This is a genomic window from Nocardia transvalensis NBRC 15921 (genome assembly GCF_000308875.1).
GTDB lineage: Bacteria > Actinomycetota > Actinomycetes > Mycobacteriales > Mycobacteriaceae > Nocardia > Nocardia transvalensis.
This window is the reverse complement of the sequence record NZ_BAGL01000078.1, coordinates 1-57,671: the sequence shown is the minus strand read 5'-3', so window position 1 is coordinate 57,671 and position 57,671 is coordinate 1. Positions and strand designations below refer to the sequence as shown.

Sequence of the window (57,671 nt, the reverse complement as noted above, 5' to 3'; positions counted from 1 at the left end):
CGCTTGTCGATATCGAGTTCGAGCCAGGCGCCGCGGCTGGGGATGATGCGGGCGCTGTGCAGTAGTTTCTCGGTGGTCTTGTCGATCGACTCGTCGAAGTACACACCCGGCGAGCGCACCAGCTGCGACACCACCACACGCTCGGTGCCGTTGATGATGAACGTGCCCTTGTCGGTCATCATCGGGAAATCACCCATGAAAACCGTCTGTGACTTGATCTCACCGGTGTTGTTGTTGATGAACTCCGCGGTCACGAACAACGGCGCCGCGTAGGTCATATCCTTGTCCTTGCACTCCTCGATGGAGGCCTTGACCTCTTCGAAGCGTGGTTCGGAGAGCGTCAGCGACATCGTCGCGGCGAAGTCCTCGATCGGGCTGACCTCCGCCAGCGCCTCCGCCAATCCGCCCGTGCGCGCCGTACCGTTCCCATTTCGGGCGGGCGCGCCGATCAGCCAGTCGAAGGAATCGGTCTGAACCTCGAGCAGCCCCGGGATTTCCAGGGGCTCACGGAGTGTGGCGAAGGAGACCCTGGCGGGCGCCCCCGGGATGGTGGGTGATCCGGCATTGGTCGTGGTCTGACTCGAGACTGCCAAGATGCGTCCTTCCAGCACCTCGCGCCGCCCACGCATACGCGCGGTCGTCACGGTATCTGCTTGTCCTGTGGGCCGTGGTGAACAGTGCGCAGCGCGGCGGTCGCCCTCCGGACATGACTCGACAGCGACGGGTGGAAGGCAGCAGGCAGACAGCGCCGCTTTCCACGGTCATTTCGTATTTCGAGAGTCGGACAGCGCGCGCCCCGGCGCGAAGTCTCAAAGTACACCCGGAATGGGTAGAAGTCTAGAGGAATGACAAAATAAGCACCTGAATCTCGGTGCCTTCCCCCTTTAATAATGGCATCTCGATCCACTGTTCGTCAAGGCGATCGAAACCGGCAGGTCAGGGCACGTTAGGGCGGTATCGCGACGTTCGTGGCAAATGCCCCGAACCTCCCTGTGGCGCGTCGTCGAGCGGAGCCGTTTTCATTTTCGCCGAAGCGCCGTGCCGAGTCCCGTTCGTTGTGAACTCGGGCACAGGTCGCGCGGCGGTTATCGGCGGTGATCAGCGCAAAGGCCGAACGCGCGAATCGAGCCGACTGGACGGTCTGTAATGCTGGCGTTACGGCGGCCGATCAGAGGGAAGTCGGCGCGGTGGACGGGTCGGGTGACGGGGTGTGTGCCGACGGAGACCGTCACCGGAAAGGATCGAATCTGATGAGTGGAACCCTGGTTGATGTGCCGAGCGGCGAGCTGCGATTCGCCCGGCCGGAACCGGGTGCGGGGGAGCGTCCTGCGTGGGGTGGTCCCGGGCATCCGGCCGCGGCGTCGATCTGGCAGGACGCGAAAACGGTTCTGGTGACCCGTGTTACGGGTCCGCAGCAGTTGGTGACGGTGCCGCGGCTGGTGATTCCGATCGGGCACAATCAGCTCGCGTTTCGAGTCTCGTCGCATTCGTCGGAGCCGGATCAGCTGGTGGCGGACGGCCGCGTGCTCGTGCAGCCGGGCGATTGGCGCGGCAGCCCGACCCTCGGATCCCAGCAGCGGCAGGGGCGGGCGCAGGTGGTGACCGGCGGCACGCTGCTGCCGTTCGTCCAGTCGGAGATCGACGCCAAGTACAAGTGGCGAATGCCCTTGGCGCGCTTCGCCCATCGCGTGGCCCGCGGCGCGGCTCCCTACGGCGATGTGGTCGTGCTCGTCACCGTCTACGAGCCGGTCCCGATGCTCCTCCCACCCCGCTGAGTGCGGCGAGGGAAACATCGGGGTGATCGCCGGCGCGGGAAAGTGACCACGGCGCGGCGGAGATGTCAGGCGGTCGTCCGCAGACCATGAATCCGTGACGTCGTCGCCCCCAATACGGCGGCGACGACGCAGGCGGCCGCGCCGGCGATCCACACCGGCGTGTAGGAACCGTCGACGTCGCGGATGAAACCGCCGATCAGGCCCATCGATCCGGCCCCGATCTGGTGGAAGACGTTGATCCAGCCAAAGGCCAGGGCGGCGTTGTCGCCGAAGTAGTGGCGGCACAGCGCGAGCGTCGGCGGCACGGTCGCGACGTCGAGGATTCCGAAGGCGACCGCGAACGCCACCAGGCTGGGGCTGATCCCGGCCGTGAAGAGCATGGGCAGCGCGGCCAGCGAGAGGCCGCGGCCCAGGAAGAACAGCGCGAGCAGGATCCGCGGCTCGATCCGGTCGCCGAGCCAGCCCGCGCCGACGGTGCCGGCGATATTGGTGAGCCCGACGATGGCGAGCAGCCCGGACGCCGAGGTCGCGGCCATGCCGTGATCGTGCGCCGCCGGGGTGAAGTGACTCCACATCAGCCCGTTCGTCGTCGCGCCGCACAGCGCGAACATGAACGCCAGCACCCAGAATCGAGTGTCCCGCAGGCAGGCGGCGAGGGCCGCCACGGTGCGGCGGAACGGGTTGACGGTCCGGTTGCCCGCGGGCACCGTGCCGTCGTCGCCCGTATCGCCGGCGCCGTAACGCAGCGCCCCGACCACGCGCGGAGTGTCAGCCAGCAGTGCCAGCACGCCGATCAGGGCCACCACCGCGAGCCCGCCGCACACCAGCACCGGGCCCCGCCATCCGTTGTGCGACAACACCACCGACAGCAGCGGCAGCATCGCGAACTGGCCGACGACGCTCGCGGCCGTCAGCAGGCCCGTGGCCAGACCGATCTTCTCGTGGAACCACCGGTTCGCCACCGTCGCCCCGAAGACCATCGTCACGGCGCCGGTGCCGACCCCGACCAGCAGTCCCCACCACAGGACGAACCAGAGGACCGAGGGAACCAGCGTCGTGAGCAATACGGAGCTGACGACGAGCAGCGCCAGCGCGAGCGCGGTGACCCGGCGCAGCCCGTAGCGGTCCATGGCCGCCGCCGCGAAGGGCGCGACGGCTCCGTACAGCACCATGTTGATCCCGACGCCCACGCCGATTCCGGTCCGGCTCCAGCCCTGCGAATCCACGAGCGGTCCGGTGACGAGTCCGGCGATGGTGGTGAACGAACCCGCCGCGACCAGGGCGAGGGCGGCGACGGCCACCATCGTCCAGGCGGGATGCCACCGGGTCCGGGAAGTATCGATCAGGTCGGTGCGTCGGTCGTGGATTGTCACAGGGTGCTCCTCGATGCCGTTCGTATCGCCGGGGCGACGTCACGTCGTATCCTGTTTAGCAACCAATGCGCGAGATCGTGAGTATGCACAATTTCGTCCATATGGACGGTGGGGATACCGATGCAGCAAGACGGGAGGAGTCGCGATGATCACCGAGGCGACGGAGGTCCGGGTTCCGGTCCGGCGGGCGATGGAGGTGTGCCCCGTGGAGGTCGCGGTCGCGGTGCTCGGCGGCGCCTGGAAGATGACGGTCGTCAAGAACCTCCTCGACGGCCCGCTGCGCTACGGCGAACTTCGCCGCCGGGTCGGTGATGTCACCCCGCGTGTACTCACCCGGCAACTCCGCGAACTCGAGCAGGACGGCATCGTCACTCGGCACGCGTACGCCGAGGTGCCGCCTCGGGTCGAATACTCGCTGACCTCGACCGGAGCGGGCTTGCGAGACTTCGTCGCCGAACTGAATCGGTGGGGCGACGAGTACGCTCGCCGATTCGGATAATTCGCACCGGATTCGCTCACCCTGGTTATCGTCACCGTGACGAATACAATCATGATCATGGGCAATGCTTTTCGCCTGAATGCCGCGGTGTCGGTGGAGTTGGTTGTGCTCACCCTGGGTGCGCGGAGGACGACCAACGACACGCTGTGTGCGCTGCTGGTGCAACGGTTGTTCGCGCCGTATCGCGGACGGTGGGCACTGCCCGGCGGATTCGTGCAGCAGGACGAGAGTTTATCGGCGGCGGCCGTGCGAGTACTGCGGGAGGAGACCGGTATTCGCGCCGACCGTCTGCATCTCGAACAATTGGCGACCTACGGCGAACCGGGACGTGATCCGCGCGGGCGGGTGATCAGCACGGCCTATCTCGCGCTGGTGCCGAATTTGCCCGCGCCGCAGGCGGGACCGGACGCCTCCGCGGCCGCGCTGTGGTCGGTGCAGCAGCTGACGATCGATCGGGGCCGCGTCGCCTTCGACCATCGGCGGATCCTCAGCGACGGGGTGGAGCGCGCGCGGGCCGAGATCGAGAACACCCCGCTGGCAACGGCCTTCTGCGCGGCCGAGTTCACCGTGGCCGAGCTACGCAGGGTGTACGAGGTGGTGTGGGGCACCACCATCGATCCGCGCAATTTTCATCGAAAGGTCACCAGCACACCGGGTTTCGTGGAGCCGACCGGGCGCACCACCGTCGGCGGCGGCCGTCCCGCCCAACTGTTCCGCGCCGGACCGGCCCGCATGCTGCACCCGCCGATGTTGCGGCCCGCCTGACCGCCTATCGCGGCCGCGGCGCACCGAAGAGTATGACCTCCATCAACTGCATGACCCGGTCCTGCGGGCAGATCCGGCCGTTGTCGTCGAAGGCCCGGCCCAGGTCGACGACCAGGCCGAAGGCGGCCTGCACCAGGATGCGGGCCTGCCCCTCGGTCAGTTCGGGCCGCACGGCGATCAGCAGCTTGCCCCATTCGGCCACGATCAGCCGCTGGATATTGCGCAGGACGGTGCGCTCCTCGGCCGGGACGTGGCTGAACTCCGCGTAGTAGACGAAGGTCAGCTCGCGCTCGGCGAACGAGCCCGCGACGTAGAGTTCGATCAGCGTGGACAGCGCCTCGGCGGGATCGGCCGACGCCGTGGCCGGGCCGATCGCCCCCGAGACCCGGTCGGCCGCGCGCCGGAAGGCGGCCGCCAGCAGATCGCTCTTGCTGCGGTAGTAGCGGTAGACCGCCGAGGCCGCGGACAGTTCCGCCGCCGTCGCGATGTCCTCCACGCTGACGTTCGGATACCCGCGCTCGTGGAACAGCTCCACCGCCTTCTTCAGCAGCAGTTCGTGCTTGAACGACTGCGGGATCTCCACCGCGCGCGGCCGGTGCGCGGTGGCCTCGGCGGCGGGAAGTTCGGCGTCGATCAGCGACCAGGCGACCGAGTTGAGCACGGCCGCAAGAGATTTGGCGGGCAGCGCGGCGTGGTGGTCGCCGATGCTGCTGATCACGCTGAACAGCGCGACCGACCGGACGGCGCGATCGCGGCGGGACAGGTCAGGCCGTACCTCGCCGATGAGGTCGCGCACGACGGCCACGGCATCGGTGAACTGGTCGTCGAGCGTCTTGCGGTCGGTCTCGTCGAGGTAGCGGCGCTCCCAGCGGACCAGCGTCACCGTCGGGCGGTTGGCGATGGTATCGGCGATCACCGCGTCGACGACGTGGCCCAGGCGTCGCCGCGGGGCCCAGTCCCCGGCGTCCTCGGGCAGGGTGACCGCGGCGACGGTGGCCGCGCTCAGGCGCAGTAGTTCCTCGCGGAACAGCGCGTACTTGCTGGGATAGTGCCGGTACAGGGCGGCCGAGCTGATGCCGAGGCGGGAGGCGATGTCCTCCATGCTCACCCCGTGGTATCCGAGCGCGCCGAAGGCGGCCGCCGAGGTCGCGGCGATCTGCGCTCGCCGGTTCTTCGGGCGGCGGCGGATCACGCGCTGCGGCGTGTCCGGCCCCGGGGCGGCGGTGTTCGTCATCGGCTCCTCTGTTCGCTGCGCTGCGCGGTGCCCCGCCGGATTCGGCGTGATACTCATCCCCGCCATGGTAGCGACCAGGCGATTTGCCGTTGATCCATGTTACCGGTGGTGGTGGGCCGTGGCAGCGTCGGTGCTGCCGGTCGCGCGGATGATTTTCGTATCAGGCTCGGCCACAGTATCTTTCGAATCCGGGGGAGGAACGCATCGCCCGGCGGCTCGGCTCCGGCGCCGAAGGCTGAGGCGGCGTATCGAAATCGCATCGGTTCGATACGTTGTCCTCGCTCGGTGTAGGACTCGGACCGTAGGCTGCGCTGCGAACCGCACAACCCTGATGCCGAACGGAGTACCGATGCGCACGGTGGACCTGGAACGCACCATCCAGGCGCCTGTAGGCGATGTGTTCGACTGGGTCACCGATGCGACGAACTTACAGCGCGCCCCGTTCGTGCGGCGGGTCACGCTGGTCCGCCCCGGGAACGTCGCCGAGCACGGCGTCGGCGCCGTACGCCTCGTGGTGACGCCGATGCTGCGAATGACGGAGGAGATCGTCGAATACGATCCCCCGCGCTTCCTGCGGTATCGGAGCCTGAATTCGTTTCCGCCCTTGCGATCCCAGGACGGGTCGCTGTGGTTCGACGAGGTCGAGGACGGCACCCGGGTGCGATGGCACGCCCAATTCGAGGTGGCGGCACCGCTTTTCGCCGATATGTACACCGCCGCGCTGGCGCCGATGGTGGCCATCGGCATCCATTCGGTACTCGCCACGGCCGAGCGCGAGTTGCGCCGCTAGCGCGGGCTACATCAGCTTGCGCATGAAATAGGTGTAGCGCAGTGCCGTGATCGTCGCCTGGTCGTCGATGTTCGTACTGCCGCGGTGGCCGCCGGTGGACGGTTCGTAGAACAGGTACGGAGCGCCGAACGACGCCAGCTTCGCCGCGAACTTCCGGGCGTGCTGCGGTCCGACGCGGTCGTCCTTGGTGGTCGTCCAGACGAACGGTTCCGGATACGCCGTACCCTGTTTCAGCTGCTCGTACGGGGAGATGGACGCCAGGAAGTCGCGCTGCTCGGGCACGTCCACGCTGCCGTACTCGCCGACCCAGGACGCGCCCGCGGCGATCTGCTCGTAGCGCAGCATGTCCAGCAGCGGGACGCCGATGTCGACGGCGTTCCACAGCTCCGGGTGCTGCGTGAACTCGACGCCCATGAGCAGTCCGCCGTTCGACCGCCCCGTGATGCCCAGCCGCTGTGGCGAAGTGATCTTACGGGCGACGAGATCCTTTCCCACGGCGGCGAAATCGTCGTAGGCGCGCTGGCGGTGGGTGGTCAGCGCGGCCTCGTGCCAGGCCGGGCCGAATTCGCCGCCGCCGCGAATATTCGCGAGCACGAGCGCGCCGCCGTGTCGGAGCCACAGCATGCCGAGGGTGGGCTCGTAATGCGGCGTCTGCGCGATCCCGAAGCCGCCGTAGGCGGTCAGGATCGTGGGAGTCGTGCCGTCGAGCGCCGTACCGGCCCGGTGCACGACGAAATACGGTACGACGGTGCCGTCCGGCGACGTCGCGTGCTGTTGTTCGACCACGTAGGGCGACGGATCGAATTGCGGTGGCGTGCTTTTCGCGACCTCGGCCCGAGCGGTGGTGGTGTCCAGCCGCCAGAGCGCGGGCGGCGTGAGGAACGAGTCGACCGTCAGATAGGCGAGGGCGCCGTGCGCATCGGTGGCCCCGGCGGTGACGGACGCGTTGTCCGGCAGGGCGACCGGCGCGGCCGCCCAGGTCCCGTCCGGCCGCGGGTGGTAGACGGTGACCTGGGCGCGCACATCGTGCAGGGCGGTCACGACGACGCCGTCGCGCGTGGCGGACACGTCCTGCAGGCTGTCCTGCGGGCCCGGCGTGTAGACCGCCGTGGCGCGGGGCTGGTCGCTGCCGAGATCGCCGGCGTCGAGCGAAACCAGCGATCCGGCGGGGAATTCCGTGCCCGCGGTGCTCCACTGCTGGTCGAGCTGGACGAGCAGGCGATTGCCCACCAGTCCGATCGGTGCGGACTTCGGCGGCAGTGCGATCCGCCGGAGACCCGTCGCGGTGATCAGGCTGTACTCGTGCTCGAAGAACGACGGCGAGCGCGCGACCAGCGATACGCGATGACCGTCGCCGTCCGCCGCGACCAGGGGCTCCGACCGCATGTCCGTCTTCTCGCCCCGGCTGACCTCGATGGCCGCCTCGAGCGGCTGCCCGCGCTGCCACGTCTTCACGACGTACGGATATCCGGAGGTGGTCAGCTCGCCCGGCTGCCATTCCCGCGAGACCAGGACGGTGTCGTCGTCGGACCAGCTGGTGAGCTGTTTGCCGCGGGGCAGGACGAAGCCGTCCGCCACGAAACGCCGCGTGTGGGTGTCGAATTCGCGGATCGTCGCGGCGTCCTCGCCGCCCTCGGAGAGCGAGATCAGGCAGTGCGATTCCGTGACGGGTGAACAGTCGGCGCCCTGCCAGACCCAGTTCTTCCCCTCGTCGCGGGCCAGCGCGTCGATGTCCAGCACGGTCACCCAATTCGGCTGGGCCGCTTCGTAGTCCGCGACGGACGTCTTGCGCCAGATGCCGCGGCCGTGGTCGGGATCCTGCCAGAAGTTGTAGACCTCGCCGTCGATGATCTTGGGCGTCGGCAGCCGGTCCGGGGATCGTCCCGCCTGCTGCGCGTCGTTCAGATTGGCCGCGAATCGCGGATCCTGTTGCAGGACTCCGAGAGTCTTGGTGTTCTCGCCCTCCACCCACGACGTGACGCGCGGGTTGCCCGACTCCTCCAGCCACCGGAAGGGATCATCGGGGGCCGAGGCGCCCCCGCAGGCGGTGAGCAGGATCGCCACCGATATCGGTGCGGCCCAGCGCGTCAGCTTCGTACCCGGACCAACCATAGTCCCCTCCCCGAGATCGGCTGTTCGGTCGAGTAAACCACGTCCGGGTGACAGCGCGCGGAAAAGAGCCGGGGCCGGGGAGGCGGTGCGCCTTCCCCGGCCCCGGCGATCCGACCCCTCGGGTCAGGGCAGCACCTGCGGAACCACGTCCGGGTTGGTGGCGCCGACCAGGGCGCCGATGAGGCCGCCGAGGATGGGGCCGCCCGATCCGGTCCAGAACCCCACGGCGGAACCGATCGCGGCGCCCGCGGCCGCGCCGTTCAGCACCGGGTCGGGGTACTGCGAATTCGGGTTGGTGGCGATGTCGTCGCTCTGCAGCGGAATGCCCGCCACCGGCGCGGCGGCCTGGCTGCCGGCCTCGGCGGAGGCGCCGCCGGCGAATACGACCGCCGCGGCCAGCGGAACGGCGGCGACCGCCACCACGCGAGTCGTCTTGACCAGAAGATTTCGAACCATGCTCATCCCTTGTCTGTCCACACCCGGCAAAGCACCGGGCGCCCAACATATGCGGTGCGACCGTATCGCCGCCGCCGAAGCGGCAATGACGAATGCATTTCCCGTCGACGGGAAGCGATTACTCGAGGGCGGTGAGGGCCATCCGGCGCAGAATCGGGCGGGCCCGGGTGGCCAGGGCGGCCGAGGCGCTGTGCGGGGTCGAGTTGATCAGGCCGAAGATGGCGTGGGCCTGAACGCGGGCGGTGGCCTCGGGCAGGCCCGGATGGATGCGGCACAGGACCGAGACCCAGATCTCCACGTACTGGCGCTGGGTCCGGCGCACCTGGCGGCGGGCCGACTCGGGGAGATTCTCCAGGTCGCGGTCCTGGATGCGGATGAGTTCCGGCTCGCCGAGGGCGAAGTCGAGATGGAAGTCGACGAGCCCGGACAGCGCATCCTGCGGCGAACCCGCTTGCGCGACAACCGCTTTGCCGCCCTCGAGCAGGCGCTGGCTGACCCCGACCAGCAACTCGACCAGCAGCGCCTCCTTGTTGGAGAAGTGGCGATACACCGCCGGGCCGCTGATACCGGCCGCCGCGCCCAGGTCGTCCAGCCGGACGCCCGGGAACCCGCGGTCGGCGATCAGGCGCGCTCCAGCCTCCAGCAGCTGTTGTCGGCGCTGTGCCTTCAGCTGTTCGCGGCGGGTGGGCGCGACCGCGTCACTGCTGGTCATCGCGCCTCCAGTGGTCGGGTATGGACATCTCAGTTAATGAAGGTTATCTTAAATTCCAGTTATTGGCGACTAACCGATCGGGCAGGACGGCGGTATGACGGTGACGCGGGACATGAGCGAAGCGCGCCCGGCCGAGGCCGGTCATCGCGCCGGCCATCTGGCGCTGGTGGAGGATCTGCGCGCGCGGCTGGCGGCGAATGCGCTCGGCGGCCCGGCCAAGGCGCGCGACCGGCACATCGCCCGGGGCAAACTGCTCCCGCGCGAGCGGGTCGACCGCCTGCTCGACCACGGCAGCCCGTTCCTGGAGCTGTCCGCGCTGGCCGCCACCGGCATGTACGGCGACGAGTGCCCGGGCGCGGGCATCATCAGCGGTATCGGGCGGGTGTCGGGGCGCGAGTGCGTGATCGTCGCCAACGACGCCACCGTCAAGGGCGGCACCTACTATCCGGTGTCGGTCAAGAAGCACCTGCGGGCGCAGGAGATCGCGCTCCAGAATCGCCTGCCCTGTATCTATCTCGTCGATTCCGGTGGCGCGCACCTGCCGCATCAGGACGACGTCTTCCCGGACCGCGAGCATTTCGGGCGCATCTTCTATAACCAGGCGACCATGAGTGCCCAGGGCATTGCGCAGATCGCCGCGGTCATGGGGTCGTGCACCGCGGGCGGCGCGTACGTGCCGGCGATGAGCGACGAGGCGGTCATCGTGCGCAACCAGGGCACCATCTTCCTGGGCGGCCCGCCGCTGGTGAAGGCCGCGACGGGCGAGGTGGTCACGGCCGAGGAACTCGGCGGCGGCGAACTGCACTCGCGGATCTCGGGCGTCACCGACCATCTGGCCGACAACGATCTCGACGCGCTGCGGATCGTGCGCGACATCGTGCGCACCCTGGGCCCGAAGGAGCCCACCCCGTGGCAGGTGTCGCCGCCGGTGGAACCCGTTGCGCCGCAGACGGATCTCTACGATGTCGTCCCGGTCGACCTGCGCACTCCCTACGACGTGCGCGAGGTGATCACCCGGATCGTCGACGGCGGCGACTTCTCGGAGTTCAAGGCCGAATACGGGCGCACCCTGGTCACCGGCTTCGCGCACATCCACGGCCATCCGGTCGGCATCGTCGCCAACAACGGCGTGCTGTTCGGCGAATCCGCGGTCAAGGGAGCGCATTTCATCGAGCTGTGCGACAAGCGCTCGATCCCGCTGGTCTTCCTGCAGAACATCACCGGCTTCATGGTCGGCCGCGACTACGAGGCGGGCGGTATCGCCAAGCACGGCGCGAAGATGGTCACCGCGGTCGCGTGCGCGCGGGTGCCGAAGCTGACGGTGGTGATCGGCGGCTCCTACGGCGCCGGCAACTACTCGATGTGCGGGCGGGCGTACTCCCCGCGCTTCCTGTGGATGTGGCCGAACGCCCGGATCTCGGTGATGGGTGGCGAACAGGCCGCGTCGGTGCTGGCCACCGTCCGGGGCGATCAGCTGGGCGAGGAGTGGGGCCCCGAGGAACAGGAGGCGTTCAAGGCGCCGATCCGCGAGCAGTACGAGCGGCAGGGCAACCCGTACTACTCCACGGCCCGGCTGTGGGACGACGGCGTGATCGATCCCGCCGACACCAGAACGGTGCTGGGACTTGCCCTTTCGGTCTGCGCGCAGGCGCCGCTCGAACCCGTTTCCTACGGCGTATTCCGGATGTGATGACGATGCTGCAGAATTCGCCCGTTCCGTTCGATACCGTCCTGGTCGCCAATCGCGGTGAGATCGCGGTCCGCGTCATGAAGACCTTGCGCGCCATGGGCATCCGGTCGGTCGCGGTGTACAGCGACGCGGATGCCGATGCCCGTCACGTGCGCGAGGCGGATGTCGCGGTGCGGCTGGGCCCCGCGCCCGCCCGCGAGAGCTATCTGAACATCGACCGCGTGGTCGACGCCGCGGTCCGCACCGGGGCACAGGCCGTGCACCCCGGATACGGCTTCCTGTCGGAGAATGCCGCGTTCGCCGCCGCGCTGGCCGAGGCGGGCGTCGTCTTCCTCGGCCCGCCCGCCCGCGCGATCGAGGTCATGGGCGACAAGATCGCCGCCAAGAACGCGGTCGCCGACTTCGGGGTCCCGGTCGTGCCCGGGATCGCCCGCCCGGAGCTGAGCGACGCCGAATTGATCGAGGCCGCAACGGATATCGGGTACCCCGTCCTGGTGAAGCCGTCCGCCGGCGGCGGCGGCAAGGGAATGCGCCTGGTCGAGGAGCCGGGGCAACTGGCCGACGCGCTGACGAGCGCCCGGCGCGAGGCGGCCTCCGCCTTCGGCGACGACACCCTGTTCCTGGAACGCTTCGTCACCCGGCCCCGGCACATCGAGGTGCAGATCCTCGCCGACCGCTACGGCCAGGTGCTGCATCTGGGCGAGCGCGAATGCAGCCTGCAGCGCCGCCACCAGAAGGTGATCGAGGAGGCGCCGTCGCCGCTGCTGGATGCCGCCACCCGGGCCCGGATCGGCACGGCCGCCTGCAATACCGCGCGCAGCGTCGACTACGTGGGCGCGGGGACGGTGGAGTTCATCGTGTCGGCCGACCGGCCGGACGAATTCTTCTTCATGGAGATGAACACCCGTCTCCAGGTGGAACATCCGGTCACGGAGATGATCACCGGCGTCGACCTGGTGGAGTGCCAGGTGCGCGTGGCCGCCGGTCAGAAGCTGGCCGTCGCGCAGGAGGACATCCGGCTGACCGGCCATGCCGTCGAGGCCCGCGTCTACGCCGAGGATCCGAGCCGCGACTTCCTGCCCACCGGCGGCACCGTGCTCGCGCTGTCCGAGCCGACCGGCGCGGGGGTGCGGGTGGATTCGGGCCTGCGGGCCGGTGCGGCGGTGGGCAGCGACTACGACCCGATGCTCTCGAAGGTCATCGCCTACGCGCCCGCGCGGGCCGAGGCCATCGCGAAACTCGATCGGGCACTGGCCGATACGCTCGTGCTGGGTGTGCGCACGAATACCGACTTCCTACGGTTCCTCCTGGCCGATGCCGACGTGATCGCGGGCCGTCTGGACACCGGGTTGCTGGATCGGCGGGCCGTGGACTTCCGCGCGGCCGAGGTTTCCGACGAGCAGTTCGTCGCCGCCGCCGTCCTGCGATGGCTGCGCGACTGGCCCGTCGGCGCGGCGGATCCGTGGGCGGTGCCGAACGGCTGGCGCCTGGGCGCGCACGCGCCCACCGCCATCCGGCTGACCAGCGGCGATCGCACCGCGCACGTATTCCTCACCGGCACACCGGCCGCCGCCGAGGTGCGGCTGGAGGACGGCGAATCGCGGTCCCTGGCAGCCGAACTCGACGGCGACACGCTGACACTCGCCCTGGACGGCGTGCGCGGGCGCTATCGCGTGGCCGAACACGACGGGCAGCTGTGGGTGGCCGACTCCGGCGGGGTCGCGGCGCTGCGCGAGGTGGCCGAGGCCGATCCCCGGGCCGATACGGCGGAGGCCGGTGACGCCGAGATCCGCAGCCCCATGCCGGGATCCGTGATCGCGCTGTCCGCCGACGCGGGGTCGGTGGTGGCGGCCGGTGATCCGGTCGTGGTCGTCGAGGCCATGAAGATGGAGCACACGCTGCGCGCTCCGATCGCGGGAACCGTCGAACTGCTGGTCGGCTCGGGCGCGCAGGTGCGCGTGGACGAGGTGCTCGCCCGCATCGTCCCGAACGAGCCGCCGGGCGGCGGGGAAACAGGAGCGGCGGAACAGCAATCCTCGAACACCGAACCGAAGGACGATCGCGCATGACCGACTTCCTCTCCACCGGCACCCTGCCCGCCGAATACCGGGACCTCGCGCTCACGGTGCGGGACTTCGCGCGGCAGGTGGTGGCGCCGGTCGCCGCGAAACACGATGCGGAACACAGCTTCCCGTACGAGGTCGTCGCCGGGATGGCCGATATGGGCCTGTTCGGGCTGCCGTTCCCGGAGGAGTACGGCGGCATGGGCGGCGACTACTTCGCCCTGTGCCTGGCGCTCGAGGAACTCGGCAAGATCGACCAGAGCGTGGCGATCACCCTGGAGGCGGGCGTCTCGCTGGGCGCCATGCCGGTCTACCGCTTCGGTAACGACAAGCAGAAGCAGGAATGGCTGCCGCAGTTGACCTCCGGGCGCGCGCTCGCCGCCTTCGGCCTCACCGAACCGGGCGCGGGCAGCGACGCCGGCGGCACCCGCACCACGGCCGTCCTGGACGGCGGCGACTGGATCATCAACGGCAGCAAGCAGTTCATCACCAACTCCGGCACCGATATCACGCGGCTGGTGACGGTGACCGCGGTGACCGGGCAGAACGACGGCAAGAAGGAGATCTCGACGATCCTCGTGCCGGCCGACACCCCGGGCTTCGTCGCCGAACCCGCCTACAACAAGGTGGGCTGGAACGCCTCCGACACCCACCCGCTGAGCTTCACCGATGTCCGTGTGCCGCAGGAGAATCTGCTCGGCGAGCGCGGCCGCGGGTACGCGAACTTCTTGCGCATTCTCGACGAGGGCCGGATCGCCATCGCGGCCCTCTCGGTCGGCGCGGCGCAGGGCTGCGTGGACGAGAGCGCCCGCTACGCACAGGAGCGCGAGGCGTTCGGCCGGCCGATCGGGCGCAACCAGGCCGTCGCCTTCAAGATCGCGCGGATGGAGGCCCGGGCGCACGCCGCGCGCACCGCCTATTACGACGCGGCGGCGCTCATGCTGGCGGGTAAGCCGTTCAAGAAAGAGGCGGCGATCGCCAAACTCGTCGCCAGCGAGGCGGCCATGGACAATTCCCGGGACGCCACCCAGATTTTCGGCGGCTACGGGTTCATGAACGAATATGCTGTGGCCCGGCACTATCGTGACAGCAAGATTCTGGAAATCGGCGAGGGCACCACGGAAGTGCAGCTGATGCTGATCGGACGGGAGCTGGGCCTGTGAGTGAATTGCGCAGGGTGGTTCAGCGCGGCCTGTGGTACGAGGAATTCGAGACCGACGTGCTGTACGAGCACCGTCCCGGCCGCACCATCACCGAGGCCGACAACGTCCTGTTCACCACCATGACGATGAATACGCAGGCGCTGCACCTCGACGCGGCGTTCGCCGAGACGCAGGAGCCGTTCCAGCAGCGGCTGGTGAATTCGATGTTCACGGTGTCGACGCTGATCGGCCTGTCGATCACGCAGCTGACCCAGGGCACCCTGGTGGGGAATCTCGGCTTCTCCGAGATCGCCTTCCCGAAGCCGCTGTTTCACGGCGACACCTTGTACGCCGAGACCGTCGTCACCGAGAAACGCGAATCCAAGAGCCGCCCGGGGGAGGGGATCGTGACATTGGCGCACACCGGCCGCAACCAGCACGGCGACGTGGTGGTGACCGCGATACGCAAGACCCTCGTCCGGAAGAGGCCGTCGTGACGTGGGAGATGCCGGGCCCCGCGTGGCTGTTCTGCCCGGCCGACCGCCCCGAACGCTTCGACAAAGCGGCCACCGCCGCCGATGTCGTCATTCTCGATCTGGAAGACGGTGTCGCACCGGCCGACAAGCCCGCCGCGCGGCGGGCGCTGCTGGAGCAGCCGCTGGATCCGGAGCGGACCGTGATCCGGGTGAACGCGGCCGGGACCGACGAGCACACCCTCGACCTGAAGACGCTCGTCGACACCGGGTACCGGCGCATCATGCTGCCGAAATGCGAAGGGGTCGAACAGATCGCGAGTATGACCGAGTGCGAGGTGATCGCGCTGATCGAATCGCCGCACGGCGCGCTGACCGTCGGCAACGCCCTGCACGTCGACAATGCGATCGGTGTCATGTGGGGCGCGGAGGACCTGGTCGCCGCGATGGGCGGCACCTCGAGCCGGCACGCCGACGGGAGCTATCGGGATGTGGCGCGCCACGTGCGCTCGACCACGCTGCTGGCGGCAAAGGCGCATGGCAAGTTCGCGCTGGACTCGGTGTACCTCGACATCCGTGACACCGACGGGCTGCGCGCGGAATCCGACGACGCGGTCGCGGTGGGTTTCGAGGCCAAGGTGGCGATCCACCCGAGCCAGATCCCGGTGATCCGCGCCGCGTACCGCCCGTCGCCCGACGAGGTGTCCTGGGCGCGCCGCCTGCTCGCGGAGGCGCCGAACAACCGGGGCGTCTTCGTCTTCGAGGGCCGTATGGTCGACGGGCCGCTCATCCGGCACGCCGAGCACATCCTGCACCGGGCCGGGCCGGATAGGGAGGTCTGAGACAGTGGTGGAGCCGCAGTGGGTCCCGAGTGAGCAGGATGTCGCCGGCGCGCGGGTGACCGATTTCGCGCGGTTCGCCGCCGCGCGGACGGGCCTGGAATTCCCCGACTACCACTCGCTGTGGCGGTGGTCGGTCGACGATCTGTCCGGTTTCTGGGGCGGGCTGTGGGAGTACTTCGGACTCGGCGAGCCGCCGGAACGGGTGCTGGACGGGACCGAGATGCCGGACGTGCGGTGGTTCCCGGGCGTCCGGCTCAACTATGTCGACCAGGTGGTGCGGCAGGCGCGCACCGACCGCCCCGCGATCGTGTACGCGGCCGAGGACGGATCGCTGACCGAACTGTCGTGGGCCGAACTGCTCGGGCGCACAGCGGCATTCGCGGGTGTGCTGCGCGCGCAGGGCGTCGAGCCGGGCGACCGGGTGGCCGGGTACCTGCCGAATATCCCCGAGGCGATCATCGCTTTTCTCGCCACGGCGAGCCTGGGGGCCGTGTGGAGCGCCTGCGGCCAGGACTACTCGGCGAAGGCGGCCCTCGACCGGCTGGGTCAGCTCGAACCCGTGGTGCTGGTGACGGCCGACGGATACCACTACGGCGGTAAGGCCCACGACAAGACCGGCGATATCGCCACCCTCCGCGCCGGGCTGCCGACGCTGCGGGCCGCGGTCGTGGTGTCGCGGCTCGGTGGCGCGGTGCCGAATTCGCTGAACTGGGCGGAGATCACCGAGCCGGGCGATGCCGAGATCGATACCGGGAAGGTCGATTTCGACCACCCGCTGTGGGTTCTCTACTCTTCGGGCACCACCGGCCTGCCCAAGGGGATCGTGCACGGTCACGGCGGCGTGCTGCTGGAGCATCTCAAAGCCGTTGCCCTGCAATCCGATATCGGCCGTGACGACACCTTCTTCTGGTACACCAGCCCCAGCTGGATGATGTGGAACTTCCAGGTCGCCGGGTTGCTGGTGGGCGCGACCATCGTCTGCTACGACGGCAATCCGGCCCATCCCGCGCCGGATGCGCTGTGGGATATCGCCGCTCGGACCGGGACCACGGTGCTGGGCAGCAGTCCCGGATATGTGCTGGGCTGTATCAAGGCCGGGGTGGCGCCGAAGGACGAGCACGATCTGTCGGCGCTGCGGACCGTCGGGATCACCGGGTCGTCGCTGCCGCCGTCGTCGTCACTGTGGTTGCGCGACAACGTCGGTGAGCGGGTGCAGGTCTCCTCGCTGAGCGGTGGGACGGATGTGGTGTCGGCGTTCATCGGCGGCGTGCGCACGGTGCCGGTGTGGCCCGGGGAGCTGTCGGCGCCGTATCTCGGTGCGGCCGTGGACGCCTGGGATCCGACGGGCCATCCGATCCGCGACGAGGTCGGTGAGCTGGTCCTCACCCGGCCGATGCCGTCGATGCCGGTCAAGTTCTGGAACGATCCGGACGGATCCCGGTATCGCGGTGCTTATTTCGAGATGTTCCCGGGTGTGTGGCGGCACGGCGACTGGATCACCATTACCGACCACGGGAGCATCGTCGTGCACGGGCGGTCCGATTCGACGTTGAACCGCCACGGGATTCGCATGGGGTCGGCCGATATCTACCAGGCGGTGGAGCGGCTCCCCGAGATCGCCGAGGCCCTGGTGATCGGCGCGGAACAGCCCGACGGCGGCTACTGGATGCCGCTGTTCGTCGTGCTCGCCGAGGGCGTTGACCTGACCGACGAGGTGCGCAGGCGCATCACCGAGACCATCCGCACCGAGGCCTCTCGCCGCCACGTCCCCGACGAGATCATCGTCGCCCCCGGCATCCCGCACACCCGCACCGGCAAGAAACTCGAGGTCCCGATCAAACGCCTCTTCCAGGGCGCGGATCCGGCGCGCGTGGTGGAACGCACCGCCGTCGACAACCCGGACCTGCTCGACTGGTACGCCGCGGTCAAGCCGAAGTTCTGACACCGCCGGTAGCGAGGTAGGTCGGGTCGGCCGTCGTGAGGCGGCCGTCGGTCATCGTGTGGATCGCGTCCATGCGGTGGAGGTGGGTGTGGTCGTGGGTGACCAGGACCGTGGCGGCGCCGTGGTCGCGGGCGACTCGGAGGATGAGATCGATGACGGCGGCGCCGCGTTCGGTGTCGAGGGCGCTGGTGGGTTCGTCGACGACCAGCAGGGCCGGGTCGTTCATGAGGGCGCGGGCGATGTTCACTCGTTGGCGCTGACCGCCGGAGAGCTGGGCGGGACGTTTGTGCTCGTGTGCGGACATGTCGACCGCCGCGAGGAGATCCCTTGCCTTCGCACGTGTTTCGCGACGAACCCGGGAGGAGGCGAACAGTCGTCGGCCCAGGTGCGCCATGGCCTCCAACTGCTCGACAGCGGTCAGGGCGGGGAGGAGATTCGGCTGCTGGAACACGATGCCGATCTCCGTGCGGCGCAGGGCGGCGGCGGTGCCCCGGTCGAGGGTCGCGAGATCCACACCGCCGTCGGCGGTTTCGAGGATCACCCGTCCGGAATCGGGACGGATCAGGGTCGACAGCACGGCCAGCAGGCTGGATTTACCGGACCCGGACGGGCCGGTGACGGCGGCGATCTGCCCGCCGTCGACCCGGAGGTGCACGTGGTCGAGTGCGGTGAGGCGGCTGTCGCCGTCGGGATAGGTGAGGGTGACGTCGGTGGCCGTGAGCGAGGTGGACAACGAAAACTCCTGTACCGCAAATAATGTCAGCGTGATTGGTTGAGGGCGGTGAGCGGGTCGGCGGTGACGAGGAAGCGCAGGGCGCAGGCGGCTCCGATCAAGCCCAGGACGATCAGCGCCGCCGCCGGGAGGAGCGTCGTCGTGGGATCGAGGACGAACGGCAGGGCGTCGCCGAGGAACGCGCCCGCCGCGGCCGTGATCCCGACCCCGAGCGCGACACCGGCGAGCAGCACGATCAGCGCCTGTCCCAGCGCATCCCGCGCCAGCGATCCGGTGGTGGCGCCCAGCGCCTTCAGGACGGCGATGTCCGGAGTGCGCTGGATCGTCCAGACCGTGAAGAAGGCCCCGATCACCAGGGCGGAGATCGCGAACAGCAGGACCGTCATCAGCGTCAGCGAACCGTTCTCGGCCTGATAGGAACTCAGCGCCGACAGCGCGTCCTTCCTCGCGGTGGAGGTGGTGTGCGCGGCCGCGTTCGCGGCGTCGAGGTCGGGGATGTGCGAGACCAGCAGCACGGTGGCCGCGCCGCCCCGGGGCTCGACGGACCGCCAGTCCGGCAGCGTCATCCACACGACCGGGGTGTGGCTGTACCAGTCGTCGCCGCCGATCGACGCGACGGTGAAGGTCCCGGTCCCGAGCGAGACGCGGTCGCCGGGCGCGGCGGACAGTTGCTGTGCCGCCCGCTCGCTGAGCGCGACGGTCCCGGTTGCTATGTGATTGCCGAAGGCGTCGCCCTCGGTACCGAACAGGGCCACCCCGGTGGGCGCGGAGCCGTCGGCGGAAGCTTGGCCGCGGCCGATACCCACCGGCTCGACCACCCCGCCCGTATCCCGCCACGCCCGGACCTGATCCGCCGACAGCGCCGAGGAGTCGTAGGACGGCGAGCCCCCGGTGTCGGCGAAGACGACCGCGTCACCGGTCATCTTGTCGAGGGCGGAGACGTTCTGGTGTGCCAGGCCGGCCGTGAGGCCGCTGAGGAAACTCACCAGCAGCGCGACCATGACGACTACCAGGGTGATGAGCAGAAAGCGACCGCGTGCGGCGCGGAGATCGCGGAGGGCGACGAACATGGTTCCAGCCTGTCGCGATCGCGGTCGCCGGCCATCGCGAGAGCGGACCACAATCCGCACTGCCGATGATGGGCGGCCGAATACAACCTTCGATGGATGCCGCGCGGATAACCCCGCATAAGCTGGCAGACGTGCACCGTTCGCCCCTGACCCCCGTCTTCGCGGCATTGCAGCTCGGGCTGCACGCGCTGATGGTGGCGCTGGCCGCGGTGGTGGTGGGGCGCGCCATGGTGCCCGGCGAGGAGCACCGGTGGGGCGTGGTCGTCCTCGCGGTGCTGTTCATCGCCGCCTACTTCGCCGGGTCGGTGCTGCGCGGGCGGCCGGTGGCGGCGCGGGTGTGGCTGGGCGTGCTGACCGTGCTGTGGCTGGGGCTGGTAGCGCTCGAGCCGTACGCCGTGTATCTCGTCTTCGGGCTGTTCTTCCTGTATCTGCATCTGCTGCCGCGGTTTTGGGGCGCGGTGGCGGTGGCGGCCGCGACGGCGGCCGCGGTGGTCGGCTTCGCGCTGCATCGCGGCTGGACCATCGGCGGCGTGGTGGGGCCGCTGCTCGGGTCGCTGGTCGCGGTCGCGATCGGCCTGGGCTATCAGGCGCTGTTCCGGGAGGCGGCCGACCGGCAGCAGCTGATCGACGAATTGCTCGCCGCCCGTGCGACACTCGCCGATCAGGAGCGCACCGCGGGTAAGCTCGCCGAACGGCAGCGGCTGGCGCAGGAGATCCACGACACCGTGGCCCAGGGGTTGTCGAGCATCCAGCTGCTGTTGCACGCGGTCGAGCGGTCCGCTCCGGAACATCCCGGGCTGCAACAGATCCGGCTCGCCCGCGAGACGGCGGCGGAGAATCTCGCCGAAACCCGCCAGCTCATCGCCGCACTCACCCCGGCCGTCCTGGACGGGCAATCGCTGACCGAGGCGCTGGATCGGGTGGCGCAGCGCGCCGAAACCCCAGGGCTGCATACCCAGATGCTGGTGGAGGGCGTTCCGGAGCGGCTGCCGATGCCGATCGAGGCGGCGCTGGTGCGGGTGGCGCAGGGCGCGGTATCCAACGTCGTCCGGCACGCGCGGGCCGACCGGATGCGGATCACCCTCACCTACGCCGACGACGCCGTGCACATGGACGTGGTCGACGACGGAATCGGTATCGACCCCGCGGTTTTCGCGCGCGGCACCTTCGGGCTCAACGCCATGCGCAGCCGGGTCGAGGAGCAGGGTGGGAGTATGAGCGTGGAGTCCGAACCCGGGCACACCGCCGTGACCGTCACGTTCCCGCTGGAGGATTCGCCATGATCCGCCTGCTGCTCGCCGACGACCACGCCATCGTCCGCGCCGGATTGCGGGCGCTGCTGGATTCGGGCGAGGACGTCGAGGTGGTCGGCGAGGCCGCGACCGCGGAGGAGGCCGTCGCCTTCTGCGCCACAACAGAAGTCGACCTGGTCCTGATGGATCTCCGCTTCGGGCCGGGCAGGTCGGGCGTGGACGCGACCGCCGCCCTGCGCGCCCTGCCCCGTTCTCCGAACGTGCTGGTGGTGACGAACTACGACACCGACGCCGATATCCTCGGCGCCATCGAGGCCGGCGCCTGCGGCTACATCCTCAAGGACACCCCGCCCGCCGAACTGCTGGCCGCGGTGCGCGGCGCGGCGGCGGGGGAGAGCGTGCTGTCGCCGTCGGTCGCCTCCAAACTCATGACCCGGGTCCGCAAACCCGACACCACCCTGAGCCCCCGGGAAATCGAGGTGCTGCGGCTGGTCGCCGACGGACATTCCAATCGCGAGATCGGCAAACGCCTGTTCCTCAGCGAGACCACCGTGAAATCCCATCTGGTGCATATCTATTCGAAGCTCGGGGTGAAGTCGCGGACATCGGCGGTGGCGCGGGCGCGGGAGCGTGGCGCCATTTAGGGCGTGTGCTGGCCGATTCCGGGGAGACCTGGTCGTAGGCTGGCACGCATGGCCGACATCACCGATCCTCGCGTGCGCGAATTCCTGTCCCACGGCACGCGCACCGGCAAGCTCGCGTTCGTGGCCAAGGACGGCCGTCCTGTCATCAACCCGGTGTGGTTCATCGTCGAGGGCGATGAACTGGTGTTCAACACGGGTAAGGACACGGCCAAGGGCCGGGCGGTCGCCCGCGACCCGCGCGTGGCGCTGTGTGTCGACCTGGAGGAGCCCCCGTTCGGGTACCTGCAGGTCCAGGGCACCGTCACCATTTCCGAGGACCCCGAAGAGCTGGTGCGCACCGCGACCGCCATCGCCGGCCGGTACATGGGCGCCGACCGGGCCGAGGAGTTCGGCAAGCGCAACGGCGTGCCGGGTGAGCTGGTGGTCCGGCTGCGGCCCACCAAGATCCTCGGCGGATTCGATATGACCGGCTAGCTCACGCTGCCGGTCCGGTGATGCGAGTGCGTGCCTACACTCGCGGAATGACCGTGCACTTCATCGGGGCGGGGCCGGGGGCCGCGGATTTGCTGACGGTGCGAGCCGTGCGGATGCTGGGGGAGTCCGCGGTGTGTCTGTACGCGGGGACCTACCTGGACGCCGAGGTGCTGGGGCACTGTGCCGCGGGGGCCGAACTGGTGGATACGCAGGGGCTGGATCTCGATCAGATCATCGGGCACTGCGAGCGGGCGCATGCGGAGGGGAAGGATGTCGCTCGGCTGTGCTCGGGGGATCCGTCCGTGTATTCGGCGCTCACCGAGCAGACCCGGCGGCTGGACGCGGCGGGCATCCCGTGGGATGTCACGCCGGGGGTGCCCGCCTACGCGGCCGCGGCCGCCCTGCTCGGTACCGAGCTGACCGTGCCGGAGCTGGTGCAGTCGGTGGTGCTGACCCGGACCCACGCGCGCTCCACCGCCATGCCGGAGTCCGAGGCGCTCGCGAGCTTCGCCAGGACCGGGGCCACCCTTGCGTTGCATCTGGCCATCACCCGTATCCGGCCGCTCGCCGCGGAGTTGTCGGCCGAGTACGGCAGTGACTGCCCGGTCGCCGTGGTCTATCGCGCGAGCCGGCCTGATCAGCTCGTTCTGCGGGCCACCCTCGCCGATATCGCCGACCGGGTCGAGGCGGCCGGACTGCGCCAGGCCGCGATCATCCTGGTCGGACGGGCGCTGGCCGGCTCCGGCGGCTGCGCCCAGTCCCATCTCTACGACCCGGCTCGGGACCGCGGACATCTGTCCGACGCGAGGAACGGGCGCGAGTAGAACAGCAATGTCGGGCTCATGCGTGCACACGTCGCAAGGTGGAATCGAGCACAGCGGACCGGCGGCACGGATCCCGGTGTGATCACTCGCTCACCCCGGACCCGTATGGGGCCTTGACCGGAGGCGCGCGGCGTCTCCGAGCCCGTCGGCACGCGTGCGCCGAGCGCCTCGAACGCGGCAATCCGGGCGGCGTGAGTGTGCTGTCGAGGCCCCGACCCGCGCATTCGGCGGTCCTGGCGGAGGTGCGGTAGATTGCTTCCCTTGCCCTTGGGCCGTGGCGGAAGGTGGGCCGGAGGGGCGGAAAAGTCGAACTCCCATGATGCTCAACGGCTATGACCCTTTTTGGTCAGCGGGCCGGAGCGGGCGGTAGATTGGTTCGGTGGTCAGCAGTGAGGTTCGGCGAGTGGGCGATCCGGGTCCGGTGGGTGTGGTCGGGCCCATGTAACAAGATCGGCCTGACCAACGGATACGTCCAATGAACATTTTTGTCTGATTGAGTTTCGAAGTGAGCCCCGACCGTCGGACGACACGCTGGGACAGGTGAGCGTCGGCGTCGGTGTGCCATCGGGGAGCGCTGCACGGTGTTCCGGAAGTGAGGTTGACGGTTGGACCGGCTGGATTTCGGCGGAAACGGCGAAGCTGGCAGCGAGGTGACGCCCACGCCGGTTTCGGGGGACGAACTCTTCCCGCTCTCGCCGGCGCAGCTCGGTATCTGGTATGCCCAGGCGCTGGATCCGCAGGTGCCGATCAATATCGCCCAGTACGTCGACCTGCACGGCGACCTGGACCGTGAGATCCTGCGCCGGGCGTGCATCGACTCCTCCGAGGAACTCGATTCGGGCTTCATGTGCCTGGCCGAGCGTGACGGCGAGCCGATGCAGTACATCGACCCGACCATCCCGGACCGGGACGAGATCGTCTACCTCGACCTGCGGGGCGAAGAGGACCCCGAGGCGACCGCGCAGGAGTGGATGCGCGCGGAGTACAGCCGCCCGCTGAACCTGCTCACCGACCGTCTCATCCGGCTCGCGGTCCTGCAGCTGAGCGACGACCACTGGTTCTGGTACCTGCGCGCGCACCACATCGTGCTCGACGGCTTCAGCGCCATGAACTACCTGAACCGCGCGTGCGAGCTGTACACGGCCTACCTCGAGGGCGTCGAGCCGAAGCCCTACAAGCCGACCAAACTCCGTGAGCTGGTCCGCTCCGAATTCGAATACCGCGAGAGCACCCGCTTCCAGGGCGACCGCGAGCACTGGGCGAAGCGCGTCGAGGGCCTCGAGGAGGGGTCGAGTCTGGTCGGGCGTTCGGCGGCCCCCGCGCCCCTCAACGGGGTCGCGAGCGCGGCGCTGTCGCCGGAGCAGACGGAACTGCTGGATGCGGCCGTCCAGCGGCACGACTCGTCGCCCGCGGCCCTGCTGCTGGCCGGTTTCGCGGCGTACCTGGCGCAGTGGACCAGCAGCGAGGAAGTGATCCTGAGCCTGCCGGTGACCGCGCGCACGACCGCGATCATGCGGCGCTCCGGCGGCGTCTCGTCCAATATCGTGCCGCTGCGGTTGCCGGTCGGATACCGGACCACCGTCGCCGATCTGCTGAAGTCGGTCACCGTCGAGGTGTCCGGCGCGCTGCGGCACCAGCGCTACCGGCACGAGGACATCCGGCGCGACAGCGCGGACGGCGCGGCGGTCACCAAGGAATTCTTCGGTCCGTGGGTCAACATCATGTTGTTCCAGGACGAGGTGGCCCTGGGCCCGGTGGTCGGGCACATGCACGTGCTGTCGACCGGCTCCATCGAGGACCTCGGTGTCAATTTCTACCAGTCGATGGGCGGGACGGTCTCCCACATCGACTTCGAGACCAACCCGAATCTCTACACCGAAGACGAAGCGCGGCAGCATCATTCGCGGTTCCTGGAGTTCTTCGACCGGTTCCTGGCGGCCGACGCCGAGCAGGTGCTGTGGGAACTGCCGATCACTACGGAATCGGAACTGGACCGCACCCTGGCGGAGTGGATCGACTCCGACCACGAGGTGCCCGATACGACCCTGACCGCCCTGCTGGACGACCGGATCGCGGCGAGCCCCGACGCGGTCGCGCTCGAATTCGAGGGCGCGACACTGACCTACGCCGAATTCGGCGCCCGGGTCAACCGGCTCGCCCGTGCGCTGATCGCCGATGGCGTCGGCCCGGAATCGCTTGTCGCCCTGGGTATGCGGCGTTCGCTCGAACTCGTGATCGGCATGCACGCGGTGCTGAGGACCGGCGGCGCGTACGTGCCGATCGACCCGGACCATCCGGCCGAGCGCACCGCCTACATTCTCGAATCCGCCTCTCCGGTCTGCGTTCTCACCGTCTCCACCGACGACGTGGAGTTGCCGGAGTCGGTGCGGCGGGTGGAGATCGACACCCTCGACACCGCCGGCTTCTCCGAGGCCGCGATCACCGACGACGAGCGCTCGGCCCCGCTGCTGCCGGGCAACACCGCCTACGTCATCTACACCTCCGGCTCCACCGGACGGCCCAAGGGCGTGGCGGTCACGCACCGCGCGATCGTCAACCAGCAGCTGTGGATGCTGGACGAGTACCGGCTGACCGGCGACGACGTCTACCTGCAGAAGACCGCGACCACCTTCGACGTCTCGCTGTGGGGCTACTTCCTGCCCCTGCTCGTGGGCGCGAAACTCGTGATCGCGACCCCGGACGGGCATCGCGATCCGGTCTACGTGGCCCAGGCCATCGAGCGGCACGGCGTGACCGTGACCGACTTCGTGCCGTCCATGCTGACGGTGTTCGTCTCGCACGCCACCCCCGACCAGATCGCCTCGCTGCGTGCGGTATTCGTCATCGGTGAGGCACTGCCGCCGGAGACGGCCGCCGGATTCCGGGCCATCAGCTCGGCGGGCCTGCACAACCTCTACGGCCCCACCGAGGCCGCCGTCTCGGTGACCTATTGGGAGGCCACCGAATCCGACACCACGACGGTGCCGATCGGTATTCCCGAATGGAATGTCGAAGCCTACGTGCTGGATTCGCGGCTGCGTCCCGCCGCGATCGGCGCACCCGGTGAGCTGTACCTGGCCGGTCGCCAGCTGGCCCGCGGCTACCTCGGCCGCCCGGACCTGACCTCGGATCGCTTCGTCGCGAGTCCGCTCTCGGTGCCGGGTGCTCGTATGTACCGCACCGGCGACCTGGTGCGCTGGAACGACTCCGGAGCCCTCGAATACATCGGCCGCACCGACTTCCAGGTGAAGTTCCGCGGCCAGCGCATCGAACTCGGCGAGATCGAGACCGACCTGCTGGCCCATCCCGCGGTGAGCCAGGCCGTGGTGCTGGTGGCCGACACCGCCACCGGTCAGCAGCTGGTCGCGTATGTCGTTCCTGCCCGGGGCCTGTCCGCCGATCCCGCCGAACTCACCCGGTTCGTCGCGGAGAAGCTGCCCGCCTACATGGTGCCGGCCTCGATCATGGTGCTGGACGCGCTGCCGCTGAACACCTCCGGCAAGCTGGATCGGAAGGCATTGCCGGAGCCGGTGTTCAGCGCCGACGCCGCCGGCTACCGCGCACCCCGCAACCAGGTCGAGGAGATCGTCGCGGGCGTCTTCGGCGATGTGCTCGGGCACGAGCGCGTCGGCATCGACGACAACTTCTTCGACCTCGGCGGCAACTCGCTGGTCGCCACGCAGGTGGTCGCGCGGATCTCCGCGGCCTTCGGCATCCAGCTGGGTGTGCGCGCGCTGTTCGAGACACCGACCGTGGCCGCGCTCGCGGTGCGCGTCGAATCCGCCACGCCCGCAAGCGTTTCCCGCCCGCCGCTGGTGGCGCAGCCGCGTCCGGAGCGGGTGCCGCTGTCGCTGGCGCAGCAGCGGATGTGGTTCATCAACCAGTTCGACCCGACGGTCCCGACCTACAACCTGCCGTTCGTGGTGCGGCTGCGCGGCAAGGTCGACCTGAGCGCGTTGCAGGCCGCCCTGCTGGATGTGATCGCCCGCCAGGAGTCGCTGCGCACGATCTTCCCGGAGTCCGAGGACGGCGGCTACCAGCGGGTGCTGCCGATCGAGGCGGTCGATCTCGGCATCGAGATGCGGGAGACCGACGAGTCGACGCTGGCGGCCGCGCTCGCCGATTTCGCCTCGACCGGCTTCGACGTCTCCCGTGATCTGCCGATCCGGGTCCGGGTGCACCGGGTGCTCGGGACCGGGGACGAGGACCACTACGCGGTGGCCTTCGTCGTGCATCACATCGCGGCCGACGGCTTCTCGTTCGGGCCGCTGGCGCGCGACGTGGCCGCCGCCTACCTGCCGCGCGCCGCCGGGCAGACTCCGGCGTGGTCGCCGCTGCCGGTGCAGTACGCCGACTTCAGCCTGTGGCAGCGCGAACTGCTCGGCGCCGAGACCGACCCGGATTCCATTGCCTCCCGGGAGATCTCGTACTGGCACCGCGCGCTGGCGGGCCTGCCGGATCAGCTGGATCTGCCCACCGACCGGCCGCGGCCGCCGGTGCAGAGCTTCCGGGGTAGCCGGATCACCTTCGACATCGATCCGGCGATGCACGCGCAGCTGTCGAACCTCGCACGCGCGCAGGGCGTCTCGCTGTTCATGGTGTTGCACGCTGCGCTGTCGGTGCTGCTGGCCCGGCTGTCGGGCACCGAGGACATCGCGATCGGCAGCCCGGTCGCCGGTCGTGGCGAGCAGGCCCTCGACGACCTGATCGGCATGTTCGTCAACACCCTCGTGCTGCGCAGCGAGGTGGACGGCGCCGAGCGGTTCACCGAATTCCTCGACCGCACCCGCGATGCGGACCTGTCCGCCTTCGCGAACGCCAACGTGCCGTTCGAGCGCCTGGTCGAGGTGCTCAACCCGGCCCGCTCGCAGGCGCGGCATCCGCTGTTCCAGGTGATGCTGTCGTTCCAGGAGCTGTCGCACGCCACCATGGAGATGGCGGGGCTGACGGTCTCGGCCGAGGAACTCGACGTCGACATCGCCAAGTTCGATCTGCAGTGGACCCTCACCGAGGGTCGCGGCGCACAGGGCGAACTCGAGGGCATCTCGGTCGTGGTGTCCTACGCCACCGATCTGTTCGACGCGGCCACGGTCGCCGAATTCGGCCGCCGCTACCTGCGGCTGCTCACCGCCGTCATCGCCGATCCGGCCACCGCGGTCGGCGATATCGACCTGCTCGACGAGGCCGAGCACGGCAAGGTGCTCGAGACGTGGAACGCCACCGCGGCCGAGGTCGACACCACCGCGACGCTGGTATCGCTGTTCGAGGAGCAGGCCGCCCGCACCCCGGACGCGACCGCGCTCACGTACGAGGGGACGAGTCTGTCCTACGGCGAGTTCGCCGATCGGGTGCACCGGCTGGCCCGGCACCTGATCGCCCTCGGCGCGGGCCCGGATTCGACTGTCGCGCTGGGGATGCGGCGCTCGATCGACCTGCTGGTCGGCATGTATGCCACGGTCGTGGCGGGCGGCGCGTACGTGCCGCTGGATCCGGACCACCCGATCGACCGCACCCGCTACATCCTCGACACCGCGCAGCCGATCTGCGTGCTGACGACCGCCCAGGACGCCGAGGACCTGCCCGGCGACACGGGCCTGGAGCACCTCGAGATCGACCGGCTGGACCTGTCCGGCGTCGACGGCGCGCCGCTGACCGACGCGGAACGCGCTGCGCCGCTGCGGCCTTCGAATATCGCGTACGTGATCTTCACGTCCGGATCGACGGGGCGGCCGAAGGGCGTCGCGGTCTCGCATGCCGCGATCGTGAACCGCCTCGTGTGGATGCAGTCGGAGTACGGCCTCACCGCCGACGACACCGTATTGCAGAAGACCCCGGCGACGTTCGACGTGTCGGTGTGGGAGTTCTTCTGGCCGTTGCAGATCGGTGCGCGGCTGGTGATCGCGCGGCCGGACGGCCATCGCGATCCGTCCTATCTGGCGCAGGTGATCGCCGCGGAGTCGGTGACGACCGCCCACTTCGTGCCGTCGATGCTCTCGGTGTTCGTGACCGAGATCGCCTCGCCGGGAAGCGCTTCCGCGGAATCGTCGCTGCGCACGGTGTTCTCCTCGGGCGAGGCGTTGCCCGCGGCGACGGCGCAGCGACTGATCGAGCTGACGGGCGCCCGCCTGCACAACCTGTACGGCCCAACCGAGGCCGCGGTCGACGTCACCTATCACGAGGTGACCGCCGCGGACCTGGTGTCGGTGCCGATCGGCCGCCCGGTCGCGAATACCGCTCTGTACGTTCTGGATTCGCGCCTGCACCCGGTCGCACCGGGTGTCGCGGGTGAGCTGTATCTCGCGGGCGCGCAGCTGGCGCGCGGGTACGTGGGCCGCCCGGATCTGACCGCGGATCGCTTCGTGGCGAGTGCGTTCGGAGATGGCGAGCGGCTGTACCGCACCGGCGACCTGGTGCGGTGGACCGCCGACGGCGAACTCGAATACATCGGCCGCACCGACTTCCAGGTGAAGCTGCGCGGCCTGCGCATCGAACTCGGTGAGATCGAATCCGCCCTCACGGCAATCGAATCCGTCGCCGCGGCGGTGGCCATGGTGCGCACGGACAACCGGCTGGGCGATCAGCTCGTCGGCTACCTGACCCCGACGGCCGGCGAGGTCGACGTGGACGCGGTGCGCGCGGAGCTGTCCGCCGCGCTGCCCGCGTACATGGTGCCGACGGCATTCGTGGTGCTCGACGCGTTCCCGCTCAACTCCTCCGGCAAGGTGGACCGCCGCGCGCTGCCCGCCCCGGTGTTCGAGCTGCGCGAATTCCGCGCCCCGACAACGCCGATCGAGGAGATCGTCGCCCAGATCTTCGGCGACGTCCTCGGCATCGACCGCGTCGGCATCGACGACGACTTCTTCGACCTCGGCGGCAACTCGCTCACCGCCACCCAGGTCGCCTCCCGCATGGGCATCGCGCTCGATACGCGGGTGCCCGTGCGCATGCTGTTCGAGGCCACGACCGTCGGCGCCCTCGCGGCCCGGGTCGAATCGCATGCCGGGGACGGCGCGCGCAAGGCGCTGGTGGCCCGCGAGCGGCCGGAGGAGGTGCCGCTGTCGCTGGCTCAGCAGCGCATGTGGTTCCTCAACCGCTACGACACCGCCTCGGCGGTCAACAACATCCCGGTCGCCATCCGGCTGTCCGGTGAACTCGATGTGGCGGCACTGCAGGTCGCGGTCATCGACGTGATCGACCGGCACGAATCGCTGCGCACGGTCTTCCCGGAGACCGGCGCCGCGCCGGTCCAGCTGGTGCTCGACGCGGCCCAGATCGTCCCGGACCTGACCCCGGTCCCGGTGACCGAGCACAACCTGATCGCGCACCTGATCGAGCTGGCCTCGATGGCGTTCGACGTCACCAGCGAGGTGCCGCTGCACGCCCGGCTGTTCGAGATCAGCGAGTCGGAATACGTGCTCGGGATGGTGGTGCACCACATCTCGGCCGACGGCTGGTCGATGGGACCGCTGGCCCGCGACGTCATGGTCGCCTACGCGGCGCGCACGATGTGGGAGCAGCCGACCTGGTCGGAGCTGCCGGTGCAATACGCCGACTACGCGCTGTGGCAGCGCGAGATGCTGGGCTCGGAGGACGATCCGGCGTCGCTGATCTCCGACCAGATCCGGTACTGGCAGCGCGAACTCGCCGATCTGCCGGACGAGCTGGTCCTGCCCGCCGATCGCCCGCGCCCGGCCGTGGCGTCCTACCGCGGCGGCGTGCACTCGTTCGTGATCGCGCCCGGCACCCAGGCCCGGTTGCTGGAACTCGGCCGCCGGCACAACGCCTCGCTGTTCATGGTGATGCACAGCGCGCTGGCCGTGCTGCTGGCGCGGCTGTCGGGCAGCTCCGATATCGCCATCGGCACGCCGGTCGCGGGTCGTGGCGAGGCCGCCCTCGACGACCTGATCGGCATGTTCGTCAACACGCTCGTGCTGCGCACGGACGTCGACGGCGCCGAGACCTTCGTGCAGTTGCTGGGCCAGGCCCGCAATACCGACCTGCAGGCGTTCGCGCACGCCGACGTGCCCTTCGAGCGGCTGGTGGAGGTGCTCAACCCCGCGCGCTCGCAGGCGCGGCACCCGCTGTTCCAGGTGGCGCTGTCGTTCGAGAACCTGCCGGAGAACACCTTCGAACTGCCCGGATTGCGGGTCTCCACGGTCGATTTCGAGGTCGACACCGCGAAATTCGATCTGGCGCTGACCCTTCGGGAGGCCGGGCAGGGGTCCGACGGCGGCATGCTGGGCGAGATCTCCTTCGCCCGTGACCTGTTCGACGACGGGACCGTGCAGGAGTTCGCGTCCCGCTTCATGCGGCTGCTGGAAGCGATCATCGAGCGGCCCGAGCTGCCGGTCGGTGAGCTGGAGATCCTGGCGGATGCCGAGCGTGCCGAACTGCTCGGCCGCACCGGCGGTCCGGCCGTGCCGCCGAGCACCCTGCCGGAGCTGCTGGCGGCGGCCGCCGCCAGCAACCCGCAGGGGCAGGCGGTCGTCTTCGCGGGCGAATCGATCACCTACGCCGAGCTGGACGAGTCCTCCGCGCGGCTGGCGCGGGCGCTGATCGCCCGCGGCGCCGGGCCGGATGTCATTGTGGCCGTGGCCGTTCCGCGGTCGATCGAGCAGATCCGGGCGGTGTGGGCGGTGGCCCGCGCCGGAGCCGCGTTCCTGCCGGTCGATCCCGCGTACCCGAGCGACCGCATCACGCACATGATGTCGGATTCCGGTGCGCGGCTGGGTATTACGCTCACCGCCCAGGTGGACGCGCTGCCGCCGATCGCGGACGGCGAATGGCTGTCGCTGGACGACCCGGAGTTCGCCGCCGAGGTGGCCGCGAACTCCGCCGATCCGGTGACGGACGCCGATCGCACGGCAACGGTGCGGCACGCGCATACCGCCTACGTGATCTACACGTCCGGTTCCACCGGTGTGCCCAAGGGCGTCGTGGTCACCCACGCGGGTCTCGCGAACTTCAGCGCGTTGCAGGTGGAACGCTACGGCTTGGACCGCGACTCGCGGGCGCTGGCCTTCGCGTCGCCGTCGTTCGACGCGTCGGTGCTGGAACTACTGCTCGCCGTCGGCTCCGCGGGCGCGCTGGTCGTGGTGCCGCCGGGCACCTACGGCGGCGACGAACTCGGCGAGCTGATCGCCCGCGAGCGGGTCACGGTCGGCCTGATCACGCCGTCGGTGCTGGCCTCGCTGGATCCGGCGGCGCTGACCGGTATGCGCGCCATCATCGCCGGTGGCGAGGCGCTGACCGCGGACCTGGTCGCGAAATGGTCGGTGGCGCCCGGTGATTCGGGCGAGCGCCGGCTGCACAACGCCTACGGCCCGACCGAGGCGACGATCGCCACCAACATCAGCGGCCGCCTGCTGCCCGGCGATCCGGTGACCATCGGCGGCCCGGTGCGCGGCATGCGCGCGCTGGTGCTGGACGCCCGCCTGCGCCCGGTCCCCGAGGGCGTCGTCGGCGAACTGTACGTCGGCGGCATCCAGCTGGCCCGCGGCTACCACGCCCGCCCCGCGCTCACCGCCGACCGGTTCGTGGCCGACCCCTTCGCTGGCGCTCGGGGTAGTGATGTGCCTGGCGCTCGGGGTAGTGATGTGCCTGGCGTTGGGGGTAGTGATGTGCCTGGCGTTGGGGCTAATGGCGTGCCCGGCGTTGGCGGTAATGGTGCGCCTGGCGTTGGGGGCAGTGGTGTGCCTGGCGCTGCGGGTGGTGGCGTCGATAGTGGCGTGGCTCCTGGCGCACGGCTTTACCGCACCGGTGACGTGGTGCGGTGGCGGCGGGATGCCGATGGTGCGGCGGTTGTGGAGTATGTGGGCCGCAACGACTTCCAGGTGAAGATTCGCGGGTTCCGGATCGAGCTGGGTGAGATCGACGCCGCGTTGACGAGCCATCCGGATGTCGACTTCGCGGTCACCCTGGGGCGGACCAACGAAGCCGGGTCCACCTTCCTGGTGTCCTACGTCCGGGCTGTGACCGGGCGGGAGATCGATGTCACCGCGCTGTCGGCGCATGTCGCCGACCGGCTGCCGGCCTATATGGTGCCGACGGTCGTCATGGTGCTCGACGAGATCCCGCTGACCCCGGTCGGCAAGCTGGACCGCAAGGCGCTCCCGGAGCCCGAGCTGACCCCGCGCGAATTCCGTGCTCCCGCAACGCCGCTGGAGGAGATCGTCGCGGGCATCTTCGCCGATCTGCTCGGCGTCGAGCGCGTCGGCGCGGACGACGACTTCTTCTCCCTCGGCGGCAACTCGCTGATCGCCACCCAGGTCGCCGCCCGCCTCGGCGCGGCCCTGGATGCGGAGGTCGGCGTCCGGGCGCTGTTCGAGGCCCCGACGGTCGCCGGACTCGCCGCCCGGGTGGGCGGCCGCGCCGGAACCGGTGTGCGCCTGCCGCTCACGGCCCGCACCCGCCCCGAGCGCCCGCCGCTCTCGCCGGCGCAGCAGCGGATGTGGTTCCTGAACCGGTTCGACACCGCGTCGGCCGCCAACAACATCCCGGTCGCGGTCCGCTTCACCGGCGACCTCGACATCGACGCGCTGCGCGGCGCGGTCGCCGACGTGATCGCGCGGCACGAATCGCTGCGCACGGTCTACCCGTCCGCCGACGGCATCGGCTACCAGCAGGTGCTGCCGTCCGCGCGGGCCGTCCCGGACCTCGAGGTGGTCCCGGTCGCCGCGGGCGATCTGCTGCCGGTCCTCACGGACTTCGTCGCCCGCGGCTTCGACGTCACCGCCGAACCGCCGGTGCGCCTGCGCGTCTACGAATTCGGGCCCGAGAACTATGTGCTCGTCGTGGTCGCGCATCACATCGCGGCCGACGGTTTCTCGATGCGCCCGCTGGTGCGCGATCTGATGACCGCCTACCTGGCCCGCGCCGCGGGGCAGGTGCCCGGCTGGTCGCCGCTGCCGATCCAGTACGTGGATTACGCGCTGTGGCAACGGGATACGCTCGGCTCCGAGGACGACCCGCGGTCCTCGATCTCCGAGCAGGTCGAGTACTGGCGCGGCGCGCTGGCCGGCCTGCCGGACGAACTGCGGCTGTCCACCCGGCCGCGCCCGTCCGTCGCCGCCTACCGGGCCGGGACGCACCGGTTCCGGGTGCCCGGTCAGCTCGTGGACGGCCTGAGCGCCGTCGGCCGCCGGCACGGCACCACCCTGTTCATGGTTGTGCACAGCGCCTTCGCGGCGCTGCTGGCACGCCTGAGCGGCACCACCGACATCGCGGTGGGCACGCCCGCCGCCGGCCGTGGCGAGCAGGCGCTGGACGATCTCGTCGGCATGGTCGTGAACACGCTCGTGCTGCGCACCGAGATCGACACCGGCGCCCCGTTCACCGAACTGCTGGCCCAGGCGCGCGAACGCGATCTGGCCGCCTTCGCGCACGCGGGCGTGCCGTTCGAGCGGCTCGTGGACGTGCTCAACCCGGCGCGCGCGCAGGGACGGCATCCGCTGTTCCAGGTGATGCTGACGTTCCAGAACCTCGGCCACACCGCGCTGGAACTGCCCGGACTGACGGTGTCGGAGCTGGGCATCGACCCGCCGACGGCGAAATTCGATCTGCAGCTGACGCTCTCGGAACAACTGGCCGAATCCGGCGACGCCTCGATGGACGCCGAACTCGTCTACGCCGCCGACCTGTTCGACACCGAGTTCGCCGAAACCTTCGCCCAGCGGTTCCTGCGGGTGCTGGGCAGTATCGCCGCCGATCCGACGCAGCGCGTCGGCGAACTGGAACTGCTGGACGCCACCGAGCACACCCTGGTGCTGCGGTACTGGAACGACACCGAATTCCCGCTGGACGCCGCGCTGCCGCGGGTGTCCGACGACGCCGCGGCCACCCTGGTGTCGCTGTTCGAGGCGCAGGTCGCGCGGGGTCCCGAGGCGACCGCGGTCACGTTCGAGGGGACGAGTCTGTCCTACGGCGAGTTCGCCGGCCGGGTGCACCGGCTCGCGCGGCACCTGATCGCGCGGGGCGTCGGGCCGGAATCGCTTGTCGCCCTGGGCATGCGGCGCTCGCTCGACCTGCTGGTCGGCATGTACGCGGTCACGGCGGCCGGTGGCGCCTACGTGCCGCTGGATCCGGACCACCCGGCCGAACGCACCCGGTACATCCTCGACACCGCGCGGCCGGTGTGCGTGCTGAGCACCACACGTGACGCGGCGGACCTGCCGGACGCGGGCACGGTGCTCGAGATCGACGCCCTCGAGCTGGACGATCTCGCCGACACCCCGCTCACCGACGCGGATCGGGTCGCGCCGCTGCATCCGTCGAATACCGCGTACGTGATCTTCACGTCGGGTTCGACCGGCCGCCCGAAGGGTGTGGCGGTGAGCCACGCGGCCATCGTGAACCGCCTGGTGTGGATGCACGCGCAGTACGGCCTCGCCGCCGACGACGTGGTGCTGCAGAAGACCCCGGCCACCTTCGACGTGTCGGTGTGGGAGTTCTTCTGGCCCTTGCAGGTCGGCGCCCGCCTGGTGGTGGCCCGGCCCGACGGCCACCGCGACCCGCGCTACCTGGCCGATCTCATCATCGACGAGGGCGTCACGGTCACTCACTTCGTGCCGTCCATGCTGGCGATCTTCGTCGCCGCCGACTCGCTCCGGCCAAACGCGCGCCGGAGTGAGGGCTTGCCGCTCCGTAACGTTTTCGCCTCCGGCGAGGCGCTGCCCGCCTCGACCGCACAGCGGCTGCGCGAGCTGACCGGGGCCCGGCTGCACAACCTGTACGGCCCGACCGAGGCCGCCGTCGACGTCACCTATCACGAGGTGACCGACGCCGACACCGGCTCGGTGCCGATCGGCGCGCCGGTGTTCAACACCAAGGTCTTCGTGCTGGACGCCCGGTTGCAGCCGGTTCCGGTGGGTGTCGCGGGTGAGCTGTATCTGGCCGGCGCGCAGCTGGCGCGCGGCTACGTGGCGCGGCCCGACCTCACCGCCGACCGGTTCGTGGCCAGTCCGTTCGGTGACGGCGAGCGCCTGTATCGCACCGGCGATCTGGTGGTGTGGACCTCCGGCGGTGAGCTGGAGTACTTGGGCCGCACCGACTTCCAGGTGAAGCTGCGCGGCCAGCGCATCGAACTCGGCGAGATCGAGGCCGCGCTGACCGCCCGCGACGATATCGCGCAGGCGGTGGTCGTGGTGCGCGGCGACGAGCGCACCAGCGATCAGCTGGTGGCCTACGTGGTCCCGGCCGCCGAGGCGGTCGTCGCCGTCGAGACGGTGAAATCCGAGCTGGCGCAGCGGCTTCCGGCCTACATGGTGCCGACCGCGTTCGTGGTGCTCGACGAGTTCCCGCTGAACGCCTCCGGCAAGCTGGACCGCCGGGCGCTGCCCGCGCCGACCTTCGCCGCCAAGGTGTTCCGCGCCCCCGCCACCTCGGTGGAGCAGACGGTCGCCGACACCGTCGGCGAACTGCTCGGTCGCGAGCGCGTGGGTCTCGACGACGACTTCTTCGAACTGGGCGGCAACTCGCTGATCGCCACCCAGGTCGCCGCCCGCCTCGGCGCGGCGCTCGACACCGAGGTGCCGGTGCGGCTGCTGTTCGAGGCATCCACCGTGGCCGCGCTGGCCGCCCGGGTGGAATCCCATGCGGGACAGGGCGGCCGGACGCCGCTGGCGCCGCGCGTCCGCCCCGAGCTGGTGCCGCTGTCACCGGCGCAGCAGCGCATGTGGTTCCTCAACCGCTTCGACAACCGCACCGCCGTCAACAACATCCCCGTCGCGGTGCGGATGACCGGCAAGCTCGACGTCGAGGCGTTCGACGCGGCCGTGCAGGACGTGCTGTCGCGGCACGAGTCGCTGCGCACGGTCTATCCCGACGTCGAGGGCACCGGCTACCAGCGGGTGCTGTCGGTGCGCGAGGCCGGGTTCGAGCTGGCCACCGAATCGATCGACGCGCGTGACGTGGCGTCGCGGGTGGCCGAACTCGCGAGCGTCCACTTCGACGTGACCCGCGATCTGCCGTTCCGGGCCACCCTGCTCACCGTCGCACCCGCCGAATACGTGGTCGTGCTGGTGGCGCACCACATCAGCGCCGACGGTTTCTCGCTGCGGCCGCTGCTGCGCGATATCGTCGCCGCCTACGCCGCCCGCGTCCAGGGCGACATGCCGCAGTGGACGCCGCTCGAGGTGCAGTACGCCGACTACGCGCTGTGGCAGCGCGAGGTGCTCGGCGACGAGGGCGATCCGCAGTCGCTCGCGTCCCGCCAGATCGCCTACTGGACAGAGCAACTGCGCGATCTGCCGGATCAGATCGAGCTGCCCGCCGACCGGCCGCGGCCCGAGGTGGCCTCGAATGCCGGTGCCACGCACGAGTTCTCGATCGACGCCGACCTGTACGCCGCGCTGTCGGATCTCGCGCGCTCGCGCGGGGTCACGCAGTTCATGCTGATGCACGCGGCGCTGGCGACCTGGGCGGCCCGGCAGGCCGGCAGTACCGATATCGCCATCGGCACCCCGATCGCGGGCCGCGGCGAGCGCGCCCTCGACGACCTGATCGGCATGTTCGTCAACACGCTGGTCCTGCGCACCGAGGTGCGTCCCGGGGCGGCGTTCACCGAACTGCTCGACGAGGTCCGGCGCACCGATGTGGCCGCGTTCGCGCACGCCGACGTGCCGTTCGAGCAGCTGGTGGACGTGCTGAGCCCCGCCCGCTCGCAGGCCCACCACCCGCTGTTCCAGGTGGCGCTCACCTTCGAGGCCGCCGGCCAGCAGGACGCCACCCGGGTCGCGCTGCCGGGTATGGACCTCGAGGTCGTCGACTTCGACGCGGGCCTGGCCAAATTCGACATCCAGCTGACCGTCGGCACGCCCGCGGACGGCGGCGCGCCGAGCCTGTCCTGGAACTACGCCACCGATCTGTTCGATCCCGAGACGATCGTCGCGTTCACCGAACGCTTCGTGCGGATCCTGCGCAGCATCGCCGAGGACCCGGCCACGATCGTCGGCGATATCGATCTGCTGGGCGAGGCCGAGCGGCTCGACGTCTCGCAGCGGTGGGTGTCGTCCGGAAATGACGCCCCGGTGCGAGCGACGGGCGCGGAGGCGGCAGCCGGCGTAACCACGGAGCGCCCCGGGAGTGCCGGAATTGGCACTGCGACAGGACGTTTCGCCGATCGCGATGCCACGCTGTCGGATCTGTTCGACGCCGCGGTGGCCGCGCACTCCGATCGCGTGGCCGTCACCTACGGCGACGACCGCGTCACCTACGCCTCGCTCGACCAGCGCGCGAATCAGCTGGCGCGCAGGCTGATCGAGGACGGCGCCGGACCGGAGACGCTGGTCGCGGTCATGTTGCCGCGGTCGGCCGATCTCGTGGTCGCGCTGCTCGCGGTGGTCAAGACGGGTGCGGGATACGTGCCGGTCGACCCGAACAACCCGGCCGACCGCATCGCCTACATCCTCGAGGATTCCGCGCCCGCGAGCGTGATCATCGACAGCACGGTCGATGTCGCGCTGCCGGACGGGATGCCGCGGGTCCTGATGGACGACTTCGGCATGGACGTCCCGGACGTGGTGGACGCGGGCGAGGGCCCGATCACCGCGGCCGACCGGATCGCGCCGCTGACCTCGTCGAATATCGCCTACGTCATCTACACCTCCGGATCCACCGGCCGCCCCAAGGGCGTCGCGGTCGAGCACCGGAATGTGGTGCGGCTGTTCGCGAATACCGATCGCGACTTCGGCTTCGGACCCGGCGACGTGTGGACGATGTTCCACTCCTACGCCTTCGACTTCTCGGTCTGGGAGCTGTGGGGCCCGCTGCTGTTCGGCGGCACCCTGGTCGTGGTCGACTACTACACCTCGCGCTCGCCGGAGCAGTTCCTGGAACTGCTGCGCGAGGAGCGGGTGACGGTGCTCAACCAGACGCCGTCCGCGTTCTACCAGCTGGCGGCCGCCGAACTGGCCGAAGAGCAGTCCTACCACCCGGGTTCCGGCTCCCGGCCGCTGTCGCTGCGCTACGTGGTGTTCGGCGGCGAGGCGCTGGAACTGCGCCGCCTCGCGGATTGGGTCGCGCGCCACGGGGATTCGGTGCCGCGCCTGGTCAACATGTACGGCATCACCGAGACCACGGTGCACGTGTCCTACCGCGCGCTGGACGCCGCCACCATCGCCGCGGCCACCGGCAGCGTCGTCGGCCGCGCGATCGCCGGGCTGAGCGTCTACGTGCTCGACAACCGCCTGCGCCCGGTCCCGGTCGGGGTCGCGGGTGAGATGTACGTCGCGGGGCCGCAGCTGTCCCGCGGTTACCTCGGCCGCCGGGACCTCACGGCAACGCGGTTCGTGGCCAACCCGTTCGGGGGCGACGACAGCAACGGCTCGCTGCTGTACCGCACCGGTGACGTCGCGCGCTGGAACCGCCGCGGCGAACTGGAATACCTCGGCCGCGCCGACGACCAGGTGAAGGTGCGCGGCTTCCGCATCGAACTCGGCGAGATCGAGGCCGCCGTCCTGGCCCAGCCGGGCGTCGCGCAGGCCGCGGTGATCGTGCGCGAGGACCAGCCCGGCGATCAGCGCATCGTCGCCTACCTGGTGCCGGAGCGCGAGACCGCGCCGTCGGTGGACGCGGTGCGCGACGGCGCTGCCGCCGATCTGCCGTCCTACATGGTGCCGTCGGCCTTCGTGCTGCTGGACCGAATCCCGTTGACGGTCAACGGAAAGCTCGACCGCCGCGCCCTGCCCGCCCCGGCGGCGCAGACCCGTACCTTCCGCGCGCCGGAGACCCCGGTGCAGGAGACGGTGGCCGCGGTCTTCGCCCAGGTGCTGGACCTGGCGCGGGTCGGGCTGGACGACGACTTCTTCGCCCTCGGCGGCAACTCGCTCATCGCCACCCGCGTGGCGTCGCGGATCGGCGCCGAGCTGGGAATCTCCGTGGCGGTGCGCGCGCTGTTCGAGGCGGCGACCGTGGAGGCGCTGGCGGCCCGGCTGGAATCGCACACCGGCGACGAGGCCCGGCCGCGGCTGGTGGCGCGGGAGCGCTCGGCGACGCAGTCCGTGCCGCTGTCGTTCGCGCAGCAGCGCATGTGGTTCCTCAACCAGTACGACACCTCGTCCTCGGCCTACAACCTGCCGCTGGCGATCCGGCTGACCGGCGAACTGGACACCGCCGCACTGAAATTGGCGATCTTCGACGTGGTGCGCCGGCACGAGTCGCTGCGCACCCGCTACCCGGAACACGACGGCGTTGCCACGCAGGCCACCGTCCCGGCCGAGCAGATCGCCCTTGACCTGCTCGCGTACTCCATCGCGGAGAGCGAACTCACCCGGGCGGCAACGGAATTCGCCTCGGACGGCTTCGATGTCGCCGAGGAGGTGCCGCTGCGGGCGCGGCTGTTCCGCGTGGAGAAGGTGTCCGGCGTCGACGAGCACGTGCTCGTGGTCGTCGTGCACCACATCGCGGCCGACGGTTTCTCGATGGGCCCGCTGGCTCGCGACGTGATGACCGCCTACACCGCGCGCACCCAGGGCTCGGCCCCGGGCTGGGCGCCGCTGCCGGTGCAGTACGCCGACTTCGCGATGTGGCAGCGCGAGGTGCTCGGCTCCGAGGACGACCCGCAGTCGCTGCTGGCCGGACAGGTCGACTACTGGCGGCGCGCGCTCGACGGCATCCCGGACGAGCTGACCCTGCCGGTGGACCGGCCGCGCCCCGCCGTCGCCTCGCACCGCGGCGCGACGCTGCACCGCGCGCTGTCGCCCGAACTGGTCGCGAAGCTGGAAGACGTTGCCCGCCAGCGGGGTTCGTCGCTGTTCATGGTCATGCACGGCGCGCTGGCGGTACTGCTGGCGCGGCTGTCCGGCGGCGACGACATCGCGGTCGGTACCCCGATCGCCGGCCGCGGCGAGGCCGCGCTCGACGAGCTGGTCGGCATGTTCGTCAACACGCTGGTGCTGCGCACCGGCATCGAGGCGGCCGAGCCGTTCACCGCGCTGCTGGACCGGGTCCGCCACACCGACCTGGAGGCCTTCGGCAATGCCGACGTGCCGTTCGAGCGGCTCGTGGACCTGCTGGCGCCGGAGCGCTCGCAGGCCCGCAACCCGCTGTTCCAGGTGGCGCTGTCGTTCCAGAACATGGAGCGCCCCACCCTCGAGCTGCCCGGCCTGACCGTCTCGGCGCTGGATCTCGAGGAGAACATCGCCCGGTTCGACCTGCAGTTCACGCTGTCGGACAACGCGACCGCCGGTGGTATGGCGCTGGCGCTGACCTACGCGACCGAGCTGTTCGACGAGTCGACGGCCGACTCCCTCGTGGTCCGCTGGCAGCGGGTGCTGGAGGCGATCGCCGCCGATCCCGAGACCACCATCGGCGCCATCGACATCCTCGACGCCGCCGAGCGCGCCGAACTGGTGGCGCGGACCGGCGGACCGGCGGTCGAGGCGCGGACGCTGCCCGACCTGCTGGCCGACGCCGTCTCCCGCGATCCGTCGGCGACCGCCGTCGTGTTCCGGGGCGACCGGATCACCTACGGTGAGCTGGACACGCGGTCGAACCGCCTGGCGCGCTTGCTGATCGAGCGCGGCATCGGCACCGAGGACCTGGTGTCCATCGCCGTGCCGCGGTCGAGCGATTCGTACTTCGCCGAGTGGGCCGTGACCAAGTCCGGCGCCGCGTTCCTGCCGATCGACCCGACCTACCCGTCGGACCGCATCGAGCACATGCTCACCGACTCGGGCTCCCCGGTGGGCCTGACCGTCGCGTCCGTGCGCGCCGATCTGCCGGATTCGGTCGAGTGGCTGGTGCTCGAGGATCTGGATCTGGATCGCTACGACGCCGCCGCGGTCACCGACGCCGATCGCGTGCGCCCGCTGCACCCGCACAACCTGGCCTACGTCATCTACACCTCGGGCTCGACGGGTGTGCCCAAGGGCGTCGTGGTGCCGCACGCCGGTCTGGCCAACTTCTGTGCCGAGCAGGTCGCGCGCTACGACCTCGACTCCGATTCGCGCACACTGCATTTCTCGTCGCCCAGCTTCGACGCCTCGCTCATGGAGCTGCTGCTCGCGGTCGGCCCCGGCGGCACGCTGGTCGTGGTGCCCACGGGCGTCTTCGGTGGCGACGAGCTGTACGACCTGATCCGGCAGGAGCGGGTCACCCACCTGTTCATCACCCCGGCCGCGCTGGCGACCTTCGAGGCGACCGATCTGGACAGCCTGCGGGTGCTGGCGGTCGGCGGCGAGGCGTATTCGCCCGAGCTGCTGGCGAAGTGGGCGGTTCCGCTCGGCGACGAATCCCTCTCGGATCGTCCCGTCCGCGCCTTCCACAACATCTACGGCCCGACCGAGACCACCATCGTGGTCAATATCGGCGAGCCGCTGCTGCCGGGTGACGCGCTCACCATCGGCGGCCCGAACCGTGGCATCCGGTCGCTGGTGCTGGACAACCGGTTGCAGCCGGTCCCCGACGGCGTCTCGGGTGAGCTGTACGTGTCGGGTATTCAGGTGACTCGCGGCTACCACGCGCGCCCGTCCCTGACCGCCGACAAGTTCGTGGCGAACCCGTTCGAGCCGGGGCAGCGGATGTACCGCACCGGTGACGTCGTCAAGTGGGCCGCCCGGCCGCGTCCGGACGGCCGCACCGAGTACCGCCTGGAATACGTCGGCCGCTCCGACTTCCAGGTGAAGGTGCGCGGTTTCCGCATCGAACTGGGCGAGATCGACACCGCGCTCACCGCGCACGAGTCGGTCGACTTCGCCGCCACCATCGGCCACAAGAACGCCGCGGGCGCGGTCGTGCTGGTGTCGTACGTGGTTGCGGCGCAGGGCCGTTCGATCGATACCGCGACGCTGAAGGCGCACCTCGAGGAGCGGGTGCCGACCTATATGGTCCCGTCCTCGATCATGGTGCTCGACGGCATCCCGCTGACCCCGGTCGGCAAGCTGGACCGGCGGGCGCTGCCCGAGCCGGTCTTCGAGACCGAGGCCGAGTTCCGCGCCCCGCGCACCCCGCTGGAGCGGACCCTCGCCGAGGTCTTCGGCGAGGTGCTCGGCGCGACCCGGGTCGGTATCGACGACTCGTTCTTCGCGCTCGGCGGCGACAGCATCGTCTCCATCCAGCTGGTCTCGCGGGCGAAGGCGCGGGGCGTGATCATCACCCCGCGCGACGTCTTCGAGCAGCGCACGGTCGCCGGACTGGCGAGCGTCGCGGAAACCGGCGGCGCGCAGGGTGACTCGAAGCCCGTGCTGGCCGAGATGGCCGGCGGCGGCGTCGGCACCATGCCGCTCACGCCGGTGGTGCGGTTCATGGTGGAGCGGCCCGGATCGTTCGGGCGCTTCAATCAGACACTGGCGCTGGAACTTCCGGCCGGTATCGATCGCGAGGGTATCGCGGCCACCGTGGCCGCGGTCGTCGACCGCCACGACATGCTGCGCGCCCGGTTGCGCCGGCACGCGGGCGCGGAGTGGATCGTGGAGACCACCGCGCCGGGCACCGTCGACGCCGACGCGCTGATCGACCGCGTCGAATTCGACGCCACGGTCGACGACGAGGCGCTGTTCGACATCGCCTCCGCGGCACTGGATTCCGCGCTGGACCGGCTGGATCCCGAAGCGGGCGTGGTGATCCGGTTCGTGTGGCTGGATCCCACCTCAAAGAACGAGGTGGGAAGTTCCGGACGGGAGCGCACCGGCCGCCTGATCGTGGTGGCCCACCACCTCGTCATCGACGGCGTGTCCTGGCGCATCCTGGTGCCGGACTTCGTGGCCGCCTGGGGACAGCTGTCCTCCGGCCAGACCCCGGAACTGCCCGCACCGGCCACCAGCATGCGCACCTGGGCGCACGCGCTGGAGCGGCTCGCGGGCGAGCGCGCCGGCGAGATCGACCGGTGGCGCGCGGTCGTGGACGGCCCGGATCCGCTGCTCACCGAGCGGCCGCTGGATCCCACGGTCGACGTGTCCGGCGTCCTCGAGCGGCACCGCGTCGAGGTGTCGGCGGAGACCACCCGCCTGCTGCTGACGGTCGTCCCGGAGCTGTTCCACGGCGGCGTCAACGACGGCCTGGTGACGGCCCTGGCGCTGGCCGTGGCGAAGTGGCGCGCGAGCCGCGCCGCGAACGCCGACTCGACGCTCATCCGGCTGGAGGGCCACGGGCGCGAGGAGGACGTCGTCCCGGGCGCGGACCTGTCGCGCACGGTCGGCTGGTTCACCGCGATCTTCCCGGTGCGGTTCGACCTGTCCGGTATCGATATCGATGCGGCGCTGACCGGCGGCCCGGCCATGGGCCCGGCCGTCAAGGCGATCAAGGAGCAGCTGCTCGCGGTCCCGGACAAGGGCCTGGGCTACGGCCTGCTGCGCTACTTGAACCCCGAGACCGCGGCGCGGCTGCCCGAGCAGCTGCCCGGTCAGGTCAGCTTCAACTACCTGGGCCGTGTCTCCGAGGGGTCGGTGCCCGAGGCGATGCGCGGCTTCGGCTGGATCCCGGCGCCCGAACTCGGCGCGCTGGGCGGCGGCTACGACGCCGATATGCCGGTCATGGCCCCGCTGGACATCAACGCCATCGTGGTCGGCGACCAGCTGTCGGCCAATATCGGTTATCCGACAACGCTGCTCGACGAGGAGACGGTCGCCGAGTTCGGCCGCATGTGGGTCACGGCGCTGGAAGCCGTTGCCCGCCACGCGGAGTCGGCGGACGCCGGTGGCCACACGCCGTCGGACTTCCCGCTCGTGCGGATCGCGCAACGCGATATCGACGTGTGGGAGCAGCGCTTCCCGGCGCTGCGCGAGGTGTGGCCGCTGTCGGCGCTGCAGGCGGGCCTGCAGTTCCACGCCGAACTCGCCGCCGCGTCGGTCGACGTGTACACCGCGCAGGCGGTGCTCACCCTGACCGGTCTCCTCGACGCGGCCCGGTTGCGGTCGGCCGCACAGGCTCTCGTGGATCGCTACGAGAACCTGCGCACCGCCTTCGTCACCGACGCCGCGGGTAATCCGGTGCAGCTGGTGCTCGACGACGTCAAGGTGGCGTGGGCGGAATACGACCGCCGCGCCGCGGGCGACGCCACCGATCTCATCGACGCCGACCGCATGCGCCGGTTCGACCTCACCGAACCCCCGCTGATCCGGTTCACGCTGATCCGCGTGGGGACCGACAGCTGGCGGCTGGCGGTGTCCAACCACCACATCCTGCTCGACGGCTGGTCCATGCCGCTGCTGATGCGGGATCTGCTGGTGCTGTACGCCACCCGCTCCGACACCGCCGCGCTGCCGCCCGTCCGGTCCTACCGGCACTTCCTGGAATGGGTTGCGCAGCAGGACCACTCGGCCTCCGTGGCGGCGTGGAGCACGGCGCTGCGGGGCATCTCCGAGCCGACCCTGCTGACCCGGGCGGACGCCGGGCGCGAGATCACCGCGCTGTCCGGCGAATACCTCTTCGAACTCGACGAGGCGGCCACCGAGCGGCTCACCCGGCTGGCCGGTGACCTGGGCGTCACCGCGAACACCGTGCTGCAGGCGGCGTGGGGCATCCTGCTGGGCCGCTGGACCGGCCGCTACGACGTGCTGTTCGGCACCACGGTGTCCGGGCGTCCGCCGCAGCTGTCCGGTGTCGAGTCCATGGTCGGCCTGTTCATCAACACCGTCCCGGTGCGCGTGCGGTTCGACGAGTCGGAATCGGCGCGGGCGCTGCTGACCCGCACCCAGGGCGAGCAGGCCGACCTGCTCGACCACCACTACGTCGGTCTCGCGGAGATCCAGGCCGCCGCCGGCGTGGGTGGGCTGTTCGACACCCTCGTGGTGTTCGAGTCGTATCCGGTCGACGCCGAGGGCATTCAGCGGCAGGCCGCCGATATCGACGGCATGGCGGTCACGGGGCTGGACGCCACCGACGCCACGCACTACCCGCTGACGCTGATCGTGCAGCTCGATTCGCGCCTGAAGATCCGCGCGGGCTATCTGCGGGACCTGTTCGACGAGGACACCGTGAGTCGCATCGCCGACCGGCTGGTGCGGGTGCTCACGGCGATCACCGCCGATCCCGACGCCCCGGTGGGCGGCATCGAACTGCTGGCGGCGGACGAGCGGGAGACGATCGTCTCCGGCTGGAACGCCACCGAATTCGACGTCCCCGCCACGGATCTCGTCGCCATGTTCGAGGCGCAGGCCGAGCGCACGCCGCACGCGCCCGCCGTCACGTTCGAGGGGACGACTCTGTCCTACGGCGAGTTCGCCGCCCGCGTGCACAAGCTGGCGCGCTGGCTGATCGAACGCGGCGTCGGACCGGACGCGCTGGTGGCGCTGGGCATGCGCCGGTCGATCGACCTGGTGGTCGGGATGTACGCGGTGTCGGTCGCCGGTGGCGCCTATGTGCCGCTGGACCCGGAGCATCCGGCCGAGCGCACGCAGTACATCCTCGCGACCGCGGATCCGCTGTGCGTGCTGACCTCCGACACCGACCTGGCGACCGATACCGCGCAGGTGCGCATCGATCTGCTGGATCTGTCCGGATACTCGGCCGCGCCGGTCACCGATGCCGACCGCCGCGCGCCGCTGCGGCCCGAGAACACCGCCTACGTGATCTTCACGTCCGGGTCGACCGGGCGGCCGAAGGGCGTCGCGGTCTCACATGCCGCGATCGTCAACCGCCTGGTGTGGATGCAGACGGAGTACGGGCTCACCTCGGCCGACGCCGTATTGCAGAAGACCCCGGCGACCTTCGACGTGTCGGTGTGGGAGTTCTTCTGGCCCTTGCAGATCGGCGCGCGCCTGGTGGTCGCGCGGCCCGACGGCCATCGCGATCCCGCCTACCTGGCCGAGCTGATCTCGGCGCAGCGCGTCACCGTCACGCACTTCGTGCCGTCCATGCTGACCGTCTTCGTCGCGGAACCGACTGCCGAGCAGTGCGATTCGCTGCGCATGGTGTTCGCCTCGGGTGAGGCGCTGACCCCGAAGTCGGCGCACCGGCTGCGCGAGCTGACCGGGGCCGAACTGCACAACCTGTACGGCCCGACCGAGGCCGCCGTCGACGTCACCTACCACCAGGTCGTGGACGCCGACACCGATTCCGTGCCGATCGGCCGCCCGGTGTTCAACACTCGCGTGTACGTGCTCGACGCGCGGCTGCGCCCCGTTCCGGTGGGTATCGCGGGTGAGCTGTATCTCGCGGGCGATCAGCTGGCGCGCGGCTACGTCGCCCGGACCGACCTGACCGCGGACCGGTTCGTGGCGAACCCCTTCGCTGGCGCTCGGGGTAGTGGTGCAGACGGCGCTCCGGGTAGTGGCGCTGGGGGTGACGGGGCCGGTGCGCGCATGTACCGTACCGGCGACCTGGTGATGTGGACCGCTGACGGCGAGTTGCAGTACCTGGGCCGCACCGACTTCCAGGTGAAGTTGCGTGGTCAGCGGCTGGAGCTGGGTGAGATCGAGTCCGCGCTCACCGCGCTGGACGAGGTCTCCCAGTCGGTCGTCGTGGTGCGCGGCGACCAGCACACCGGCGATCAGCTGGTGGCGTATGTCGTTGCGACGCCGGGCCTTTCGGTCGATATCGAGACCGTCCGCGAGGAGCTGGGGCAGCGGCTGCCGTCCTACATGGTGCCGTCGGTGCTGATGGTGCTCGACGAACTGCCGCTCAACCCCTCCGGCAAGCTCGACCGCCGCGCGCTGCCCGCGCCCGTGCTCGAGGCCGCGGTCTTCCGGGCCCCCACCACGCCGGTCGAGGAGATCGTCGCGGGAACCTTCGCCGAGGTGCTCGGCCTGGACCGGGTCGGCCTGGACGACGACTTCTTCTCCCTCGGCGGCAACTCGCTGATCGCCACTCAGGTGGCGGCGCGGCTGTCGACGGCGCTGAACACCCAGCTCAGCGTGCGCGAGATCTTCGAGGCGTCCACGGTCGCCGCGCTGGCCGCGCGGGCCGAATCCGGCGCCGGCGGCGGCGCGCGGAACCCACTGGTGCCGCAGACCCGCCCGGACCGGATCCCGCTGTCGCTGGCGCAGCAGCGGATGTGGTTCCTGAACCGCTTCGATCCCGAATCCGCGGTGGACAACATCCCGGTCGTCGTCCGGCTGTCCGGACTGCTGGACCGGCAGGCGCTGCACATCGCGGTCGCCGACGTGCTGGCCCGCCACGAGTCGCTGCGCACCCGGTACCCCGAGGAGAACGGCGAGGCGTACCAGGAGATCGTCCCGACCGGACGCGTGATCCCCGATCTGACCCCGATCGACGTCACCGAGTCCGAGCTGCCGGTGCGGCTGTCGGAGCTGCTGCTGAGCGGTTTCGACGTGACCGTGCGGCCGCCGTTCCGCGCCGGGCTGTTCGAGGTCAGCCCGACCGAGCACGTGCTCGCGATCGTGGTGCACCACATCTCCGGCGACGGCTTCTCGATGGGCCCGTTCGCGCGGGACGTGATGACCGCCTACAGCGCCCGGGTCGACGGCGGCGAGCCCGCCTGGCAGCCCCTCGAGGTGCAGTACGCCGACTTCGCGCTGTGGCAGCGGGGCGTCCTCGGTTCCGAGGACGATCCGGAATCGGTGATCGCACAGCAGATCTCGTACTGGACCCAGACGCTGCGCGGCCTGCCCGAGCAGCTGGACCTGCCGTCCGACCGGCCGCGGCCCGCCGTGGCCTCGGGCCGGGGCGCGATCCACAACTTCGAGATCGGCGCCGAGACCCAGGCCAGGCTGACCGAGCTGGCGCGCGAGCGCGGGACGACCATGTTCATGGTCGTGCACGCGGCGCTGGCCGTGCTGATGTCGCGGTTGAGCGGCGAGCCCGATATCGCGATCGGCACCCCGGTCGCCGGTCGTGGCGAGCGGGCGCTCGACGACATGATCGGCATGTTCGTCAACACCCTGGTGCTGCGGACCGAGGTCGACAGCGCCACCACCTTCAGCGAGCTGCTGCAGTCGGTGCGCGCCGGTGACATCGCCGCCTTCGGGCACGCGGACCTGCCGTTCGAGCGGCTGGTCGAGATCATGAACCCGCGGCGTTCGCAGGCGCGCAACCCGCTGTTCCAGGTGATGCTCTCGCTGCAGAACAACCGCCCCGCCAGCCTGGAACTGCCCGGGCTGAGCGTCAGCGGCGTCGAATTGCCCATCGAGACAGCGAAATTCGACCTGCAGCTGGAACTGCACGAGCAGTGGCAGGCGGCCGAGGCGTCGGGCAACGGCGGCATGGTCCCCGCGGGGATCACCGCCAAGTTCGTCTACGCGACCGACCTGTTCGACGCCGAGACCGTGGCCGGGTTCGCGCAGCGCTTCCTGCGGATCCTCAAGGCCGTGGCCGCGACGCCGGACCGCCCGGTCGGCGATATCCCGCTGCTGGACGCGCGGGAGGCGGCGCAGTTGCTGCGCGGCTGGAACCACGTCGCCGAGCTCGAGACTCCGCGGACCGGGGCGCTGACCGATCCCGCCGCCACACTGCCGGGCCTGTTCGGCGCGGCGGTGGCCGCGCACGGCGAGCGCGTCGCGGCCCGCTTCGGCGACGACCAGCTCACCTACGCCGAGCTGGACCGCCGGGCGAATCGGTTGGCGCACAAGCTCATCGCGGCGGGCGCGGGGCCGGAGCGGATGGTCGCGGTGATCCTGCCGCGCTCGCTGGATCTGGTCGTCGGCCTGCTGGCCGTGGTCAAGTCCGGCGCCGCCTACGTGCCGATCGATCCGGCCTACCCGGCCGAGCGCATCGCCTACGTGCTGTCGGATTCCGAGCCCGTGGCCGTCGTGACCGACGGCGGCACCGAGGTGGAACTGCCGGAGCGGCTGCCGACACTCTTCGTGGACGACGACGAGATCCGCGGCGACGAGCACACCGAGCTGGACGTGCCGATCACCGACGCGGACCGGATCGCACCGGTCGCGCCGGAGAACATCGCCTACGTCATCTATACCTCCGGGTCCACCGGCCGCCCCAAGGGCGTGGCCGTGGCACACCGGAACGTGGTGCGGCTGTTCGCGAATACCGACGGCGACTTCGGCTTCGGCCCCGACGACGTGTGGACGATGTTCCACTCGTTCGCCTTCGACTTCTCGGTGTGGGAGCTGTGGGGGCCGCTGCTGTTCGGCGGGACCGTCGTGGTCGTCGACTACTACACCTCGCGCTCGCCGGAGCAGTTCCTGGAGCTGCTGCGCCGCGAGCGGGTGACGGTGCTGAACCAGACGCCGTCGGCGTTCTACCAGCTCGCCGAGGCCGACCGGCACGCCGCGGCGGATGCCGATCCGCTGTCGCTGCGCTACGTGGTGTTCGGCGGCGAGGCGCTGGAGCTGCGCCGTCTCACCGACTGGGTGGCCCGGCACGGCGACGCGTCGCCGCGCCTGGTCAACATGTACGGCATCACCGAGACCACGGTGCACGTGTCCTACCGCGCGCTCGACGCCGAAACCGTCGCGGCCGCGAACGGTTCCGTGATCGGCCGCGCGATTCCGGGCCTGCGGGTGTACGTGCTCGACAACCGGATGCATCCGGTTCCGGTCGGGGTCGCGGGCGAGATGTACGTCGCGGGCCCGCAGGTGGCGCGCGGGTATCTGGGCCGTCCGGATCTGTCGGCGGCGCGGTTCGTCGCGAATCCGATCGACGAGCCCGGGTCGCTGCTGTACCGCTCCGGTGACGTGGCGCGCTGGAACCGGTTCGGCGAGCTGGAGTATCTGGGTCGCGCCGACGACCAGGTCAAGGTGCGCGGTTTCCGCATCGAGCTGGGCGAGATCGAGGCCGCGGTGCTCGCCGCGCCGGCGGTCGCGCAGACCGCTGTCATCGCGCGATCCGACGGCCGGACCGGCGATCGGCTCATCGCCTACGTCGTGCCCGAGGACGCCGAGGCCGACGAGGCGGAGACGGTCGACGCGCTGCGCGCACACCTGACCGAGACGCTGCCGGCCTACATGGTGCCGTCGGCCTTCGTCCTGCTCGATCGAATCCCGTTGACCGTCAACGGAAAGCTGGATCGCCGCGCCCTGCCGGAACCGGCCTTCGAGGCCCGGGCGTTCCGGGCGCCGGCCACGCCGATCGAGGAGATCGTGGCGAACACCTTCGCCACCGTCCTCGGCCTGGACAACCCGGTGGGCGTCGACGACGACTTCTTCGAACTGGGCGGCAACTCGCTGATCGCGACCCAGGTCGTGGCCCGGCTGGGCAGCGCGCTCGACACCCGCATCCCGGTGCGGCTGCTGTTCGAGGCCCCGACCGTCGGCACGCTCGCCGCGCGGGTGGAGAGCCAGGTCGGATCCGGGCGCAGTGAACTGGTCGCCGGTCCGCGGCCGGAGACCATCCCGCTGTCGCTGGCGCAGCAGCGGATGTGGTTCCTCAACCGCTTCGACCAGCAGTCGGCCGCCTACAACGTGCCGATGGCCGTGCGGCTGACCGGCGCCCTCGACGTGGACGCGCTGCGGGCCGCGATCGGCGATCTGGTCGCCCGCCACGAGGTGCTGCGAACGGTGTACCCGGAGACCGCCTCCGGCCCGATCCAGGTGATCCTCCCTGCCGCGCAGGCGACTCCGGAGCTGCTCGTCCGCACGGTCGCCCCCGACGACATCGAATCCGCCGTCGTGGAGCTGACCTCGACGATCTTCGACGTCACCGCCGAGGTGCCGCTGCGCGTGGCCCTCTTCGAGGTGGAGATCGGAAACGACGGCGGCGCACGGGAATTCGTGGTGGCGCTGGTCGTGCACCACATCTCGGGCGACGGTTCGTCGATGGGCCCGCTGACCCGGGACCTGATGACCGCGTACGCGGCGCGGGCCGCCGGTGAGGCGCCGGGCTGGGAGCCCTTGGCCGTGCAGTACGCCGACTACGCGCTGTGGCAGCGCGCGGTGCTGGGCAGCGAGGACGATCCGGAATCGCTGGCGGCCCGGCAGATCGCGTACTGGAAGCGGTCGCTGGCGGACCTGCCGGAGCAGCTGGACCTGCCCTCGGACCGCCCGCGTCCCGCCGTGCAGACCTTCGCCGGCGGCAAGGTGCCGGTCGAGATCGACGCCGAGACCCACCGCGCGCTCGTGGAGCTGGCGCGGACCGAGGGCGCGACGCTGTTCATGGTCGTCCACACGGCGCTGGCCGTGCTGCTGGCGCGGCTGTCCGGCACCGACGACATCGCGATCGGCACCCCGGTCGCGGGTCGCGGCGAGGCGGCCCTCGACGACCTGATCGGCATGTTCATGAACACCCTGGTGTTCCGCAGCCGGGTGGACTCCGGCGCGGCGTTCACCGGTGTGCTCGCGCGGCAGCGCGAGACGGACATCCAGGCGTTCGCCAACGCCGACATGCCGTTCGAGCGCTTGGTCGAGGTGCTGAACCCGGTGCGTTCGACCGCGCGGCACCCGCTGTTCCAGGTGGGCCTGTCGTTCCAGAACCTGGGCCTGGCCCGGCTGGAGCTGCCCGGCCTGTCGGTGTCGGGCGTGGACTTCGACACGCAGCTGTCGCAGTTCGACCTGCACCTGATCGTGTCGGACCGCTACGACGACTCCGGCGCGCCGACCGGCCTCGACGGCTTCCTCACCTACGCGAGCGATCTGTTCGACGAGGCGACCGTGCGGGGCTTCGTGGACCGCTTCGTGCGGCTGCTCGGCCAGATCACCGCGGCCCCGCATACGGCCGTCGGCGACTTCGACCTGCTCGACGCCGCCGAGAGCGATCGAATCCTGGTGGCGTGGAACGACACCCGGCACGAGGTCGCGCCCGAACTGCTGCTCGACGGCTACCGCCGGACAGCCGCCGCGCATCCGGATCGGGTCGCCGTGGCCTTCGAGGGCGACGAGCTGACCTATCGCGAATTCGACGAGCGGGTGAACCGCCTGGCCCGGCTGCTCATCGCGCGCGGTGTGGGCCCGGAATCGCTTGTCGCCCTGGGCATCCGGCGATCGCTGGATCTCGTTGTCGGCATGTACGCGGTGGTCGCCGCGGGCGGTGCGTACGTGCCGCTGGATCCGGATCATCCGGCCGAGCGCATCGCGCACGTGCTGGAGACCGCGCGGCCGGTGTGTGTGCTCACCACCGAGCGTGACGACTTCGAGGTGCCCGGCGATGTGCCGGCCCTCACCATCGACACGATCGACCTGGCGGACTTCGCCGCCGAGCCGGTGCGGGCCGAGGAGCTGCTGCGTCCGGTGCGTCCGGAACACCCGGCGTACGTGATCTTTACGTCGGGATCGACCGGCCGCCCGAAGGGTGTGGCGGTGTCCCACGGGGCCATCCACAACCAGATCGAGTGGATGCTGGCCGAGTACCCGCTGGATGCCGACGACGTCTACTTCCAGAAGACCGCGACGACCTTCGACGTATCGCTGTGGGGCTACTTCATGCCCCTGCGCGCCGGGGCGAAGCTCGTGGTGGCCACTCCCGACGGTCACCGCGATCCGGTCTACATCGCGGAAACGATTGCCGCGCAGCAGGTCACGGTCACGGACTTCGTGCCGTCGATGCTGACGGTGTTCGCCGCGCACACCCCCGCGGGCTCGGTACCGACACTGCGCGAGATCTTCGTCATCGGTGAGGCGCTGCCGCCGGAGACTGTCGCCGCCATGCGCGTGGTGTCCGACGCCGCGGTGCACAACCTCTACGGCCCGACCGAGGCCGCGGTCTCGATCACCTACTGGCCCGCCACCGGCGACGAGACCGGCAGCGTGCCGATCGGTGTGCCGCAGTGGAATTCGCGGGCCTACGTGCTGGATGCGCGGCTGCGGCCGGTTCCGGCGGGTGTCGCGGGTGAGCTGTATCTCGCGGGTGACCAGCTGGCGCGTGGGTATGTGGCGCGTCCGGATCTCACCTCGGACCGGTTCGTGGCCAACCCCTTCGCTGGCGCTCGGGGTAATGGTGCGGGTAGCGCCGGGGGTAGTGGCGAAGCGCCCGGTGCGCGCATGTATCGCACCGGCGACCTCGTCGTCTGGCGGGAGCCGGGCGTCCTGGAGTACATCGGGCGCACCGACTTCCAGGTGAAGTTCCGCGGTCAGCGCATCGAACTCGGCGAGATCGAGTCGGCGGTGCTGGCGGAGCCGTCGGTCAGCCAGGCCGTGGCGCTGGTGGTCCAGTCGGATCTCGGCGATCAGCTGGTGGCGTATGTGGTTCCGGCGCCGGGCGAATCGATCGACCAGGCCGAGCTGCTGCGCGCGGCCGGACAGCGCCTGCCCAGCTACATGCTGCCGGGCGCGATCGTGGAACTCGACGCGTTCCCGTTGAACACCAGCGGCAAGCTGGATCGGAAGGCCCTGCCACAGCCGACGTTCGCGGTGCGCGAGTTCCGGGCGCCGTCCACCCCGATCGAGGAGATCGTGGCGGGCGTGTTCGCCGAGGTGCTCGGTGTCGAGCGGGTCGGTGCGGACGACGACTTCTTCTCGCTCGGCGGCAACTCGCTGATCGCGACACAGGTGGTCGCCCGGCTGAGCGCCGCCATGGGCGCCCGGGTGCCCATGCGGGCGCTGTTCGAGACGCCGACCGTGACCGCGCTGGCCGCCTCGGTCGAATCGCAGGCTCGCGGCGAGGGTGTCGTCGCGCTGGGCAGCATCGAGCGCCCGGAGAGCATCCCGCTCTCGCTGGCGCAGCAGCGGATGTGGTTCCTGAACCGCTTCGACCAGCAGTCGGCCGCCTACAACCTGCCCATCGCGGTGCGCCTGACCGGTGAACTGGATATCGCCGCCCTGCGCGCGGCGGTCGCCGATCTGGTCGCGCGGCACGAGGTGCTACGCACGGTGTACCCGGAGACGGGATCCGGTGCGGCGCAGGTCATCCTGCCGCCGGGACGGGCCCTGCCCGAACTGGCGACGCGGGAGATCGCGGCGGACGCGCTCGAGCCCGCCCTGATCGAGTTCTTCTCGGCCGGCTTCGACGTCACCGACGAGGTGCCGCTGCGGGTCGCACTGTTCGAGATCGCCGGTGCGGCACGGGAATACGTGCTCGCTCTGGTCGTCCACCACATCTCCGGTGACGCCTCGTCGGCCGCGCCGCTGACGCGCGACCTGGTCACCGCGTACGCGGCCCGGGCCGCGGGTGAGGCCCCGGCCTGGGCCCCGCTGGCCGTGCAGTACGCGGACTACGCGCTGTGGCAGCGCGCGGTGCTGGGCAGCGAGGACGATCCGGAATCGCTGGCGGCGAAGCAGATCGGGTACTGGAAGCAGTCGCTGGCCGATCTGCCGGAGCAGCTGGACCTGCCGTCCGACCGCCCGCGTCCGGCGGTCCAGTCCTTCGCCGGTGGCCGCGTCGATGTGCGGATCGATCCCGAGATGCACGGTGCGCTGATGGATCTGGCGCGCGCCGAGGGCGCGACGCTGTTCATGGTCGTGCACACTGCCTTCGCGGTGCTGCTGTCCCGGCTGTCGGGCACCGACGACATCGCGATCGGCACGCCGGTCGCGGGTCGCGGCGAGGCGGCACTCGACGACCTGATCGGCATGTTCATCAACACGTTGGTGTTCCGCAGCAAGGTCGATCCGGGCGCGACGTTCACCGACCTGCTGGCCCGCCAGCGCGAGACCGACATTCAGGCGTTCGCCAACGCCGACGTGCCGTTCGAGCGCCTGGTCGAGGTGCTGAACCCGGCGCGCTCGACCGCGCGGCATCCGCTGTTCCAGGTCGGCCTGTCCTTCCAGAACATCGCGCTGCCGACGCTGGAACTGCCCGGCCTGACGGTCGGCGGGCTCGATATCGACACCGCGCAGTCGCAGTTCGACCTGCATCTGATCGTGTCGGACCGCTACGACGCGTCCGGCGCGCCGACCGGTATCGAGGGCTTCCTGACCTACGCGAGCGATCTGTTCGACGCCGCCACGGTCCAGGGCTTCGTCGACCGGCTGGTGCGGCTGCTCGGCGAGATCGTCGCCGCGCCGCGCACGGCGGTCGGCGACCACGAACTGCTCGAGGAGGGTGAGCGCGAGCGAATCCTGGTGGTGTGGAACGACACCCGGCACGAGGTCGCGCCCGAACTGCTGCTCGACGGCTACCGCCGGGCGGCGGCCGCACACCCCGATCGCATCGCCGTGTCGTTCGAGGGCACGGAGCTGACCTACCGCGAATTCGACGAGCGGGTCAATATCCTGGCGCGCCGGCTGATCTACCAGGACGTGGGTCCGGAATCGCTGGTGGGCCTGTCGGTCCGGCGGTCGCTGGATCTGGTGATCGGTATGTACGCGATCATCACGGCCGGTGGCGCGTACGTGCCGCTGGATCCGGATCATCCGGCCGAGCGCATCGCGCACGTGCTGGAGACCGCGCAGCCGGTCTGCGTGCTCACCACGCTCGCCGACGCTGTTCCGGTGCCCGACGACATCCCGGTCCTGCACATGGACACCGTGGATCTCGACGGCTTCGAGGGCACCCCGGTGGAGCCCGACGAACTGCTGAGCCCGGTCCTGCCGGAGCACCCGGCGTACGTGATCTTCACGTCGGGTTCGACGGGTCGGCCCAAGGGTGTGGCGGTGTCGCACGGCGCGATCCACAACCAGACCAGCTGGATGCTGGACCAGTACCCGCTGGGCGTGGACGACGTCTACTTCCAGAAGACCGCGACCACCTTCGACGTGTCGCTGTGGGGCTACTTCATGCCCCTGCGGGCGGGCGCCAAGCTGGTCGTCGCCACGCACGACGGCCACCGCGATCCGCAGTACATCGCGGAAACCATTGCGGCGCAGCACGTCACGGTGACCGACTTCGTGCCGTCGATGCTGACGGTATTCGCCGCGCACACGGCGGCCGGTTCGGTGCCGACGCTGCGCGACGTCTTCGTCATCGGCGAGGCGCTGCCGCCGGAGACCGTCGCCGCCATGCGCGCGATCTCCGAGGCGAAGGTGCACAACCTGTACGGCCCGACCGAGGCCGCCGTCTCGATCACCTACTGGCCCGCCACGGGCGAGGAGCGGTCGAGCGTGCCGATCGGTGTGCCGCAGTGGAATTCGCGGGCCTACGTCCTCGACTCCCGCCTGCATCCGGTTCCGGCCGGTGTCGCGGGTGAGCTGTATCTCGCGGGTGATCAGCTGGCGCGTGGGTATGTGGCGCGTCCGGATCTCACCTCGGATCGGTTCGTGGCGGACCCCTTCGCTGGCGCTCGGGTTAGTGGTGCGGGTAGCGCCGGGGGCAACGGGTCCGGCGGCGCGCGCATGTACCGCACCGGCGACCTCGTCGTCTGGCGTGAGCCCGGCGTCCTGGACTACATCGGCCGCACCGACTTCCAGGTGAAGTTCCGCGGTCAGCGCATCGAACTCGGCGAGATCGAGTCGGCGCTGCTGGCGCAGGCATCGGTCAGCCAGGCCGTCGCGCTGGTCATGCCGTCCGAACTGGGCGACCAGCTGGTGGCCTACGTGGTACCCGCGCCCGGGGCCACGATCGACCAGACCGAGCTGGTGCGGGAGGCGGCGCAGACGCTGCCCGCGTACATGCTGCCGGGCGCGATCGTGGAACTCGACGCGTTCCCGTTGAACACCAGCGGCAAGCTGGACCGGAAGGCCCTGCCGCGGCCCACCTTCGCACAGCGGGAGTTCCGCGCGCCCTCGACTCCGGTCGAGGAGATCGTGGCCGGTGTGTTCGCCGAGGTGCTCGGGATCGAGCGGGTCGGCGCGGACGACGACTTCTTCACCCTGGGCGGCAACTCGCTGATCGCGACCCAGGTGGTCGCGCGCCTGAGCGCCGCGCTCGAATCGCGGGTCCCCGTGCGGGATCTGTTCGAGCACTCCACCGTCGCCGCCCTCGCGGCCCGGGTGGCGCAGCACGCCGGATCCGGCGGACGCCCCGCCCTGGTGGCAGGGGAGCGCCCCGACCGGGTGCCGCTCTCGCTGGCTCAGCAGCGCATGTGGTTCCTGAACCGGTTCGACCAGGAGTCCGCCGCGTACCACGTCCCGGTCGCGGTGCGTCTCACCGGCGACCTGGATATCGAGGCCCTCCAGAGCGCGGTGCGCGATCTGATCGAGCGCCAC

The 57,671-nt window shown here is 70.2% G+C and carries 23 protein-coding genes (1 of these 23 running past the window's edge); 15 read left to right on the top strand and 8 right to left on the bottom strand.

Annotated elements, in window-relative coordinates:
• Positions 1 to 629, bottom strand: the 5' portion of a protein-coding gene (gene rpoB, locus ON41_RS27545) for a DNA-directed RNA polymerase subunit beta (protein WP_221333299.1). The gene continues 2,869 nt to the left of window position 1, outside the view; only the first 629 of its 3,498 coding nucleotides appear in the window; the start codon lies at positions 627 to 629; the stop codon falls past the left edge of the window.
• A 621-nt stretch (positions 630 to 1,250) separates the two neighbouring features.
• On the opposite strand from rpoB, the gene ON41_RS27540 reads away from it, so the two are divergent.
• A complete protein-coding gene (locus ON41_RS27540) occupies positions 1,251 to 1,775 on the top strand; it encodes a hypothetical protein (RefSeq protein WP_157185643.1) in 525 nt (174 codons plus the stop codon).
• Positions 1,776 to 1,840: 65 nt separating this feature from the next.
• On the opposite strand, the gene ON41_RS27535 is transcribed toward ON41_RS27540, so the two are convergent.
• The gene (locus tag ON41_RS27535) at positions 1,841 to 3,148 is read right to left on the bottom strand and encodes an MFS transporter (protein ID WP_051162623.1); all 1,308 of its coding nucleotides are present in this window, start codon (positions 3,146 to 3,148) and stop codon (positions 1,841 to 1,843) included.
• 145 nt (positions 3,149 to 3,293) lie between these two features.
• On the opposite strand from ON41_RS27535, the gene ON41_RS27530 reads away from it, so the two are divergent.
• A complete protein-coding gene (locus ON41_RS27530; RefSeq protein WP_040750762.1) occupies positions 3,294 to 3,647 on the top strand; it encodes a winged helix-turn-helix transcriptional regulator in 354 nt (117 codons plus the stop codon).
• Between the two features lie 57 nt (positions 3,648 to 3,704).
• Positions 3,705 to 4,412 (top strand): NUDIX hydrolase, encoded by a 708-nt coding sequence (locus ON41_RS27525; protein ID WP_040750776.1) that lies wholly within the window; start codon positions 3,705 to 3,707, stop codon positions 4,410 to 4,412.
• Positions 4,413 to 4,416: 4 nt separating this feature from the next.
• Here the strand turns inward: ON41_RS27525 and ON41_RS27520 are convergent, their stop codons facing one another.
• A complete protein-coding gene (locus tag ON41_RS27520) occupies positions 4,417 to 5,703 on the bottom strand; it encodes a TetR/AcrR family transcriptional regulator (protein ID WP_083905684.1) in 1,287 nt (428 codons plus the stop codon).
• Between the two features lie 292 nt (positions 5,704 to 5,995).
• On the opposite strand from ON41_RS27520, the gene ON41_RS27515 reads away from it, so the two are divergent.
• Positions 5,996 to 6,436: an SRPBCC family protein gene (locus tag ON41_RS27515; protein ID WP_040750775.1), complete on the top strand. Its 441-nt coding sequence runs from the start codon at positions 5,996 to 5,998 to the stop codon at positions 6,434 to 6,436.
• 6 nt (positions 6,437 to 6,442) lie between these two features.
• Here ON41_RS27515 and ON41_RS27510 read toward each other — a convergent pair whose 3' ends face one another.
• From ON41_RS27510 to ON41_RS27500, 3 genes are all read right to left on the bottom strand, one after another.
• On the bottom strand, positions 6,443 to 8,548 hold the full coding sequence (locus tag ON41_RS27510) for a prolyl oligopeptidase family serine peptidase (RefSeq protein WP_051162621.1): 2,106 nt from the start codon (positions 8,546 to 8,548) through the stop codon (positions 6,443 to 6,445).
• A 123-nt stretch (positions 8,549 to 8,671) separates the two neighbouring features.
• The gene (locus ON41_RS27505) at positions 8,672 to 9,004 is read right to left on the bottom strand and encodes a hypothetical protein (RefSeq protein WP_157185642.1); all 333 of its coding nucleotides are present in this window, start codon (positions 9,002 to 9,004) and stop codon (positions 8,672 to 8,674) included.
• A 118-nt stretch (positions 9,005 to 9,122) separates the two neighbouring features.
• Positions 9,123 to 9,716, bottom strand: a complete 594-nt coding sequence (locus ON41_RS27500; RefSeq protein WP_040750757.1) for an SACE_7040 family transcriptional regulator — start codon at positions 9,714 to 9,716, stop codon at positions 9,123 to 9,125.
• 94 nt (positions 9,717 to 9,810) lie between these two features.
• Between ON41_RS27500 and ON41_RS27495 the strand changes: the two genes are divergently transcribed.
• Genes ON41_RS27495 through ON41_RS27470 form a run of 6 tightly spaced genes read left to right on the top strand, consistent with a single transcriptional unit; the run spans position 9,811 to position 17,868 of the window.
• A complete protein-coding gene (locus ON41_RS27495; RefSeq protein ID WP_174411368.1) occupies positions 9,811 to 11,406 on the top strand; it encodes a carboxyl transferase domain-containing protein in 1,596 nt (531 codons plus the stop codon).
• Positions 11,407 to 11,411: 5 nt separating this feature from the next.
• Complete coding sequence (locus ON41_RS27490) at positions 11,412 to 13,475, top strand: acetyl-CoA carboxylase biotin carboxylase subunit (RefSeq protein WP_085995829.1); 2,064 nt, start codon at positions 11,412 to 11,414, stop codon at positions 13,473 to 13,475.
• The gene (locus ON41_RS27485) at positions 13,472 to 14,632 is read left to right on the top strand and encodes an acyl-CoA dehydrogenase family protein (RefSeq protein WP_040750755.1); all 1,161 of its coding nucleotides are present in this window, start codon (positions 13,472 to 13,474) and stop codon (positions 14,630 to 14,632) included. Before ON41_RS27490 ends, ON41_RS27485 begins: the two co-directional genes overlap by 4 nt.
• On the top strand, positions 14,629 to 15,108 hold the full coding sequence (locus ON41_RS27480; RefSeq protein WP_040750754.1) for a MaoC family dehydratase: 480 nt from the start codon (positions 14,629 to 14,631) through the stop codon (positions 15,106 to 15,108). Before ON41_RS27485 ends, ON41_RS27480 begins: the two co-directional genes overlap by 4 nt.
• Complete coding sequence (locus ON41_RS27475) at positions 15,105 to 15,926, top strand: HpcH/HpaI aldolase/citrate lyase family protein (RefSeq protein WP_040750753.1); 822 nt, start codon at positions 15,105 to 15,107, stop codon at positions 15,924 to 15,926. The genes ON41_RS27480 and ON41_RS27475 overlap by 4 nt, the downstream gene beginning before the upstream one ends.
• Before the next feature lie 4 nt (positions 15,927 to 15,930).
• On the top strand, positions 15,931 to 17,868 hold the full coding sequence (locus ON41_RS27470) for an acetoacetate--CoA ligase (RefSeq protein ID WP_040750752.1): 1,938 nt from the start codon (positions 15,931 to 15,933) through the stop codon (positions 17,866 to 17,868).
• Here the strand turns inward: ON41_RS27470 and ON41_RS27465 are convergent.
• Entirely contained in the window at positions 17,852 to 18,601 is a 750-nt protein-coding gene (locus ON41_RS27465) for an ABC transporter ATP-binding protein (RefSeq protein WP_051162618.1), read from the bottom strand. The two genes, ON41_RS27470 and ON41_RS27465, sit on opposite strands and share 17 nt — an antisense overlap.
• 26 nt (positions 18,602 to 18,627) lie before the next feature.
• Complete coding sequence (locus ON41_RS27460) at positions 18,628 to 19,671, bottom strand: ABC transporter permease (RefSeq protein WP_040750751.1); 1,044 nt, start codon at positions 19,669 to 19,671, stop codon at positions 18,628 to 18,630.
• 131 nt (positions 19,672 to 19,802) lie between these two features.
• On the opposite strand from ON41_RS27460, the gene ON41_RS27455 reads away from it, so the two are divergent.
• The 5 genes from ON41_RS27455 to ON41_RS27435 all read left to right on the top strand — a co-directional run.
• The gene (locus tag ON41_RS27455; RefSeq protein ID WP_174411367.1) at positions 19,803 to 20,954 is read left to right on the top strand and encodes a sensor histidine kinase; all 1,152 of its coding nucleotides are present in this window, start codon (positions 19,803 to 19,805) and stop codon (positions 20,952 to 20,954) included.
• Complete coding sequence (locus ON41_RS27450; RefSeq protein ID WP_040750749.1) at positions 20,951 to 21,568, top strand: response regulator; 618 nt, start codon at positions 20,951 to 20,953, stop codon at positions 21,566 to 21,568. Before ON41_RS27455 ends, ON41_RS27450 begins: the two co-directional genes overlap by 4 nt.
• A 48-nt stretch (positions 21,569 to 21,616) precedes the next feature.
• Positions 21,617 to 22,042 (top strand): PPOX class F420-dependent oxidoreductase, encoded by a 426-nt coding sequence (locus ON41_RS27445; RefSeq protein ID WP_040750748.1) that lies wholly within the window; start codon positions 21,617 to 21,619, stop codon positions 22,040 to 22,042.
• A 47-nt stretch (positions 22,043 to 22,089) separates the two neighbouring features.
• Complete coding sequence (gene cobM, locus ON41_RS27440; RefSeq protein WP_040750747.1) at positions 22,090 to 22,866, top strand: precorrin-4 C(11)-methyltransferase; 777 nt, start codon at positions 22,090 to 22,092, stop codon at positions 22,864 to 22,866.
• A gap of 605 nt (positions 22,867 to 23,471) precedes the next feature.
• Positions 23,472 to 57,671, top strand: a 34,200-nt coding sequence (locus ON41_RS27435) for a non-ribosomal peptide synthase/polyketide synthase (RefSeq protein WP_040750746.1), incomplete at its 3' end; no start/stop codon positions are given.

Excerpts from the sequence above, each read along its gene's own strand:
- ON41_RS27540 (WP_157185643.1), top strand. The coding sequence starts at position 1,251 with ATGAGTGGAACCCTGGTTGATGTGCCGAGCGGCGAGCTGCGATTCGCC.
- ON41_RS27530 (WP_040750762.1), top strand. The coding sequence starts at position 3,294 with ATGATCACCGAGGCGACGGAGGTCCGGGTTCCGGTCCGGCGGGCGATG.
- ON41_RS27525 (WP_040750776.1), top strand. The coding sequence starts at position 3,705 with ATGGGCAATGCTTTTCGCCTGAATGCCGCGGTGTCGGTGGAGTTGGTT.
- ON41_RS27520 (WP_083905684.1), bottom strand. The coding sequence starts at position 5,703 with ATGAGTATCACGCCGAATCCGGCGGGGCACCGCGCAGCGCAGCGAACA.
- ON41_RS27515 (WP_040750775.1), top strand. The coding sequence starts at position 5,996 with ATGCGCACGGTGGACCTGGAACGCACCATCCAGGCGCCTGTAGGCGAT.
- ON41_RS27510 (WP_051162621.1), bottom strand. The coding sequence starts at position 8,548 with ATGGTTGGTCCGGGTACGAAGCTGACGCGCTGGGCCGCACCGATATCG.
- ON41_RS27505 (WP_157185642.1), bottom strand. The coding sequence starts at position 9,004 with ATGGTTCGAAATCTTCTGGTCAAGACGACTCGCGTGGTGGCGGTCGCC.
- ON41_RS27500 (WP_040750757.1), bottom strand. The coding sequence starts at position 9,716 with ATGACCAGCAGTGACGCGGTCGCGCCCACCCGCCGCGAACAGCTGAAG.
- ON41_RS27495 (WP_174411368.1), top strand. The coding sequence starts at position 9,811 with ATGACGGTGACGCGGGACATGAGCGAAGCGCGCCCGGCCGAGGCCGGT.
- ON41_RS27490 (WP_085995829.1), top strand. The coding sequence starts at position 11,412 with ATGCTGCAGAATTCGCCCGTTCCGTTCGATACCGTCCTGGTCGCCAAT.
- ON41_RS27485 (WP_040750755.1), top strand. The coding sequence starts at position 13,472 with ATGACCGACTTCCTCTCCACCGGCACCCTGCCCGCCGAATACCGGGAC.
- ON41_RS27460 (WP_040750751.1), bottom strand. The coding sequence starts at position 19,671 with ATGTTCGTCGCCCTCCGCGATCTCCGCGCCGCACGCGGTCGCTTTCTG.
- ON41_RS27450 (WP_040750749.1), top strand. The coding sequence starts at position 20,951 with ATGATCCGCCTGCTGCTCGCCGACGACCACGCCATCGTCCGCGCCGGA.
- ON41_RS27445 (WP_040750748.1), top strand. The coding sequence starts at position 21,617 with ATGGCCGACATCACCGATCCTCGCGTGCGCGAATTCCTGTCCCACGGC.
- cobM (WP_040750747.1), top strand. The coding sequence starts at position 22,090 with ATGACCGTGCACTTCATCGGGGCGGGGCCGGGGGCCGCGGATTTGCTG.